Here is a 55903-nt window from a genome sequence, read left to right as displayed (position 1 = left end):
GGAAACCAGTTTCGCCAACGCCGGCCAGATCTCCCCCGGCTACGCTTCCCCCTGGGCCGCCCCCGGCATCCCGCTGAAAGCCATGAAATGGATGCTGCAGCGCCACGCGCCGCTGTCCATCACGCCGGACGGCACCCTGTTCCAGCTGCAATGGATGTGGCAGATGCTGCAGAACTGCAATGCCGAGCGCTATGCGGTCAACAAGGAGCGCATGGTGCGCCTGGCCGAATACAGCCGCGACTGCTTCAAGGCGCTGCGCGCCGCCACCGGCATCGAATACCAGGGCCGCCAGCAAGGCACCACCCAGCTGTTCCGCACCCAGCAGCAGATGGACGGCGCCGCCAAGGACATCGAAGTACTGAAGGACACCGGCGTGCCCTACGAACTGCTGAGCCGCGAGCAGCTGGTCGGCGCCGAACCCGGCCTCGACAAGGACAAGCTGGTGGGCGGCTTGCGCCTGCCGAACGATGAAACCGGCGACTGCCAGCTGTTTACCACCCGCCTGACCGCCATGGCCGAAGAGCTGGGCGTCAAATTCCGCTACAACACCGCGGTCCGCAGCCTGGTCATGGACGGCGGCGAGATCAAGGGCGTGGTCACGGACGCCGGCCTGGTGCATGCGGACAGCTACGTGGTGGCCATGGGCTCCTACTCCACCCAGCTGCTGCAGGACATCGTCAAGATCCCGGTCTACCCGCTGAAGGGCTATTCGATCACCGTGCCCATCGTGGACGCGGCGCGCGCCCCCGCCTCGACCATCCTGGACGAAACCTACAAGATCGCCGTGACCCGCTTCGACGACCGCATCCGCGTCGGCGGCATGGCCGAGATCGCCGGCTTCAACACGCGGCTGAACCCGCGCCGCCGCGAAACGCTGGAAATGGTGGTCAACGACCTGTTCCCCGGCGCCGGCGACACCGCCAGCGCCAGCTTCTGGACCGGCCTGCGCCCGATGACGCCGGACGGCACCCCGGTGGTGGGCCGCAGCGCCGTGCGCAACCTGTTCATCAATACCGGCCACGGCACGTTGGGCTGGACCATGTCCTGCGGCTCGGCGCAGCTGCTGGCCGACATCATCTCGGCCAAGCGCCCCGCCATCCTGGCCGACGACCTGTCCGTCAGCCGCTACAGCCGGCAGCCCGGCCAGCGCGCCCCGCAACTGGTCAATGCCTAAGCTGCGGCGCGGCCAACGGCCGTGCCCGCCGTTGTGCCCGCACCACCGGCCGGCAGCGGCTGCGATTGGCCGTTGTGCGGCCACCGCGCACTGCGTATAATTTTTGCATGAATAAACTTGAAGCTTATGGCCACATCGCCGCCCTGGCGATACGCGGCGACCTGGTTTTCCCCACCAGCGTCAACGCGGCGCTGCGCGTGCAACTCGCGCTGGACGACCCCGAATGCCCCATCGATGAAGCGATCCGCCTGGTGCTGGCCGAGCCCCAGCTGGCCGCCCGCACGGTAGCGCTGGCCAACTCGGCCATGTTCAACCGCACCGGCGGCCCGGAGGTGACCAATGTGCGCGCCGCCATCATGCGCATCGGCTACCACAACCTGTTTGCGCTGGCCGCCGCCATGGTGGTGCGCCAGTTCGGCAGCAAGATCGCCGACCCGGCCCTGCGCGCCAAGGCCGAACAGCTGTGGCAGCACACGGTGTACGTGGCCTGCCTGGCCCGCATCATCGCGCGCGACGTCACCTACACCAACCCGGACACGGCGCTGTTTGCCGCCATCGTGCATGAAGTGGGCAATTTCTACCTGCTGTCGCGCGCCGACGAGTTTCCCGGCCTGCTGGAAGACGACCCGGAAAACTGGCAGCCGGCCAGCGAGGAAATCATCACGCGCGAAGTGCTGAACAAGCTCAACATTCCCGAGCCGGTCAGCACCGCCATCCAGGGCATGCGCGACAGCTTCCTGCAGATTCCGCCCGAATCGCTGCTCGACACGCTGCTGCTGGCCAATCACCTGTCGCCGGTGGCTTCACCTTTGCAAGCCGCGCCGCGCGAACTGCCGCCGCACTCGGAATCGGTGATCGACCTGTTCATCGATGAGGAAATGATGGAAGAACTACTGGCCCAGGCCGGCAAGGACGCCGAGGCCATGAACGCGGCGCTGCTGGTTTAAAGAGTCAAGCCAGGCGTTCGGCCTGGGTTTTCGGCATCAGCTGCAGCGGATGCAGCTGGCCGTCCTTCGGCGCGCCCCGCTTGGGCAGCAAGTCGGCCAGCGTCACCCCGTCCAGCACCTTCAGGTAGGCGTCGGTGGCCTCCTCCAGCTTGGTCTTCAGGTAGCAGGCGCCATTGAAGGCGCAAGTGTTGTGCTCGCCGTCGAAGCATTCGGCCATGTAGAAATCGCTCTCGCTCTCGCGCACCACGGCGCCGATGTTGATGTCGGCCGGCTCGCGCTTCAGGCGCAGGCCGCCGTTGCGCCCGCGCACGGTTTCCACCAGGCCGTTGACGCCCAGCTGGTGCACCACCTTGGTCAGGTGATTCTTGGAGATGCTGTGCAAGTCGGCGATGTCCTGAATCGTGACCAGCTTGTCGCGGTTCATGCCCAGGTAGATCAGCGAGCGCAGCGTGTAGTCGGTAAACGAAGTCAGTCTCATGGCGTGGCGTAGGTCGGGTGGCGTCCGGATTTAAACATGCATGCAATATATTGCTTTATACCAGCCCCTACTGTAACATGCTTAATGTGGTATCCATTATATAGCTTTTATAGCGGACTCCCCCATTTTCCAGAAAGACACACGGTGCGCTTTCTGTGACACTTGGGAGCAGATTAAATCAGGAAAGGCCAAGGTCCGTCATGGATACCGTCACCATCTTGCTGTCCTCGTTTGTCCTGTCGGTCACCGGTTTGCTGGTGTTCATCTGGTCGCTGCGCAAGCGCATGTTCGACAACGACGCGGCGGCCGCGCATGTGATTTTCTCGACCGGCGAACTGGGCCACGGCGAGGAGCCGGCCGCCAGCGCCGCCCAGCGCGCCAAACTGGCCAGGCCGGTGCCCGGCGAAGTCAAGTCCGTGCTGGACGCCGGCCAGCACGCCGAACAGCAGCAGGAACTGGCCGCGCGCATCGAGGCCGACCGTTCCAGCGCCCTGGTCGCCTTTGTCTTCCTGGCCTGCGCCATGGCCTGGCTGATCGTCGCCTCGCTGGCCGGGCTGACCAGCTCCATCAAACTGCACGAGCCGGACTGGCTGGTGCAGCAAGCCTGGCTGACGTTCGGCCGCATCCGCACCATCCATCTGAACGCCGTGGCCTATGGCTGGGCCCCCATGGCCGCGTTCGGCATCGCCATCTGGCTGCTGCCGCGCCTGCTCAAGACGCCGCTGGTGGGCGCCCGCTACGCCATCCTCGGCTGCATGCTGTGGAACGCCGGCCTGATCGCCGGCCTGGGCTGCATCGCGGTCGGCCTGACCGACGGCCTGGAGTGGCTGGAGATACCCTGGCAAGTGGACCTGCTGCTGGTGGCCGGCGGCGCGCTGGTGGGCCTGCCGCTGGTATATACGCTGCAAAACCGCAAGGTGCACCACCTCTACGTGTCGGTCTGGTACATGGGCGCGGCGCTGTTCTGGTTCCCGATCCTGTTCCTGATCGGCAACTTGCCGGCCGTGCATTTCGGCGTGCAGCAGGCCGCCATGAACTGGTGGTTCGGGCACAACGTGCTGGGCCTGTTCTACACGCCGATGGCGCTCGCCTCGGTGTACTACTTCCTGCCCAAGATCATCGGCCGCCCGGTGCAATCCTACAACCTGTCGCTGCTGGGCTTCTGGACCCTGGCCTTCTTCTACGGCCAGGTGGGCGGCCACCACCTGATCGGCGGTCCGGTGCCGGGCTGGCTGATCACGCTGTCCATCGTGCAAAGCGTGATGATGGTGGTGCCGGTGATCTCCTTCTCCATCAACCAGCACCTGACCATGCGCGGCTACTTCTCCAAGCTGATCTACTCGCCCACGCTGCGCTTCATCGTCCTGGGCGGCATGATGTACACGGTCAGCTCGATCCAGGGCTCGATCGAAGCGCTGCGCGCGGTCAACACCGTGGCCCACTTCACGCATTTCACGGTGGCGCACGCCCACCTGGGGCTGTACGGCTTCTTCACCATGGTGATGTTCGGCGCCATCTACTTCGTCATGCCGCGCATCATGGCCTGGGAATGGCCCTACCCCAGCCTGATCGCGGCGCACTTCTGGCTGGTGGTGCTGGGCTTCTCGATCTACTTCATCGGCCTGACCACGGGCGGCTGGCTGCAGGGCCTGGCGATGCTGGACGCCTCCAAGCCCTTCATGGATTCGGTGGCCGTCACCATCCCCTACCTGCAAAGCCGGTCGCTGGGCGGCGCCATCATGACCTTCGGCCACATGGTGTTCGCCGGCCACTTCGCCGCCATGGCGCTGCGCAACGGCCCGCGCCGCATCGGCGCCGCGCTGCTGCACACCCGCAGCACCGCCGCCGCGCCATCGTCCAACCTGGCAGGAGCGTAAGCATGCAAGACGAACTGAAACTGCTGGGCGGCGCCATGGTGACGCTGGCCCTGGCCACCTCGGCGCTGGTGGTGGTGCCGCACATCCAGCTGAGCAAGGCGGCGCCGCCGGCCGGGCTGAAACCCTACACCATGGCGCAGCAGCGCGGACGCGACGCCTACATCAGCAACGGCTGCGTGTACTGCCACTCGCAGCAGCCGCGCGACCGGGCGCAGGCACCGGACGACAAGCGCGGCTGGGGCCGCGCCTCGGTGGCCGCCGACTACCATTACGACAAGCCGCACCTGCTGGGCACCATGCGCACCGGGCCGGACCTGTTCAACATCGGCGCGCGCCAGCCCAGCGCCGACTGGCACCTGGGCCACCTGTACCAGCCGCGCGCCTACACGCCAGGCTCCATCATGCCGGCCTACCCCTACCTGTTCGACATCAAGGATGCCGCCGAGCCGGGCGACCGGGTGGTCACGCTGCCGCCGGGCTACAACCCGGCCGGCAAGATCGTCGTCGCCAAGCCGGATGTGCTGGACATGGTGGCCTATCTGCAAGGGCTGGACCATACCTATCCGGTGATCCTCAAATGAAGACCGACCTGCCCCGCCACGACGCGCAGCAGCGCGAAAATCCCGACCCGCATGAACAGGGCCGCCCGGTACCCAAGCTGGTGCTGCTGACCGTCACGGCGGCATTCGCCTGGGCCATCTACTACATCCTCACTACCCAGGGCGACGACGATCCGGCGCTGGGCGACCGCCGCACCCTGTCCACCCTGATGGCCAAGCCGGCCGGCGCGCCCGGAGCGGCCGGCGCGGTGGACGGCGCACAGATCTACGGCGCGCAATGCGTGGCCTGCCACCAGGCCAGCGGCGCCGGCCTGCCCGGCGTATTCCCGCCGCTGGCCGGCTCCGAATGGGTGACCGGCAAGGAGGCGCTGGCCGCCGCCATCGTGCTGCACGGCGTGACGGGCAAGCTGACAGTCAAGGGTGCGGCTTATAATGGCCAGATGCCTGCCTTCAAGGACAAGCTGAACGACGCCGAACTGGCAGCGGTGCTCACTCATATCCGTAGCCAGTTCGGCAACAGCGCGGCCAGTGTGGGCGCGGACGCGGTGAAAGCCGTGCGCGAGGAAGGCAAGGAGCGTAAAGATCCATGGAATGGCGATGAAGAGCTGGAAAAACGCAAGTAGCACCTACCGTACCGCTGCAGCCCTGCTGCTGCTCGCCGCCCTCGGCACGGCGGCCCTGTATACCGGCACCTCCGGCTTTCGTGTCATCTCGACCGAAGCCGGACGGCGCCTCGACATCGCGGAAAACCCGCGCACGCTGCCGGTGGCGCAGGTGGTGGCCGCCACGGGCCAGCCGCAGCCGGCCACGCTGGCACAGGCCCTGCGCGACGACCCGCGCGTGGCCATCGTCACCTTCATCTACACGCAGTGCAACGCCATGTGTTCGATCCTGGGCTCCGAGGTGCAGCAGATGCAGGATGCGCTGCGCCAGCGCGGCCTGCAGGACAAGGTGCGCCTGATCAGCATCAGCTTCGACCCGCGCGACACGCCGCAGCTGCTTGCCAGCTATGCCGGCAAGCAAAAGGCCCTGCCGGAGAGCTGGCAGTTCCTCGCCATGCCGGATGCGAAACAGCGCCAGCAGGTTCTGGACACTTTCGGCATCGTCGTGCTGCCGGCCCCGTTGGGCGAGTTCGAACACAACGCCGCTTTCCACCTGGTGGACCAGCAAGGCCGCCTGGCGCGCGTGGTCGATTTCACCGACGGCAAGGGCGCGCTCAATACCGCACTGGCCATGGCAGGCGCGGGGCCGGGCTCAGCCCCCGCCGCCGTCCGGGCCGGCGCTGCCCCGCTCCCGGCGGCGGCCATGGCGCCGTCCGCCGCGGCAGGCACGGCTGCCGCAGGAGCCGCGCTGTGAACCGCGCCGCGAGCCAGGACACCTCCGCTGCGGCAGCGGCCGAAGCGCCGGCCCACAAACTGGCCAGGCGCGACCGGCCGCGGCTGCGGCTGTTCGGCCAGCTCTGCGGCGCGCTGCTGCTGGGCGCGGCCTTCCTGTTGCGCGACCTGCTGGAAGCGACCATGCTGGGCCACATGGTGCTGCAAATTCCCGTCATCTTCTTCGGCGGCCTGCTGCTGTTCGGACGCGCCGTGCGCAACAGCGCACTGTTCGCCAGCATAGACCGCCACGGCCTCACCGGCCTCACCGCGCTGCTCATCGTCAGCAGCTACTGGATGATACCGCGCGCGCTCGAATTCACCCTCACCATGCCGGGCTACGAGCTGGCCAAATTCGCCTCCTGGGCGCTGCTGGGGGCCGCGCTGCCGGCCTCCATCGCGCGCGCCAACATCGTCATCCAGCTGTTCTATCTGGGGAATTTCTGCGCCATGACCGCCATCGCCGGCATGCTGTACCAGGACGTGCCCGAACAGCTCTGCAACGCCTACCTGAAGGACGACCAGGCGCTCACCGGCGCCTTCCTCATCATCCTTGCCGTGGCGGCGGCCGTAGGCTGGTGCATCTACCGTTTTCCGGCGCTGAACGCGCCCACCCCGCCCGCCCCCGTCCGAAGGTAAGCCATGCAGTACGAAGAACTGAACACCGCCACCATCACCGCCCTGGTCCACCAATTCTACGACGGTGTGCGCGCCGATCCGGAACTGGGGCCGGTGTTCGACGCCGCCATCGGCGACAACTGGGACCCCCACCTGGCGCGCATGGTGGCGTTCTGGAGCACCGTCATGATGGGCACCAAGCAGTTCCAGGGCAATGTGTTCGGCACCCACATGCAGCTGGCCGGCATCGAACCGCAGCACTTCCGCCGCTGGCTGGCGCTGTTCGAGACGACCGCCGCGCGCCTGTTCGCGCCCGCGCTGGCCGATGAATTCCTCGCCGTGGCGCGCCGCATCGCCGCCAGCCTGCAATACGGCTTTTTCGGCAAGGTCGTCGCGCAGTAAGCTTTCAGCGCAGCCTGGCCAGCGATTGCTGGGCGCGTATGATATTCACCAGCGTGCGCAACGCGGGATGGTTGTGCCGCCGGCTGCTGTAATACATGTGGAACGGCTCGCCCCTGGCCGCGTGCTCCTCCAGCACCAGTTGCAGGCTGCCGTCCGCCAGCTCCCCGGCAATGCGCTGCTCCAGGAAATACGCCAGCCCCACGCCCGCCTTCGCGGCGGCGATCGAGCTGGCAGTATCGTTGATCGTGATCGCGCCGGGCACGCGGAGGCGGCATTTCTTGCGTCCCCGGCCCAGTTCCCACTTGTAGCTTGAATTATCCCCCAGCAGCAGCTGCAGGCAGTTATGCCCGGCCAGGTCGGCCGGCTGCAGCGGTTCGCCGCGCGCGGCCAGGTAAGACGGCGCCGCCGCCACCACCCAGCGCTGCGGCCCGCTCAGCGGCACCGAGATCATGTCCTCCGGGATGTAATGGCCGTAGCGGATGCCGGCGTCGTACCCCTCCGCCACGATATCGATGGGCCGGTCCTCCACCACCACGGTGAGCCGCACCTCCGGGCAGAGCCGGGCGAATTCAGGCAGGGCCGGGTCGATCAGCAAGTGCGCCGCGTCCGCGAAGACATTGATGCGCAACTCGCCATAGCGGCCGGCGCCGGGCGCGTCCAGCTCGGCCAGCGCCTGGCCGATCTTGTCGAACCCTTCCTCCAGGCGCTGCGCCAGCGAGCGTCCGGTATCGGTCGGCGCAAGCGCCCGGCTGGAGCGGTTCAGCAGCTTGGCGCCGAGCCGCTCCTCCAGCCTGCGCATGGCGTGGCTGACCGCCGACGGCGTCAGCCCAAGCTGGATGGCCGCGCCCTTGAAACTGCCGCTGCGCATAATGGTGAGAAAGACCCGCAGGTCGGCGAGTTCGATGCGGTCGAATACGGACATGATTTTTCTTCACTATCACGATGAAATTGCTTCATCTTAAATCCTATCACGGCGCTCCCGATACCCGCTATAACTATGGGCTCGCACATAGGAGCATTTCATGAAACAAAGAATATTCGGCAGCACCGGGCAGAGCGTATCGGAAATCGGCTTTGGCGCATGGGCCATCGGCGGCGCCTGGGGCGACGTATCGAAAGAGGACGCGAAAGCGGCCCTGCATGCGGCGCTGGACGAGGGCATGACCTTCATCGACACGGCGGACGTCTACGGCGACGGGCGCTCGGAGCAGATCGTGGCCGAGGTGCTGAAGGAACGCGGCGGCCCCAAGCCGTTCGTGGCCACCAAGATCGGCCGGCGCTCGTCGCCCCACGTGGCGCAGGCCTACAACCCGCAGTCCCTGGCCGCCTACGTCGAGCGCTCGCTGGTCAATCTGCAGACGGACTGCCTGGACCTGGTCCAGTTGCACTGTCCGCCGCCGGCCATCTACTACCAGCCCGAGGTGTTCGGCTTCATGGACCAGCTGGTGGCCGACGGAAAAATCCGCCACTACGGCGTCTCCGTTGAAAAGGTGGAAGAAGGCCTGAAGGCGATCGAGTACCCGAACGTCCAGTCGGTGCAGATCATCTACAACATCTTCCGCCAGCGCCCCTCGGCACTGTTCTTTGCCGAAGCGAAGCGGCGCCAGGTTGGCGTCATCGCGCGCGTGCCGCTGGCTTCCGGCCTGTTGGCCGGCAAAATGAACGCCGCCACCGCCTTTGCCGCCGATGACCATCGCGCCTTCAACCGCAACGGCGAAGCCTTCGACAAAGGCGAAACCTTCTCCGGCGTGCCGTACGAGGTGGCGCTGGCCGCCGTGGAAGAAATCCGCAGCCTGCTCCCGGGCGGCGTCGCCATGGCGCAGTTTGCGCTGCGCTGGATACTGATGGAAGACGCCGTCGGCACCGTCATTCCGGGCGCGAAGAACCCGCTGCAGGCGCAGGCCAACGCGCGCGCCAGCGCACTGCCAGCGCTGGATGCCGACGCCATGGCTGCGCTGCGCAGCATCTACGCCCGGCGCATCGCGCCCCATGTCCACCACCGCTGGTAAAACATTCATTTTAAATGCATGTTCATTGGTTTTCAACTACAATGGCTTAACACATCAAACGGGAGCCATCGATGAAAACCCTGCCAGACAACGTCGCCTTCTACAAAAGCAGCGCCGACTTCACCGAACACACGGTGCCGGCGGCGCTGCAGCGCAACCACAGCACCGCCGCCGGCGTATGGGGCCGCATCGCGGTGCTGGAAGGCGCCCTGCTGTACCACATCAGCGGGCCGGAGAAGGAAACCGTCCGCCTGACGCCCGAGCAGCCCGGCGTTGTCGAGCCGCGCATTCTGCATGAAGTGGAGATCATCGGACCGGTGCGCTTCCGCGTGGACTTCCACCGGTAACAGCAGTTTGCTATGCTTGCGGCACTCAAACTTGGAGATGCCCATGCAGATCAACGCGCCCGCCTATGGATCGGACCAATCCGGCCTGGTCTGCGGCTATTTGTTCGGACGCGATCATCAGCCCCTGCCGATCGAATCGGACGCCGCCCGCGAATGGCTGGCGCAGCCCGGCCACCACGAGGGCGAATTCATCTGGCTGCACTTCAACCTGGCCAACACCGCCAGCGAGAAATGGATGAACGAGCACGTGGCGCTGGCCGAGGAATTCTATGAAAGCCTGCATGAAGGCCAGCGCTCGACGCGCATCGAACTGGCCGACAACGCGCTGATCGCTGTCGTCAACGACGTGGTGCACGATTTTTCGTTCGACCCGTCCGACATCGCCACGCTGTGGCTGAGCGTGGACCGGCAAGTGGTCATCAGCGCGCGGCGCCAGCCGCTGAAGGCCATTGAAGGCTTGCGCCAGGCGGTGCGCGCGGGCGAGCCGATACGTTCGCCGGTGGAACTGCTGACCCACCTGCTGCGCGACCAGGCCGACGCACTGGTGAAGATCGTGCGCGACGCCATCAGCCGCGTCGATGGCATCGAGGACAACCTGCTGCAAGGCAAGCTGAAGCGCAAGCGGACCGACCTGGGCGCGCTGCGGCGCGTGCTGGTGCGCCTGCGCCGCCTGCTGGCGCCGGAACCGGCGGCGCTGTTCCGCCTGCTGCAAAAACCGCCCGCCTGGGTGGCCGACGTGGACAGCGAAGAGCTGCGCGCGGCCACCGAGGAATTCGCCGTGGTGCTGAACGACATGGCCTCGCTGCAGGAACGCATCAAGTTGCTGCAGGAAGAAATCGCCGCGCAGGTCAACGAGAGCAACAATCAGAGCCTGTACGTGCTGACCATCGTCACGGTGCTGGCCCTGCCCATCAACATCATCGCCGGCCTGCTGGGCATGAACGTGGGCGGCGTGCCGATGGCGGACGACCCGGCCGGTTTCTGGGTGGTCGCCTTCATCGTCGCCGCCTTCACCGCCATCGCCGGCTGGCTGGTGTACCGCAAGCAGCAGGACCAGGACTGATCAACCCTTGGCCGTGAGCGTGCTGTAGCTGGTAATCAGATTGCGATAATCGGGGATGTGGTTGGAGAACAGCGTGCCCAGTCCCTCGATGTCATTGCGCCAGTCACGGTGCAGTTCGCACGCCACGCCGAACCAGCTCATTAGCTGCGCCCCGGCCTGCGACATGCGGTCCCACGCGGCATGGCGGGTGATCTCGTTGAAGGTGCCCGAGGCGTCCGTCACCACGAACACGTCATACCCCTCCTCGAGCGCGGACAGCGCCGGAAACGCGACGCACACCTCCGTCACGACGCCGGCGATGATCAGCTGCTTCTTGCCCGTTGCCCGGGTCGATGTCGCGCACCAGCGACAGCAAGCCGGCCTGGTGGTCGACCAGCAGTACGGCAGCATTATTCTTGTCCAGGCGGACGTAAGGTTTGCTCATGGTGATACTCCTTGGTTGGCGGGCCGGATTCAGCGCGCGATGCGCGCGAACCGCCCCTGGTTGAAATCATCGATTGCCTGCGCGATTTCGGCCTGCGTGTTCATCACGAAAGGACCATGGCCCACTACCGGCTCCTCGATCGGCTCGCCGCTCAGCAACAGCACCGCCGCGTCGCCGTCGGCGTCGATGCGCACACCGCTGCCGCTGCGCTCCAGCAGCACCATCTGCGCTTCGCGCGCTGGCGCGCCGCCATTCACGCGCACCGCGCCGTGCAGCACCACCAGCATGGTGGTCCAGCCATCCGCCGCAGGCAGATCGGCGCCGGCGCCGCCGTTCAGCCGCATGTCCCACACCTGCATCGGCGTAAAGGTGCGCGCCGGGCCGATGCGGCCGGCGTACTGGCCGGCGATCACGCGCAGCGTGCCCGCCCCTTCCGCCAGCGGCGCCACGGGAATATCGGCATCCACGATGGCCTGGTAGCCCGGCGCCGCCAGCTTGTTCTTGGCAGGCAGGTTCACCCACAGCTGCACCATGTCCAGCGTGCCGCCGTCGCGGGTGAAAGCGCTGGAATGGAACTCCTCGTGCAGGATGCCGCCGCCGGCCGTCATCCATTGCACGTCGCCGGGGCCGATCACGCCGCCGTTGCCGGCCGAATCGCGATGCGCCACTTCGCCTTTGTAGACGATGGTCACCGTTTCGAAACCGCGGTGCGGATGCTGGCCCACACCGCGCGGCGCTGACGATGGCGCGAAATCGGTCGGTCCGGCACGGTCCAGCAGCAGAAAGGGACTCAGCGCCCTGGCATCGTTGTGGTACGAGAACAGCGAGCGCACCGGAAAGCCGTCGCCAACCCAATGCTGGCGGTCATTGCCATAAACACCAATTGTCTTTTTCATCGCCTGTCCCCGGTTTCGTTGATGGCTAAAGCATAGAACTGAAACAATGGCTTGCAAAGACGGTAAAATCCACCTTCAGAGTCCTATCTTTAGAACAGTAGCCAGAACACCCCATGCAAGATTTGAACGATCTCTACTACTTCGTGCAGGTTGTCGACCACGCCGGATTCGCGCCTGCCGGGCGTGCGCTGGGCATACCGAAGTCCAAGCTCAGCCGGCGCATTGCGCTGCTGGAAGAGCGGCTGGACGCGCGCTTGCTGCAGCGTTCCACGCGCAGTTTCGCGGTGACGGAACTGGGGCAGGCTTACTACAGCCGCTGCAAGGCCATGCTGGTGGAGGCCGAAGCCGCGCAGACCGTGATCGAAGCCACGCATGCGGAACCCTGCGGCACGGTGCGATTGTCCTGCCCCATCGGCCTGCTGCACGCGCGCGTGGGGCCGATGCTGGCGGCATTCGCCGTCAAGTATCCGGAGGTGACGGTGCAGCTGGTGGCGCTGAACCGCGCCGTGGACGTGATTTCGGAAGGACTGGACCTGGCGCTGCGCGTGCGTCCCCTGCCGCTGAGCGACAGCGACCTGACCATGCGCGTGCTGGGCTACGCCGGGCAGTGCCTGGTGGCGGCGCCGGCGCTGGTGGAACGCTACGGCATGCCGCAGTCGCCGATGGAGCTGGCGCAGTGGCCCAGCCTGGGCGCCGGCCCAGCGCTGGAAGGAAACGTATGGGATCTGCATGGCCCGGACGGCGCCCAGGCGGCGCAGCACTATGGTCCCAAGTTCATCACCAGCGACATGACCATGCTGCGCCACGCTGCCCTGGCGGGCATCGGCGTGGTCAAGCTGCCGCTGATGATGGTACACGAACAGCTGGCCGACGGCAGCCTGGTGCGGCTGCTGCCGGGCTGGTCGCCGCCGAAGGAGGTGATCCATGCCGCCTTCCCCACCCGGCGCGGCCTGATCCCCTCGGTGCGCGGCCTGCTCGACTACCTTGCCGAACAGTTCGCGCAGATCGACGAGGTGTAGCGGCGCGCTAGGCGGCGGCGCCGGCGGCCACGGCCTTGCCCGCCACGGCCCCCAGCAGCCGGTCCACCACCGGCTCCAGCGCCGCCGGACGGCAGCCGAATGACGCAAGGCGGCCCTGCGCGCCGGGCGCCAGGTCCAGGTCGTACGGCAAGCGGCCGGCCACCACCCACAGGCGATCGGGCGGCAGCGCGGCCAGCAGGCGGCGCTGGCCGGACACCAGCATGGCGTTGTAGGTCTGCACCACGATCTGCTGCGCGCCCTCCACAAACGCCAGCGCTTCGCCGATTTCGTCGTCCGGCGCGTCCGCCGCCAGCGCATACTCGCGCGCCGCCGCACCGGCCCGCCGCAGCGCCGCCAGCATGGAACTGCGCGCTTCCTTGTTGCGGCCCGTGGCCACTTCATCGATCTCGGTCCGGTCGCGCACTTCAAAGGTCAGCAGCGCCACCGGCAGCGACAGGTCGAGCGGCCGGAACGATCCGGCTTGCGTCAGCGCCGCGTACTGGATCTTGCGCGACAAAGCCTGCGCCTCGGGCGTCATCAGCGCCGGCGGCGCCGCCGGGCGCTCGCGCCAGGCCTGCACTGCGCGCGCCTGTTTCAGCTTGCGCACGCGGCGCAGCGCCTCGTCGATGCGCGCTTCCGGAACGCCGCCCTGCTGCACCGCGCGCAGCACGGCGGCGATCGCAGCGTGCTGGCGGTCCTCGCGGTGCGACACCAGCACGATATCGGTGCCAGCCAGCAGCGTTGCCACCGCGCCGGCAGCCACGCCCACGCCCTCCGATATCGCGCCCATCTCCAGGCAGTCGGAAATGACGGCGCCGTCGTAACCCATTTCTTCACGCAGCAGGCCGGTGAGTACATTGCGCGACAGCGTGGCCGGCAGGCTGGCGTCCGGTTCGAAGGCCGGGAAAGCCACGTGGGCCGTCATGATGGCGTCCACGCCGGCGTCGATGGCGGCGCGGAACGGCGCCAGCTCCACTTCGCGCAGGCGCTCCTGCCCGTGCAGCACGGACGCCATCGCGTAGTGCGAGTCCACGGCCGTGTCGCCATGGCCTGGGAAGTGCTTGGCGGTGACGATGGCGCCGGCGCGCTGCTGGCCGCGCATGGCCGCGATGCCGTAGCGGATCACGGTGTCCGCGTCTTCGCCGTAGGCACGCACGCCGATCACCGGGTTGAGCGGATTGTTGTTCACGTCCAGCACCGGCGCGAGCAGCATGTTGACGCCGATCTGGCCCATCTCGTCGCCGTTGACGAAATTCATCTGCTCGCAGTGCGCCACCGCGCCGGCGGCCTGGAACGCCATGGCGGCCGGTATCGGCGTCACGCCCTGCTCGATGCGCATCACCATGCCGCCTTCCTGGTCCAGCGCGATCAGCAGCGGCTGCTCGCTCACTTCCGCGTTGATCTCCTGCAGGCTGCGGCACAGCGCCGACACCTGCTGCGGCGTATGCACGTTGCGCCGGAACAGGATCACGCCCCCCACCCGCTGCTCCCGTATCAGCCGCGCAATGGCGGCGTCGGGCTCCAGCCCGTCGAAGCCGACCATGAACAGTTGTCCGATTTTGTGCGCCAGTTCGTCTGCCATTTCCGTACTCTCCTCGTGTAAAAATTATTCGTTCCAGCCGCGCAGGCCGAGCAGCCGTTCACCCAGGCCGCTCAGCTGCGCGGTGGCGTAGCAGGTCTGCTCCTTGCGGCGCGGATCGCCGTGCAGGCTGTAGCCTTCCGGCGCCAGCCGCTCGCGCCAGGAACGGATGCGCCATGCGCGCAGTTCGGCGTTGTCCTCCTGCGCCGGCATCGTCGATATGTACTGCGCGATGCGCACCTTCTCCGCCGAGCGGTTCTGGCGTATGCCGTGACACAGCCTGCTGTTGAAAATCAGCAGATCGCCCTTCTTCAGCGGCACCCTCACGTGCGTCAGGTCCGCCACCTTGGGGCGGTACCAGTCCCAATCGTCCGGCTGCTGCGCGCGCCACGACGCGTAGTTGCGGAACAGATCGGGGATACAGACGAAGCCGCCCACCTCCTCGTCCACCTGGTCGCTGATGGACAGCACGCCCTGTACGTTCTGCGGGTCTGTATCCGGGTCGTAATCCCAATGCATGAAGCTCTTGAACTCGAAGCCCGGCTCTGGCGGCAGATTCAGGTTCACGCGGTCTATCGACACCCACAGGTCCTCGCGGCCCCACACATCCACGAACGCGTCGTACACGCGCTGCGACTGGCGCGCATCCCACAGGTGCTGGTGGTTGTACAGTTCCACCATGCCGGCGTTGAAACTCAGTTCGGTCTTGCGCAGGCGCGACTTCTCCGGCGGGTACCAGGTCGAGGGATCGCGGGGGTCCATCTCTTCGAAGTCCCAGATCAGGCTTTCGATCTGCGCCACCTTGTCCGCAGCGATAGCCTGCCTGATCACCACGTAGCCGTTGTTCACCCAGCATGCCCAGTCCTGCTCGGACAGCACCCGCAGCGGCTCGCCGTGCCGGCGGCCGTTCAATCGCGCCGCGCCGGCGCCGACAGTGGACAGGTTGCGGCGCGCGATACTGTTCTTGCCGATCGATTCGATGCTTTGCATTTCAGTCCCCGCTTAGTTGGTATTCAAGGAAGTGCAGCCGGTCGAAGAACAGCTCGTAGGCGTAGCCGAAGCTGTCGCATCGCGTGAAACCGCGCCGCAGATAGATGGGCATGGCGGCGCTGCTTTCCCACACCGTCAGTACGATGCGCGGACAGGCGCGGCTGCGCGCCAGGCGTTCGATCTCCGCCAGCATGTGGGCGAACCAGCCGCGCCCCTGGCAGCGCGCCTCGATCGCCAGGCTGCCGACCAGGAAGTCTTCGTCGCGCGCGTTGCGGGCGATGAAGGCGTCGTACGCGGCATCCATGTCCCTCACCTCGTCGCGGTAGTGGGATACCGCTGGCACGGACGCGAACTCGCGCACGGTGGCAGCGGTGAAAAAGCCGGCGAAGCCACCGCCGCCGCGCTCCACCATGCCATGCACATGGCCGATGTAGGGCTCGATGTTCTGCCGCCGCTGCAGGTCGCGCAGCGGCAGGCGCAGCTTGTTCCCCGCCGAGCAGTACTCCAGGTAGCTGGTGGAAAACAGCAGCTCGGCCATGCGGTCGCGGACAGCGTCATCGAGCGCGGCGCCGGAAACGAACGTCACTGGAACCGGTGGCCGCAACAAGGCACTCATTGGGCGCTCCTGCGGCCATCCTGCGCCACGCCGTGGCGAGCCAGGCGCAGCACCACCTGTTCGCGTTGTCCGTTGCCGCGCGTCGGACACCAGTAGTCCCCGCCGAGGATGCGGTCCGCGTTGCGCGCCAGCAGATAGGCTGCGAACAGCGTGTTCACCCGGTCCAGCAACTGGTCCTGCGACAGGAAGGAATAATAGTTGCAGCTTTCCGGCTGCGCGCGCAATTGCGGGGCATACGCCATGCGCGGCACTTCGCGGAACCAGGCCAGTTCCGACACGGTCTCCAGCTCCAGCGCGTGCCCTAGCCGCCAGCCGCGCTGCTCCAGCGCCGCCACACATTCAAGATAGCTGCGCTCCTCGTCGGCGCTGAAGGGCACCGCCGCACCGGTGATCGCGTCAACCCGCAAGCGCATACCGCGCAGGCCGCCCACCACCGCCTCCGGCTGGCCGTCGTGCAGCACCGCGTGGCGCCGCGTCATGTCGTGGTAGGCGAGGAAGGTCTGGCCGATGTGGCGGTGCCATTCGCCGTACGTCGCCTGGTGCAGCAGCGCCGCGTAGTCCTGCATTGCGGCAGCATCCGTACGCTGCGGCGGATGCGGCATGCCGTCCAGGTTGCGGTCCATGGCGGCGAGGATCTGGCGCAGCGCGCCATTGCCACGCCGCGCCACCAGCATGCCGTTTTCATCCTTGATCAGATTGAGCCACGAAACGAAGGTGGCGTTGATTTGCTGCGTTTGCGGATCGAAGGCGAAGTTCACATAGTCGGGCACTTCCGGCTTGGCCAGGAAAGCGGTGGCGGCGCGGTAAGGCATCGTATCCGCATCCAGGTAGATCCCGCCGGCCTCGTACAGGATCAGGAGGCGGAAATAGTCGGCCAGGTTCACGTAGCAGCGCGCCGCGTGCAGCTGCTCGAACAGCGCCAGCCGCTGCGGGGCGCGCGCCTGCGCCAGCTTGCGCAGCGAATGCACGGCCAGCACATCGCGCCCCACCACATAACCGCCGATGGCCCAGCCGCCGATATCGCGGCCCACGCGGAACGAGGGATCGCCGCGCAGCTGCGCCGCGTCCCACACCCACAGCACCAGTTCGTATTCCGGATCATCCGGCGCCTGCACCTCGGCGATGGCGGCTTCCCATTGGCAGATGGCTTGCCGGGCGCCGTCCGGCAAGGGGCCGCCCATCCAGATGCGGTGCATCAGCAACTCCTCCGGCGCCAGCGTCTGGGTCGGGATGCCGATCAGCGACGACACCCGGCGCGCGTCGAACAGCGCAAACTGTTCGCGCACCAGCTGGCGCACCTGCTCCAGCTGCCGCCGGTAGCCCTCCTCCAGCAAATGCAGGCGGGCGCTGTGTTCGCACTGCGCACTGGGATCCTGGCGGCAGAAAGCCTCCCATTGCTTGCACGTGACGAAAGCGGACTTTAAATCTTTGATCAGAACTTCATACTCAAGATCGAAACTCATCAGATTCTCTCCAGGCAGTCGGTGACAAAAGAAGGCAGCGTTAAGCGGTGTCCGCCACCGGTAACGCGCTTGGCGCGGCTGGCGCGCCACTGCCCGCAGCTTCGCGCGCCGCATGGCGGCTGGCGGCACGCCGCAGGGCAAGGAACAGGAACACGCCAAGCGGCGCGTTCATCAGCGCGTAGGCGCCGAGCGCATAGTCGAAATGCGCGCAAACCGCGTTGTACAGCTCAAGGCCGGCGGCCAGGTAGAGGCAGTACAACAAGCTCATGGCGCACGACGTCAGGTTCATGGAAACGCCGGTGGCGGTCAGCGCGATGCGTAGCAACGCGCCATTGAACAGGCCGAAGCCGGCCGAATAGACGAACATGCAGAGCACGAACATGTGGCCCTGCCGGTACAGCAAGGCGGCGCCGGCCATGCCCACCAGCGCCAGCGCCCCGCCCTGCCGCAGCAGGCGCGCCAGCGAGAAGCCCTCGCCCAGGCGCTGGATCGCCAGCGTGCTGCAGACGAAGCCGCAGAAGATGGCGCACTGCCAGGCGATGTAGGTGCCGTAGGGAGCGCCCATGCGCTGCAGGACGATCGCGGGCGACAGCCCTATCCACGCGGTCAGCGGCGTGATGGCGCAAGCCGCGACAAAAATGCCGAACATGAACGTGCGGTTGGTGAAGATGGCGCGGTAGCTGGCCGCGAGGCTGCGCGGCGCGGCCGGCACCTGCGCCGCGGCTGCGGGGATTGAGGCCGAAGTTGCGGCCGGGGCCGCGGCATACCCGGGCATGGTGCGGAACAGGCCTACCCAGGCCACCGCGCCCAGCACAAACGCGATGCCGAAAATGGCGCGCCAGTCCAGCACCGTAATGACGGCGCTGCCGATCACCGGCCCGATCAGCGGCGCGAACACGGTAGTGTTGCCCATCAGGGAAGTCATCTTGACCGCCCGCTCGTCGTCCAGCAGTTCGTGCACGGCGGCGTAGCCGATAAAGATGAAGCACGAGCCCATGCCCTGGAAGAAGCGAATGGCAAGGAATTGCGTGATGGTCTGCGCGAACGGCACCAGCAGCGTAGCGGCGAGGAACAGCGCATTCCCGGCCAGCATGACCTTGCGCTTGCCGATGCGGTCGGCCACCGGTCCCAGGAAAATCTGCAGCGTACTGCCACCCAGGATGTACAGGCTCAGCGACAGCCCAATCGCGTGGCTGGACGACTGGAACTCGCGCACCACCTGCGGCATGGCCGGCATGATCATGTCGTTGGACAGGTAAACCGCCATTTCGTACAACAGGAAAAACAGGCAGAAATACAGCAACCGCTTATTCGTTTGCGCCATTGCGCCCCCTTTTGCAAGTCAGCCACGGACAACACCAAGTCACTACAACTTTGCAATTTGGTATCTAACTGGACTGTATACTATCGCAATTGGTAATGCATTGGTATTTATTTTTTGCTATTCCCGCGTGGAATTAGCTGTGTCCGTACGGTTCGTGCCGCGCCGCGTAGGCGCTACGGACGTGCTGGGCGATGTAGGTGCTGAGGCCACTTCCGCTGCGCGCAAGGCGCTGCATGCGCCGGACATGGGTACGCCCCGCGCTGGCGACAGTGTAGGTGTAGACCGCGCCCCCGGCGAACTGCACGTCGATGGCGTCGGCCCGTATGGCATAGGCGGTCACCCCTGAGGTGCCGCTGAGGTCTCGATAGCGCTCCATCGCGCCAATGTAGCGCGCCTTGCGGATCGCCGCCGCCAGCGTGAGGTTGACATTGTTGCCCAAGGCAAGCAATAATCTGCCAAAGGCAAATTAATGGAGCCGCCATGCATACCAGTCTGGAAGAACGCATCGACATCGTCCGCCGCTTCAACCGCGCCTACACCCACCAGATAGGTGTGCTCAACGAGCATCTGCTGGACAGCGGCTTCTCGCTGACCGAAGCACGCATCCTGTACGAACTGGCGCACAGGACCGGCATCACCAGTTCGGACCTGTGCCGCGAGCTCGGCCTGAACGCAGGCTATCTGAGCCGGGTGATTGCCGGCTTCGAGAAAAAAGGGCTGGTGGCCAGGACGCGCTCGCACACCGACGCGCGTGCCGCCCGGCTGGAGCTGACCGGCCAGGGCCGCGATACGTTCGGGCAGCTGAACGAGGCTTCAAAGCGCGCAGTGCGGACCATGCTGGATCGGCTGCCGCCGCAACTGCAGCACGACCTGGTTGAGGCCATGGGCCAGATCCAGGGCCTGCTGGGTGCGCCCTCGTCCAGCTACATCCTGCGCAACCCGCAGCCCGGCGACATGGGCTGGATCGTGCATCGGCAAACGGTCATGTATGCGCAGGAGTACGGCTGGAACAACGAGTACGAAGCGCTGGCTGCGGAGATCACCGCCAATTTCATCCGCGACTTCGACGCAGCATCCGAGCGCTGCTGGATCGCGGAAAAGGACGGCAAGGTGGTCGGCTCCGTGTTCGTCGTGCGCCAGGACGCGACCACCGCCAAGCTGCGCATGCTCTACGTCGATCCAAGCGCGCGCGGCAGGGGTATCGGCGGCCGGCTGGTGGACGAATGCCTGCGCTTCGCCCGCCAGGCCGGCTACAAGACGATGGTCCTGTGGACCAACAGCGTCCTCACCGGCGCCCGCCGCATCTACGACAAGGCCGGCTTCCAGCTGATCGAAGAAGCGCCGCAGCGCAATTTCGGCAAAGACCTGATCAGCCAGGTATTCGCGCGCGAGCTGGCTATGCCCTGAAGTCAGCTGCCGCGCTCCGCGTCGCCCTGGTGCACCGCATAGCGCAGTTCCGCCATGCCCGCGCCCATCTGCCGTACTGACATCAGGCGCAGCACGGGGCTGAGCACCCTGCGCGGAAACAGCGGCTTGCCCTTGCCCAGGGTGGCCGAGCCTATCTGCAGGATCAGTTCGTCCAGCAGGCCGGCATCGTAGAACTGGCCGGCGAGGTCGCCGCCGCCGACAATCCAGATGTTCTTGCCGCCGGCGGCGGCCCGCATCCCGGCGTGCACGCTGCGCACGTCGCCGCTGACAAAACGCACGTCCGCGCCTTCGATCAAGGGCAATGTGCGGCGGGTGAATACCCAGGCCGGCTGGGTGTACGGCCACGCGGCGCCCACTTCCGCGATCACCTGCCCGGCGTTACGCGCCATCCATTCATAGGTGGCCGATCCCATCGCCAGCGCGCCCACGTCCGCGATGAATTCGGGATAGCTGGAATCGTTCACGTCGCCCAGCGGGAACAGCCAATCGAGCGCATCGTCCTCGGTGGCGAGGAAGCCATCCAGGCTGCTTGCGCAGTAGTATTGGGTTTTCATGCGTGCACTTCCTGTGCCTTAGTGGCTTGCTGTGATCTTGAACGTGCCGCGCGGCGGCGGCTCGGTGTCCTCGATGGCGACCTTCGATACCACGGCGGCGGGCGGGCCGCGCCTGGCCCAGGCGATGATGGCGTCGACCGCCTGCGCGTCACCGTCCACCACGGCTTCCACCGAGCCATCGCTGCGGTTGCGCACCCAGCCTTGCAGGCCCAGCGCCGCCGCTTCGTTGGCCAACGTGGCCCGGTAGCCCACGCCCTGCACCCGCCCTTCTATGATCAGCCGCTTTGCCATCGCCATCCCTCCTTGGCCACTGCCGCAAGCTGGCTATTTTAGCAAGATCATGTATGCGCAGCGCTTTCGCGCGCTAAAAATTCCCTTTTTTGATTGAAGTTATTATACGAAACGTATACGATTTGTATATTGATCATATAAAAGGAAATCCAATGGGAAATTTAAGCAATCCCGGCGGCATGACAAAGCACCCCGAGGCGCTGGCCTTGCTGGCCGAATCCGGCCGGCTGCTGGCCTGCGTGTTCGGGCTGCTGGACCGCACGCCGCTGGCCGGCATGTCAACGCTGCAGATCGATGCCATGGTGGAACGTTTCATCGTGCACGAACTGCAGGCGCGGCCGGCCAGCAAGGGCCAGTACGGCTACGGCTTTGTGCTCAATTCGTCGGTCAACCAGGTGGTCTGCCATGGCGTGCCCTCGGCCTCGGTGGTGCTGCGCGATGGCGACATCGTCAATCTGGACATCACGCTGGAAAAGCACGGCTACATCGCCGACTCCAGCAAGACCTATCTGATCGGCGACGTCAGCCCCGCCGCGCGGCGGCTGGTCCAGACCTGCTACGAAGCCATGTGGAAAGGCATCCGCGCGGTGCGCCCCGGCGCCCGCCTCGGCGACATCGGCTGGGCGATCGAGCGGCACGCCAAGCGCAACGGCTATTCGGTGGTGCGTGAGTTTTGCGGCCACGGCATCGGCCGCGAGATGCACGAGGAGCCGAAGGTGCTGCACTTCGGCGACCGGGGCGCCGGCCTGCCCCTGCAAGAAGGCATGGTGTTCACGATCGAGCCCATGCTCAACCGGGGCGGCCGCAGCGTGCGGACCGAGGCGGACGGATGGACCGTGGTGACGCGCGACGGCTCGCTGTCGGCGCAGTTCGAGCACACCGTGGCCGTCACGGCCAGCGGCGTGGCGGTGCTCACGCTGCGCCCCGAGGAACGGGGCATGGCCGGCAAGCCGGCCTGACGCGCCTTAGCGCGCCAGCGGGTTCGGCGTCGGCTCGGCCACCTTGTGCAGCAGGTTGCGGTCGATGTGGTGGAAGGGCTCGTCCTCTTTGCCCCGGATCAGCATCACGGTGTCTTCCTCGTAGCCCCAGGTGCCGTCGTCGTTGATGGTGACCTTGATGCGGTATTCCACCGTCTTGAAGCCGAACTCCAGGAAGGGATTGGAACGGATGCCGTAAGTGTCGGACTCGCGGTAGGCCACCAGTTCAAAGCTCTTGGCGTCCGGCGCGGCGGTGCCGGAGGCCATGGCGATCTGGCCGCGCGGGATGGCCAGCGTCTGGATCACGGTATTGGTGGCAGGTTCCCACAGCCAGTAGCCAACCTGCTCGTGGTAAGTCTTCACCTGCTCAGGCTTGGTGATCAGGATGACGTAGCGCAGGCCGTAGAACAGCTGCGGGCCGTTGGTCACCGGGTCGATCGGCTGCAGCTCGATGCGCTCCACATAGGCCTGCTTGCGCGGGCCGTCCACCTTGGGTTTGATGTCCAGGCCGCGCTGTCCCTCGAAGATGCCGGCCATCGCGGTCAGCGGCCCCAGGTTGGCCAGCGTGTTGACGTCGACGTTGGACGGTTCGGTGTAAATATCGTTGGAGAATTCTTGGCTCATGGCTGCGGGTGTCTGAAGATGCAATTTAGCAATTGTAGCGCATGGGGCCGCGCCGCGAGCCGGCGCCGAACAATGCGCCGTCAGGAGCCGGCGGCTTCCGCCTGCGCTTCCAGCATGGCCCGGATCAGTTCCGGCGCCACCGGACGGCTGAACAGATAGCCCTGCATGTCGTCGCAGCCGCTCTCCTGCAGGAAGCTGCGCTGCTGCACCGTCTCCACGCCCTCCGCGATCACGCGCAGCTGCAGCTGGTGCGACAGCGAGATGATGGCGCGCGCGATGGCCTGGTCGTCGCTGCTCACGTCCAGGTCGCGCACGAAGGACTTGTCGATCTTCAGGCTGCTGATCGGGAAGGACTTGAGCGCGGCCAGGCTGGAGTAGCCGGTGCCGAAATCGTCGATGGACAGCGAAATGCCCATTGCCTTCAGCTCGCGCATCTTGTCGATGGCCTGCTGCAGGTCGCGCATCAGCAGGCTTTCGGTCACTTCCAGCTCCAGCCACTGCGGCGCCAGGCCGCTCAGTTCCAGCGCGCGCCGCACCCGCATCACCAGCCGCGCATCGTCGAACTGGCGCGCCGACACGTTGACCGAGATCGTCACCGGCGGCAAGCCGGCGGTCTGCCAGGCGCGCGCCTGCCGGCACGCCGTCAGCAGCACCCATTCGCCGATCGGCACGATGGCGCCGCTCTCCTCGGCCAGCGGGATGAACTGGTCCGGCGCCATCATGCCGCGCACCGGATGCTGCCAGCGCAGCAGCGCTTCCACGCCGAACACCAGGCCGCTGTCCAGGTTCACCTTGGGCTGGTACTGCACCCGGAACTGCTCCTCGGCCAGCGCGCTGCGCAGGCCGTCCATCAGGTCCAGTTTTTCCTCCAGGGTGGAATTCATCTCCTGGGTATAGAACTGCACATTGTTCTTGCCGGTGTCCTTGGCGCGGTACATGGCGGCGTCCGCGTTCATCAGCAAGGTGTCGGCGTCGCTGCCGTCGCGCGGATACATCGCCACGCCGATGCTGCAGCTCACCTGCACCGGCTGCCCGCCCAGCACCACCGGGCGTATCACGGCCTCGCGGATCTTCTCCAGCAGCAGCATCAGCGCGCCGCCGCTGTCGCGCTGCTCGGGCAGCACCAGCACGAACTCGTCGCCGCCGAAGCGGCCCACGGTGTCGTGCCGGCGCACGCAAGCCGTCATGCGCGCCGCCACCTCGGTCAGCAGCTGGTCGCCGGCGGTGTGGCCCAGGCCATCGTTGACCACCTTGAAGCTATCCAGGTCGATGAAGGCTACCGCCACTTCAAGGTCGTTGCGCTCGCCGTGCAGGATGGCTTGCTGCAGGCGGTCCGCGATCAGGCTGCGGTTGGGCAGGCCGGTCAGGCTGTCGTGGTGCGCCATGTGGACGATGCGTTCCTCGGCCAGCTTGCGCTCGCTGATGTCGCGCACGATGGCCACCACGCCGCCGTCCACGCCCACCACCTGCCAGTGCAGCCAGTTGGCGTGCAGCTGCGGCATGCCGTTGCGCTGCTCCTCCTGGTATACCCCGCCCACCTGGGCGATATGGGCCAGCGTTTCGAACTTTCCGCTCACGCGCACCTGCGGCAGCCAGGAACACAAGGTCATGCCCTTGAGCTGGGCGCGGGTCAGGCCGGACAGCGCCTCGGCGCGGCCGTTGGCGTCGGCGATGTCGAAATCGGTCACCACGCCGCGCCGGTCGCGCAGCGCGCGCAGCACGAAAAAGGCGTCCATGCTCGCCTCGGAGGCGGCGGCATAGGTCTCCTGCGCGTTGCGGATGCGGCGGCGCGCCATGGCGCCCTGCCAGATCCAGACCCACAGCAGCGCGGCCAGCAACAGCAGCACTGCGCTGGCCACGCCCGCTTCCCACAGGCTGGCCACGCGGCGCCGCTCGAACACGGCCAGCTGCTCGCGCTCGGACAAGCCGGCCAGCGCGGTCAGCGCGAAACCGTGCAGCGGGCGCGCCATCGTGTAACGCGCCACGCCGTCCCAGGAATTGGACAGGCTGGCACCCACTTCGGCGCGCAGGTCCAGCTGCTGGCCCCAGCTCACTTTGTCTCCCACGCGCAGCGCGCGCACCACGCCGTCGTTGCCCACCAGCGCCAGCGCGCCCTGTTCGCCCTGGCGGCGGCGCTCGTAGCCGCTGGTAAAATAAGCGGGATCGACTTCGATCACGGCCACGCCCGCGAACTGGCCTGCCGCGTCGTCAAGGCGGCGCGTGAAATGCAGGCGCGCGTCGCCGCTGGCGGCGTCGCGCACGGTTTCGCCGACGATGGCGGCGTGCCCCGGCGCTTCCCGGTGCTGCTTGAAATAAGGCTGGTCCGCCACCGAAACCGGCCGCGCCACGGGGCTGCGGGCGACCACCTGGCCCTGCGCGTCCGCAATGCTGATGGCGAACACCAGTGCCGACGGCAGCAGGCCATGCTGGTTCAGCTCCGCCAGCGCGTCCGCCGCGCCCTTGCGCTCGGCGGCGTAGGCGATCACTTTCAGGCTCTGGTCTATTCCGCCCAGGTTGCGCGCCACTTGCGCCTCGTAAGTATCGACCAGCTCGCGCACCGAATCGGCGGCGCCCTTGGCGGCCAGTTCGCGCTCGATGCCGATAAAATGGAAAGTAAAGACCCAGATGGCGCCCAGCAGCAGCGCCGTAAACAGCGGCAAGGTCACATAGGTTTCGAGTCCCAGCCGCAGCCAGCGCGCACGCTTGGCGGCGCCGCTCTTGTGATCCAGCCGCGCCATCACTTCACCACCAGCACGGCGCGCACGCTCGCGTTCAGCGCGGCGCGGTCGATATAGCCTATCAATGCGGGGTCGGCGGCAACCATGCGGCGCACGGCGGCGTTGCCGGCCGCTTCGCGCGGCGGCTGGCCGCGCCCGGTGAACATCATCTTGGTCCAGTGGGCCTTCATCGATTCCGGCGTGCGCGCCGCGACTTTGGCGTAGAATTCATTGCGTACCGGCGAGCCCAGTTTCTGGTCCACCGCCACTGCCTCGGCGCCGCCCGGATAGCGTGCCGCCTCGGCCAGGAAGATGTCCGCCACCTGGCGCGCCTCGAGGGCGGTGACCGGACTCCTGGCCGACACGATCACCACCAGCTCGCGCGCTGGCGCCAATCCCGGCCACGCGCAGGCGCACAGCAGGCAGCATAGCAGCCTGATAGCCAGGCGAACGGGCGGACGGAAGTTCAGCATTGCGTATTATTTGTATTTCCGCGACAGGGCAACATGCCAGCCGCTATGGCGGAGGCTAACCAAAGGTAACCGGGTGAGGACAGGCGCTTCTTGGGCCTGCCATGGGGAATCCAGCATGAATGCGGCACTTTATCGCAGCCGCTAGTAACTGTCGATCACTTTCTTGGTGGAACTGGTTATTTGGATTATGCAAATATTAAGCCATGATGAAAAAGCATCTCTGCAATAGAGTGTCTCTTATCAGAAACCTAAGTTATACTGAGTGAAACACGTACAGGGACGACGCTATGCAAGCCTCACTGAAAGACATTTTCTTATCGGTGCTGAAACTATGGCCGCGCCGCAAGGGTGCCGCAGCCGTCACGCCTGCGCAGCCGGCGGCCGCGCCCAAGCCGCCCGCCATTCCGCTGCGCCTGATCGGCGCGGCCATGGGCGAGCAAGTGGACGAAGACGCGCTACGCGCGGAAACCACGGCCTGGATGAAAGCCACCGGCCAGGGCAAGCTGGACGCCCCGTCCGACTTCTGGCGCGCGCTGGCGCTGGCCACGTCCGCGACGCGCGAACTGGCCACGGTGGCCGGCGCGCACAAGGGCCTGGCGCAGCCGTCCGAAGCCGCCCTGCCCAGGCTGCAATTGATCGCCCTGCTGCCGGCGGAGTGGAAAGGCCCATGGCGCGACGCCGCCGGGCGCTGGCTGCAGCACCAGCTGGTGAGCGCAGGCTGGCCAGTGGAACAAGTGGACCGCAATGCGCGCCGCAACCAGCATCCCACCCAGGTGCTGACGGCGCTCAAACACAGCACACAGCCATGCCTGGCCTTGCTGCTGGCCTGCGGTGCGCAAGCGGGCGAAGGCGCCGCAGCGCTGCTGCTGGCGGACACGGAACAGGCCGCGCTGCTTGGCGCAGGCCCTTACCCGCTGCTGCAGTCGGTGGCCGAAGGACGCGCCGATCCAGCCTCCCACACACCGGCGCCTGGCTTCCCCCTGCTGCGCACCCTGGCCCAGCAAGCCATCAAACCGCTGCCGGTGGCGGTCCCCCTGGCAGCCGCCGAGACGCCGCTGCAAAATCCGCTGCAGGACCCGCTGCACGATCCGGCGCATGCGGCCGCCGCGCGGCAGATGCACGTCGCCAGCCAGGCCTGAGCGAATCCGGGCCGGCCGCGTAAATTGCTGCTGTACCGGCATCACACGTCCGGCGACGTGATCGACTTCGAGCCCGCCACCGGGCATTGGCGCTACGTCGACGAAGGCCGGCATCCGGCCGTGTCGGCGCTGTCCACGGCCTACCGCCGCAGCGCCCCCATTCCGGGCACCTATACCTTGGAAGAGCAGCGCATGTACTGCATGTACTGGACGCCGGAGGGCGTGCTGGTGCTGCATATGCCGGACCAGCGCCGGCATGCGCTGTTCCGCCACGGCGACGGCGAGCGGCTAGAGGATATGCGCCATGGCCTGCGCATCGAGCTGGCCGCCACGCCTGGACGCAACGGCTACAACACCCTGCGCATCAGCGGCGCGGATGGCCATGCCATCCACCGGCTGACCTACCACGCGCTGCCGTACGCGCTGCTATACGGCGCGGACTTCAGCCACAACGACCGCATCCTGGCCGACTGGGACTTCTTCGAGGGCATCAAGGACGCCATCGAAGACCTGGAAGCGAAGCTGCAAGGCGGCAGCGCCAGCTGATGCGCTGTTTGAGCCATGCGGACTATTTGAGCTTGCCCAGGATCTGGATCTTCAGGTCTTCCGGGCTGAAGCCTTGCTGCAGCGGGATCATGCCGCTGTCATCGGTCACGCCCTCGATACGCGCGCCGTTCGCTTTCGTGATGGCGTAGCGCATGTTCCGGACCGGGTCGCCGGCCGGATCGAGCAGCTGGAACTTCTCGTCGAAGCGCATGGCGCCGCGTGGCAGCTGCGGCATTTCCGCCCCCATGCTGGCCGGGCCGGAGAAACTCTTTTTCCCGGCATGGATGGTCAGTTTGCCGGGACAGGACACCACGATGTTGCCGCCGTCGATGACGATGCTGGCGCCGCCCGCCGTGGCCAGCTTGATGCTCTTCGCAGCCGACCAGTCGACGTGCGCGTTCGCGCTCACCACCTGCACATCGTCGCGCGCCTGCAGCGCCAGCGTATCGGCCTGCGCCTGCACGTCGATCGCATCCGCCGCCGCCACCATCTGCAGGCCGATGCCATCCTCGCCGGCCTTGACCGCGCCGCCCAGCACGCCCAGCGCCTGGCCGCTATGCGCGCGCAACTGGCCACCGCTGGCGAACTGGCTGTCGCCGCCGCTCATCAGGCTGACGGTTTCCCCGCTGGCCAGCTGCACGCCCTGCCCCGCCGTCACACCCAGGCCAGCCCTGGCGCTGACGGCCAGCAGCGCGGCGCTGCTGTGCGGCAGCTTGCCCTCGCCGGCGCCGGTGCTGCGGGCTTCGGCGTCCGCTTGCGCCGCCTCCAGGCTGGCGTCGCCGACCATGCCGGACAAGGCGGCCTGCAGCGCCTTCAGCGGCGCGGCGCCTTCGTCCAGCCGGCTGCCCCCCGCGCGGGCCGCGCCCGCATGGCTGGCGTAAACCACCGTCTGGTGCGTGGCGGCCGCCTTGCTGAACGATTCGCCCAGTTGCGCCGCCTGTTTCATCAGCGCGATGCCGGCCGTGTTGTCGCCGGCCGGTTCGCGCGCGCCTGCCGCGTGCGAGATGGCGTAGCTGGTCACCAGCAGGCCGGCGCCGCCGCGCACCGCGCCATAGGCCTCGGTGCGCAACTCCGCCCCCAGGCCCCGCAGGCTGCCACGGTAGTTGTCGGCGCCGTGCACCAGGTGGCCCAGGTTCAATTCGCTGGCGGCGTGGCTGCAGCGCAATTGCACGCGGCCCTGCCCATCGGTGTCGTCGAACAGCAGCTGGCTGTAGCCGGCGCCGCCGAACTCCTTGCTGCGCACGCCCCACTGGGACGCTGCGCTGCGGTGCTCCCCAGTGCCGGCCGCCGCGCCGTGCCATAGCGGCGCGTGGCCGTTGGCCAGGTTGCCCTGCGCGGACGGCGCATGGTCGTGCGCGCGGCCGAACAAGCCGGCCGCGCCGGCCGCTGCGGCGGGCTTGCCGCCCGGCGTGGGCGCCTGCCCACCCTCGCCCTGGCCGTTGTACAGCGCGCCGACGATGATGGGCCGATCGATATCGTTCTCCAGGAACTGCACCAGCACTTCCTGCCCTATGCGCGGCAGGAACTGGCTACCCATGCCACCGCCGGCTGCGCGCTGCGCCACCCGCACCCAGCATGTGGCGTCGCCGCTTGCCTGCCAGTGGAAGCGGATGCGCACCCTGCCCAGCCGGTCGCAATACAGTTCGTCCGCGCCCTGCGCGCTGTCGCCGCCGTCCGCCCCGACCACGATGGCGCTTTGCGCCCCCATGGCGGTCGGCTTGGGATGGCTGCGCCCGCCGCTGCCCGGCAACTGCGGGCGCCACGGCGTGTGCGCCGCCACCGCTTCGAAGTGGTTGGCATAGCCGCTCTCGCGCGCCTGCGCCAGCGTCAAGGCGAATCCGTCCGGCCAGTCCTGCGCCGAGTGCTCCTGCAACAGCTCCGGGATGGGGCCAAACAGCTCGGCCAGACCCTGCTGCACCGGCGCCGGCAGATTGTTGACGCCCACGCTCAGCACGCGCAGCACCGTGTAGCCATCCGGCGCGCCTGCCAGCGGGCACTGCGAAATGCGCAGCATGGTGCCGGCGCGCAGCGTGCGCACCGTGGAGCGGCCTTGCCACAACTGGCTGCGTGCTTCGCGGCCCTGCATCTGGAACCCGGCGTAGCGCTGCGCCTGGCCGGCGTTGGCCCAGGCGTACTGGCCGGGGAAGTCGTAGTCTTCCAGCGGCGGCAGGCTGGCGCCGGCGCGCAAGGTCGACGGCGCCGCTGCGCCCACCGCGCGCTTGCCCTTGTAGTCGTAGCTCTGCAGGGTGGCCAGCGACGACGCCACCTTGCGCCGCGCCTGCAGGGCCTGCACCGTGTCCTGCTGTTCACCGGGCCGCACACCGTGGAAGCGCACGCCTTCGCCGGCGGCGCTGCTGCTGTCTTCGGGGATGGCGCTGCGCTGCAGCGTGTCGGCGTGGATCACCAGGCTCTGGCCTTCCTCGCCGTCTTCGAAACGCCAGCCCAGGCCTTCCTCGGCCAGCAGGCGGCGCACGAAGTCCAGGTCTGTTTCGCGGTACTGGCAGCAGTAGCTGCGCGGGGCAACGCCTTCCATGAAAGGCGCCACGTCGTCGCTGACGCGCCAGCGCGCGCCGCCATAGCTGTCAAGCACGCTGCCCACGATGTCCAGCACCGCCTTGTCCTGCCATACCCGGCTGTTGCGCGCCTGGCCCAGGCGCCATAGCCACGGCGTGAGGCGCAGCCGGTAGCGCGCCATGCCGCCTTCGCTGCCCAGCATGGCCGCCTGCGTGATCTCGCCGCCGAAGGCGGTGCGGCTGCCGTCGGCCAGCGAGATTTCAAGCGCGGCCGCCTTGCCCACCAGCTGGCGCAAGTCGACAAAGGCGCTGGTCGACAGCACGATGACGTCGCGCGCGCCGGTTTCCTGCAGCTGCTCGTCCGCCACAAAGGCTTCCACCAACAGCTCGCCGGCGTCCGGCACGGCGGCGCCGTCAGGCAGGCGCAGCGCGTACAGCCGGGTGGCGCTGGAAAACTGCGCCAGGCTCGCAGCGATCTGCGCCACGGCGGCGGGCGTCATGGGAACGCTCCATCCACCGCTGCCGTCACCACCGGCTTGCACAGCGGATCGTCCTTCGCGCTGGCGCAGGTGCGGACGCGGCATTGTTCGGCGCCCTTGGTGCTCAGCTGGCGGCACTGTTTCAGCTTCACCGACAAGGTCTCGGGCTGCCCGGACGGGCGCGTGGCCTGGGTGTGGGCCACCAGCGCGGCCAGCAGCGCCACGTCGCTGTCAGGCGCCGGCGCCTGCTTGGCCTTGGCGGGCGGCGCGGCTTTCGTGCTGCGCGGGGCGGTCTTGGCGACGGTCTTGGCGCCGGCTTTGTCGGGGTTGCGGCCCGGCTTTTCCGCCTTGGCACGCTTGCCGTCATTCCTGGCCAGCCTGGGTTCCGGGGACTTGGCCTTGGCAGGCGATGGTGCGTTCAGCATCTCGCGCAGCGACTGCTGCTTCTCGGGCTTTTCTTCCTGTATGGCGGCGGCGCTGGAGGGCTTCGATGGCGCCGCCAGGGCAGCGACCAGGTCGGCGCTGTTGCCCGGCGCGGCAGCGGCGGACGGCGCCGTGCCGCCGGCGGCCAGCGCAGCGCCGGTGGCGGCAGCCGCTGCCAGCGCAGCGCCGGGCGCGCCGATACTGGCGCCGGCTGCCGGCGCGGCGGCGCCATCGGTGGCGGCGGCCGCCGTGTCAGCGGCGCCGTCCGCAACCGCCACAGCGGCAGGCGCCGGCGCAGGCTGCGCTGGTGGCGCATGGTCGGCCAGGGCCTGGCTGGTGGCACTGCCCGGTTCGGCGGCCAGCCAAGCGGCGCCACCGCCAAGCAGCGCGACCGCCAGCGCGGCGCCGCCCCACAGCGTGCCCTTGCCCATGCCGGACGGTCTCGCGCCGGAGGCAGGCGCGGCAGCGGGCGCCGGCTTCTTCTTCCCGCTTTCCAGGTTGCCCAGGATGTTGGTCCGGGCTGCTTCCGCCTGCGGCTCGGCAGACAAAAGGCTGGGCCGGGCTGCTCCCGGCCTACGCGGCTCGTCGTGTTGCAAAGTTGCCTCCTTAGTAATTTTCGCGACTTTACCTGAAACAAGAAAATCGTGGCGCATAGCAGAACGGCAACGGAACGCACCCACCGGCGCACGAAATAATTCAATCGTGCGCGGGATTGTCAGAAACTAAATATATACTCACGGCAATGCTTTTAAGATAATTTTTGACCGGACGGCGAGGTACAGCGTGTTTCTTCTGGCGGTGGCGATGTATTTCCTACTGGCATGCCTGCTGAGCTGGCTGGTGCTGTTTCCGGCTGGCCGCGAGCTGCTGATGGGCGCGCTGGAACGGGCCGGGATGCGCTGGCGGCGCCGCCTCGCGGCGATCGCCCAGCGGCAGGAAGACGGCGCCCTGGAACTGCAGCGCAGCGGCCGCGCGCAACTGGCTGAATGGGGCGCCTTCCTGCGCCGCCATTACTTGCTGTGCGGCGCAGGCCTGGCCCTGGTGTGCCTGCCGCCGGTGGTGGCGCTGCTGGCGGGGAGCAAGCCCAGCCTCAGCGGCTTCGAGGCGTCCACGCGGGAGATCAATCCGCAGGTCGCCGGCCTGCTGGAAGGCGAGCAGCTGGTGCCGCCGCCCGCGCTGCCGCCGCTGGCCTTCACCACGGCCGAAGTGCAGCTGGAGCGGCCCATGATCGCCAGCGCCAGCCGCGACTGGGTCATGCTGGACAAGGCCTATGCGCAGCGCCTGCTGATGGCGTTCCGCATCATGAAGGAGCGCCACGGCTACGAGATGGCGCTGCTGGAAGGCTACCGCAGCCCGGAGCGCCAGAACACGCTGGCCGCGCTGGGACCGGGCGTGACCAACGCGGCGGCGTTCCAGAGCTGGCACCAGTACGGCCTGGCGGCGGACTGCGCTTTCGTCCAGAACGGCAAGCTGGTGATCAGCGAGCGCGATCCCTGGGCCATGCGGGGGTACGAACTGTATGGAGAAGTGGCTGAATCGCTGGGGCTGACCTGGGGCGGCCGCTGGAAGATGCGCGACTTCGGCCACACGGAACTGCGCGTGGCCGGCGTAATGAAACGATAGACAGGAGAATACTATGGCCGGGCCATTGATCAGGTTGGGAGACAAGCATACCCACGGCGGCGCCGTGGTGGAGGCATCGCCGCACAGCGACAGCGGCGGCATCCCCATTGCCCGCATCGGCGACAAGGTGGTGTGCCCGCTGCACGGCGCCATGGTCATCGTCACCGGCGACGCCAGCATGCTGGTGGACGGCAAACCGGTTGCCCGCCAGGGCGACATGACCAGCTGCGGCGCCACGCTGATCGCCAGCCAGCAAGCCACCGTCGACAAGGTGTAACGCGCATGAACGCCTGGATGAAAGGGATCCTGCTGTCGGTGCTGGCCTTTGGCGTCAGCTGGACCGGCGCCGTATGGTACTGGCGCAGCACCAACCGCATGCCGGACACCGGCGACCTGGCCGCCTGCCTGGTGGCGCTGCCGCTGTCGCTGCTGCTGGGCTACTGGCTGGTGCGCAAGGGCGCGTCCGCCTGGAGCGCGCGCGCCGCCGAACCCGCCGCCCCTGCCGCCGGCGGCGCCGGCGCCGCAGCCGCGGGCGCTGCCGCGACGGCCGCGGCCGACGGCGCCGCTGCGCCAGCCAGCCTGGCCATCGCCGCCGCCGCGCTGCATGCGCCGCACGGCGACAGCGCCGCAGCGCTGGCCGGCGCCCTGGCCGACAACAAGGCCCGCCCGGACCTGGACAAGGAACTGTACGACGACGACGGCTACCCCGTGATGTGCGCGCGCGCCGAAGGCGTCGACGAGCAGAACACCGAGCAGGAAATCAGCGAGTGGCTGGCCGCCCAGGGCCAGCCCGCGCTATACGCGCGCGACGAATTCTGGCGCGCCATGGCGCTGGCCACGCCGGCCGTGCTGCACCTGGCCGAAGCGGCCGCCGCCCACCCGCGCGTAAGCGAAGCCGCAACGGCTGCCGACAACGCCCTGGCCGGCCACGGCACGGCGGCGCAGGCGGCGCGCGCGCTCAACGCGGTGCCCACGCTGCAGCTGATCGCCCTGCTGCCGCCCGAGTGGAACAGCCAATGGCGCGACGTGGCCGGCCGCTGGCTGAGCCACCATATCGAACAGGCCGGCTGGCCGCAGCAGCGCATCGCCGTCAACACCCGCCCCGGCCAGCATCCGGGCCCGGTCCTGGCCGCGCTGCAGCAAAGCGGCGAGCCATGCGTGGCCGTGCTGCTCGCTTGCACCTCCCACCTGGGCGACGCCACCGTGGACGCCTGGTCCTCGAACGGCAGCCTGTTTACGGCGGCCCGCCCGCAAGGGGCCATGCCCGGCGAGGCGGCCGCCGGCCTGCTGCTGCTGGATGCCGAGCAGGCCGCCCTGCTGGACGACGGCCCCTACCCCATGCTGGCGCCGGTGGCCGCCGGCCAGCGCCCGAACGACGTGGCGCAGGCGCGCAACGGCGACTGCGCCGTGTTGAAGGAACTCGCGCAGCAGGCCATGCAGCCGCTGGCCGACAGCGCCGAGGTGCCGCTGATCGTGGCCGACACCGGCCACCGCAGCACGCGCCTGATGGAAATGATGGCGGCCGCCCAGGCGGTGCAGCCCAAGCTCGATCCGGCACAGGACATTCTCGCGCTGGGCAACGCCACCGGCCAGGCCGGCAATGCCGGCTTCCTGGCCGCGCTGGCGCTGGCCCGGCACGAAGTGCAGGAGCGCGGCGCGCCGGTGCTGTGCATCGCCAACGAAGATCCTTACCTGCGCTGCGCCGCCCTGATCCGGCCCGCATCGGACGACATGGACAACGCAACCTCCGCAACACCAGCTTGACCTCAACCAAGACCAATATGACTACCCAAACACTCCGGCAATTCTTCACCTCGCGCGCCTTCCTGCTGCTGGTCGGCTGGATCGCGCTGGCCGCCTTCCTGCTGATCGGCGCGGCCCTGCTGCAGCAGCCCGCTTCGCTGGCCTGGACCATCTTCGCGCTGGCGCTGGCCGTCGGCGCCGTGGTCTGGCTGCTCAGGCGCCAGCGCCACCAGCGCAAGTCGCGCCAGCTGGGCGACATGCTGGAGCAGCAGGTCAACCAGCCTTCACCCAAGGCCGACGCGGTGCAGCGCCAGGAAACCGATGCGCTGCGCAAGCGCATGCTGGAGGCCATCACCACCATCAAGCAGTCCAAGCTGGGCCAGTTCTCCGGCAACGCCGCGCTGTACGAGCTGCCGTGGTATATGGTGATCGGCAATCCGGCGGCCGGCAAGAGCACCGCCATCGCCAGCTCCGGCCTGCAGTTCCCCTTCGCCGACAGCAAGATCGTGCAGGGCGTGGGCGGCACGCGCAATTGCGACTGGTTCTTCACCACCGACGGCATCCTGCTCGACACGGCAGGCCGCTACTCGGTGGCCGACGAAGACCGCGCCGAGTGGTTCGGCTTCCTCGACCTGCTGAAAAAGTACCGCAAGAAGGCGCCCATCAACGGCATCATCATCGCCGTCAGCGTGGCCGAACTGGCGGGCAACCGCCCGGAGTTCGCCATCAACCTGGCCAAGAACCTGCGCCAGCGGGTGCAGGAAGTGACCGAGCGCCTGGCCGTGCACGCGCCGGTGTACGTGGTGTTCACCAAGGCCGACCTGATCAACGGCTTCAACGAGTTCTTCCAGGACAGCGAACTGGGCGAGCGCGACCGCGTCTGGGGCGCCACCCTGCCCTACAGCCAGCACACCACCAGCACCCAGGTGCTGGACCAGTTCGACGCCCGCTTCGACGAGCTGCACGACGGCCTGAAGGACATGAGCCGCGCCAGCATGGCGCTGCAGTGGCGCGAGCGCATGCCGCCCGGCGTGTTCACCTTCCCGCTCGAATTCGCCTCCATCAAGGGTCCGCTGCGCACCTTCGTCGCCACCCTGTTCGAGGAAAACCCGTTCCAGTTCAAGCCGGTGTTCCGGGGCTTCTACTTCACCAGCGCGCTGCAGGAAGGCGAGGCCGTATCGGCCTCGTCGCAGCGCGTGGCGCGCCGCTTCGACCTGAAGCTGCAGCCGCAGCACGCCGACGGCGCCTACCAGCAAAAGGGCTACTTCCTGCTCAACCTGTTCCGCACCGTGATCTTCGCCGACAAGAACCTGGTGGCGCAGTACGCCAGCCCGGCGCAAACGCGCATGCGCTACGCGGCCTTCTTCGCCGCTACCGCCTTCGTCGGCCTGGCGCTGGGCGGCTGGAGCTGGTCCTACATGAACAACCGCCAGCTGGTGGCCAACGTGGAAGCGGACCTGCAGCAAGCCGTGCGCCTGCAGAACAAGCGCTTCGACCTGCAATCGCGCTTCCAGGCGCTGGAAGTGCTGCAGGACCGCATCGAACAGCTGGACAACTACAAGCAAAGCCGTCCGCTGTCGCTCAGCCTGGGCCTGTACCAGGGCCAGACGCTGGAACGCAAGCTGCGCGAAGAGTACTTCCACGGCGTGCGGGAAGTGATGCTCACGCCCGTGGGCCAGTCGCTGGAAGCCTTCCTGTCGGAGGTCAACAGCAGCACCGAACCGATGCAGCCGTCCGTGCGGGCGGCCAACGCCGCCGACGCGGCAGCGCCGGCCGCCGGGGGCGCGGCCGCCACCGTGGCCCAGGGCTCCCAGCAGTTCAAGGACGCCTCGCCGAACAACGCGGAAGACGCCTACAACGCGCTGAAAACCTATCTGATGCTGGGCGATAAATCGCGCGCCGAAGCCGGCCACCTGAGCGACCAGCTGACCCGCTTCTGGCGCGTGTGGCTGGACGCCAATCGCGGCGCCATGCCGCGCGAGCAGATGATACGCAGCGCCGAACGCATGATCTCCTTCCACCTGGCGCAGATCAACGACACCTCCTGGCCCACGCTGGACAACAAGCTGGCCCTGGTCGACCAGAACCGCGACAAGCTGCGCCGCGTGGTGCGCGGCATGCCGGCGCGCGAACGCGTGTACGCCGACGTGAAGGCGCGTGCCGCCACCCGCTATCCGTCCATGACGGTGGCGCGCATCGTCGGCGAGCAGGACAAGGAGCTCATGCTGGGCAGCTACGCCATCCCCGGCAGCTTCACCCGCGAGGCGTGGGAAGGCTATGTGCAGGACGCCTTCCGCGACGCCGCCAACCGCGAACTGCAAAGCGCGGACTGGGTGCTGAAGACCGCCTCCAAGGACGACCTGACGCTGGAAGGCAGCCCGGAGCAGATCCAGAAGGCGCTGGTGGACCTGTACAAGAACGACTACGCCAAGGAATGGCAGAAGTTCGTGCAGGGGGTAACCATCCGCGACCTGGACGGCTTCGAAACGGCCGCCTCGGCCATGAACCGCCTGGGCGATCCGCAGCTCTCGCCGCTGAACAAGCTGATCTCCACCGTCTACCAGCAGACCTCGTGGGACAACCCCTCGCTGCTGGACGCCGGCATGCAGCGCGCCCAACGCGGCGTGTCCGGCTGGTTCCGCGAAACCATCTTGCGCCAGAAGCCATCGCAGATCAACGTCAACCTGCCTGCCGCGTCGGCGCAGAACGCCGCGCTGCCGCTGGGCCCTGTCGGCCGCGAGTTCGCCGGCGTGGCGCGCCTGGTGGTGGCCAAGGACAACGACGCCTCACTGATGCGCGGCTATATGGAACAGCTGGCCAAGCTGCGCGGCCGCTTCAACCAGATCAAGAACCAGGGTGACCCGGGTCCCGGCGCCAAGCAGCTGATGCAGCAGACGCTGGACGGCAGCGGCTCCGAACTGGCCGACGCGCTGCGCTACGTGGACGAACAGATGCTGACCGGGATGACGGACGCGCAGAAGCAGTCGCTGCGCCCGATCCTGGTGCGTCCGCTGATGCAGACCTTCGCCGTCATCGTGCGCCCCGCCGAGCAGGAAATCAACAAGGTGTGGGCGGCCCAGGTGCTCACGCCGTTCCGCCAGAACCTGGCGCTGAAGTATCCGTTCGCCACCGAATCGAAAGCCGAGGCCAGCAACGCGGAAATTGGCGAAATCTTCGGCCCGGAAGGGGCCATCGCCAAATTCTTCACCTCCACCGTCGGTCCGCTGGTGGTGCGCCGCGGCGACACATTGAGCAGCCGCACCTGGGCCAATATGGGCATCAACCTGGCGCCCACCGTGTCGGCCAGCTTCCCGGCCTGGGTGGCGCCGCTGAACGCGGGCGGCGTGGCCAACGCGGCCGCCTCCAGCGAAGGCGACGCGCAGACACGCTTCGACCTGCAGGCGCTGGGTTCGGTCGGCGCCAGCGAATTCACCATCGAGATCGACGGCCAGGCGCTGCGCTGGCGCGGCCAGCCGCAGCCGTGGGTCCACATGGTGTGGCCGAACCCGCAGGGCGTGCCCGGCGCGCGCATCACCGCCATCACCCCGGAAGGCCGCTCCGTGGTCCTCCTGAACGAAACCGGCCACTTCGGCCTGAAGAAAATGATAGACGCATCCACCCGCAAGAAGAAAGACGGCGGCGTGTTCGAGCTGACCTGGATTAACGCCGGCGTCACCGTCACCGCCAACCTGAAAATCAACGCCGCCGCCCCACCGCCGCCGGCCCCGGTGCCGCAGCAGGCCTCAGGCTTCAGGCGCCTGCGCCTGCCGGACGCGGTGGTCGTCCCGGCCGTGGCCGAAGCGCCCGCCGCCGCACCTGCCGGCGGGGCCGGCGCGGCCGCCCCCGCGCAGACCGCCGTACCCGGCGCCGCGCAGGGTGCCGCACCGCGTGCAGCTCCTGCCGCCGCCCCAGCCTCCGCCCCGGCCGGCGCCCCCGGTGCGCCGGCCCAGGCCCCCGCTCCCGGGCCTGTTCCAGCCCCGGCGCCAGGCGCCGCGCCACGCCCGCGCATGACTGCACCGCAGCAGGCGCAGCCCCAGTCCACCATGGCCGCCAATGGCGCCCGCATCGCGGAGGTGCAGCAATGAGCCGCCACGTCACGCCCGCCGCCGTCGGCTATTTCGGCAAAATTCCCAGCCGTGGCGACTTCGTCAAAGGCAGCGACAATCCGGCCCTGATCAAGGTGCTGGACGACTGGCTGGCCCAGGCCATGGACCTGCTCAGCGCCGACGCACGCTGGAAGTTGACCTACGATGCCCTGGCGCCGCTGCACTTCGCCTTTGTCGGCCCGCGCCGCCGGCACGCCATCGGCGGCCACATCGTGGCCAGCAGCGACCAGTCCAGCCGCCGCTTCCCCTTCCTCATGATGAGCAGCATGGAAGCGCCCGAACCCGCCGGCTTCGTGCCCAACGCGCCGCTGGTGCTCAGCCGCCTGTGGACCCGCCTGGAAAGCCTGACCGCCGGCGTGCTGCAAGCCTCCGAGCCGAGCTCCGCGCTGCAGGCGGCGGCGGCGCACGTGGTGGAGCTGGACCTGCGCCCGGCCGCCTACGATGCCGCCTTCAACGACTTCATGGAGATGCAAACCATCGGCGGCCTGGACGCCATGCTGTCGCAGGCCGGCTTCGCCGGCTCGGTGCGCCAGATGCTGCTGGCCCTGGGCATGCTGCTGCAGCCGGTGCTGGCCAGCAGCTCCAGCCGGCTGGAAAAGAGCTTGCTGCTGCCGCTGCCGAACGACCCCATGTACCGCAACCTGGTGGCGGCCTACTGGATGCACCTGATCACGCCGTTCCTGGCGCGCGCCGACTTCGAGCTGGCCATCTTCCTCACCCGCGTGGCGCAGCGGCCGGTGCTGGTGCTGGGCTTCAGCGGCGCCTCGGCGCACACGCTGCAAGCCATCATGGACCCGCAAGTGGGGCTGGAGCACCACATCGCCTTCGACCAGCTGGACTGGGTGGAAGACCATGTGGACTCGGACTACGCCAGCAAGAAGGCCTCCACCTACCTGTCGCAACCCAATCTGTCACTCAAATCCGCGCTCGACTCGCTGCACGCGGCATTTATTGGAACCTGAACATGCGCTACCCCGCCCTCTTACTCCTGGCCCTCGCCGCCGCGGCAGCGCAGCTGCCCGCCCACGCCCAGCCGCCAGCCGCGCCGCAGCCCGGCCAGGTGCTCGCCACCGGCACCGTCGCCGACGAAGCCAGCAAGGCCAGCGTGCTGGCCAAGCTGCGTGAAGTCTATGGCGCCGACAAGGTGGTGGACCAGATCTCGGTCGGCCAGGTGGTCACGCCGGCCAACTGGAACGCCTACGTGCAAAAGCTGATCACGCCGGACCTGAAGCAAATCAGCCGCGGCCAGCTCAAGATCGACGGCAGCACCGTTACCCTGCGCGGCGAGGTGGCCAACGAGGCCCAGCGCCAGGCGCTGGCCAGCGCGGCCGCGCTCAGCCTGAATCCCACTTACACCGTCAACAACGGCTTGCGCGTGTCGGCCAGCGACCAGGGCATCCTGGACAGCGCGCTGGCCAACCGCATTGTCGAATTCGAAAGCGGCCAGGCCAGCCTCACGCCGGCAGGGCGCAAGGTACTCGACGAGATGGTGGCGGCCATGCAAAAGCTCAAAGGCCGCAAGGTCGACATCATCGGCCACACCGACAGCGTGGGCCTGCGCGCCACCAACCAGGGCCTGAGCCAGGCGCGCGCCGAGGCGGTCAAAGCTTATCTCGCCAGCCACGGCATCAACGGCGACCTGCTGAGCGCCTCGGGCCAGGGCCCGGACCGCCCGGTGGCCAGCAACGACAGCGCCGAGGGCCGCGCGCGCAACCGCCGTATCGAATTCCGCCTGGCGCAGCAATAAGGAAAGTCACCATGTTTTCAGCAGAACAAATCCTCAAGCCGGTGAGCGACGCCCAGCCGGGCGGCTACGACCTGGCCTTCTCTCCCGAGCTGGACGCCATCGCCCAGGCGCGCACCTTCGACGACCCTTCGCTTGACCAGGGCGAGTGGGTCACCGACCTGAAAGAAGCCGACTGGGGCTTCGTGGTGCAGCGCTGCGCCGTGCTGCTTGAAACGCGCAGCAAGGACTTGCGCCTGGCCGTGTGGCTCACCGAGGCCGGCGGCAAGAAGCACGGCCTGCGCGGCCTGGCCGAGGGCTTCCGGGTGCTGGCCGGGCTGTGCGAGCAATACTGGTACAACGGCCTGTTCCCCGAAGCGGACGGCGACAACGAGCAGCGCATCGGCAATTTGAGCTGGATCCTGGCGCGCACGCCGGGCCTGCTGCGTGCCATCCCGCTCACCGAGGGCCGCGGCAGCGCCTACTCCATGGTCGATTTCGAGACCGCGCGCAAGCTGGCCAACAACGGCGGCCCGCCGGCCGGCGGCCTGAAACTGGCCGACCTGGAAGCGGCCCGCCGCAACAGCTCGCCGCAGTTCCGCGAAACGCTGGCCACGGACGCCGCAGCCTGCCTCGAAGCCCTGCGCGCCTTCGAACAGGCCGCCGACGCGCGCCTGGGCGAGGACAGCCCCGGCTTCTCCGCCGCGCGCGACGCGCTGCAAACGCTGATCCACGCGCTGCCGCCCAGCGCCGTCACGGCAAGCGCCCAGCCAGTCTCGGAAGGAGGCACCATGAACGATGCGGACCACGCAGCCCACGGCGAGGGCGCCGCCAACGGCCACGCGCAGAACGGCCACGCGGCGCCGGGCACCCCGATGCAGCTGGCCCCGTCCGGCCCGCCGGGCGCCATCCACAGCCGCAGCCAGGCCGTGGCCCAGTTGCGCACCGTGGCCCAGTTCTTCCGGCGCACCGAGCCGCACAGCCCGGTCTCCTACTTCGCCGACAAGGCCGCCGACGCCGCCGAGCAGGACCTGCACAGCTGGCTGCGCTCCGTCATCAAAGACCCCGCCTCGATGGACCACATCGAAGAACTCCTTGGCGTCAAAGGCCGCCCGCAGGACTGAGTCCCCCCCTCTTTCGAAATGCGATTCCGGTTGCAATAGGTTGCAAGTTACCGCACACTGAAATCATTCGAAGGAGGTGAAAATGCCTACCGCACTGAAATTGTCCGATGAACTGATCGACCTCGCCAAGCCTCGCGCGGCAGCCGAACATCGCTCTGCAACGTTTGCCAGGGTCGTGAAAAAGCTGCATGCGAGATCCAGAAGCGTAGTCGATAGCGCTGTGAAGGAGATCGCGTCCGATCCGGTGCCAGGCGACGAAAAAAGGGAGACTTCGCCATTGTTTTTGTGCACAAGTTCAAGCTGAATCAACCGGAGATCTTGCTGGCGCACCGCTTGCAGCCCGACACATGCTCGCCCACCACAGTCGTATTGCTCAGCATCGGATCGCACGAACACTTTTACCCAGACCTGAAGCGCCTCACTTAAAAGCGGATATGCAGATGGAGCACAGTCCTTTGTTACACGGAAGCTGTCTATGCGGTGGGGTGGCCTACCGGGCCGAAGGGCCGGTGGAGCGCGCCAGCCATTGCTACTGCACCATGTGCCGGAAGCAGCACGGCGCGGCGGCGGGCTCGTATGCGAACGTGGCCAGCGCCGGCTTTACCGTCGAGCGCGGCGCGGAGCTGGTGACGGAGTACGCGTCATCCAGTCATGGCCGGCGCGGCTTCTGCAGCGCGTGCGGCTCCAGCCTGTACTGGCGCAGCACCGAAACGCCCGACCGCATCGCCGTCACGCTCGGCACGCTGGAGCCGGAGTACGACGGCCCGGTGGAGCGCGAATGGTATCCCGAGAATAAGCCCGGCTGGCTTCCAGCCAGGTAGCGCGGCCCACCCATGCAAGGAAAATCTGACTACACCAATGGCAAGCGTTTCGCCATCGTCCTCGCCTGCTCGATCCTTTCCAGCCTCGCGCTCACCGGCACAGTGTTGGTGGCCGCCGCTGTCTTCCTTGGTCAGTCGGGCAGCAAGGCCGTCACCCTTGCGAAACACCGTTTCCCCGTTCTTGCCGGCCAGGACGGCCGCTCCCGGCTGGTCCCGCGCAAACAGGGGGGCCGGGGCCTCCGCAATACGTGCCGCAATATGCAAACCTGACTGCCTTTAGCGGATCGTGTACTTGAACTTGCCGTCTTTGTTGGCCCCCACCTTGATTTTGGCAATCGCTGCGCCTTCGGCCATCTTGGCCAGCACCGATTCGGCGATCTCCGGCAACAAGGTGCCGTTCAGGATGTGATCGACATTGCGCGCGCCGGAGTCCACTTCGGTGCAGCGCGCCAGCACGGCATCCACCAGCGCTTCGTCCCAGCTGAACTCGGCCTTGTGGTTGGCGCCGACGCGCTGGCCGATGCGGCCCAGTTTCAGCTCGATGATCTCGGCCAGCACGTCGTCCGGGATCGGATAGAACGGAATCACTTTCAGGCGGCCCAGGAAGGCGGGCTTGAACTGCTTGCTCAGCTGCGGGCGGATCATCTCCTCCAGCGCGTCCGCCTTGGGCAGCTCCTCGGCGCTCTTGTTCAGGCAGGCCTGCATCAGCGTGGACGACGCCACGTTCGAAGTGAGGATGATGATGGTGTTGCGGAAGTCGATTTCGCGGCCTTCGGCGTCGTCCATCACGCCCTTGTCGAACACCTGGAAGAACAGCTCCAGCACGTCCGGGTGGGCCTTCTCCACTTCGTCCAGCAGCACCACGCTGTAGGGGTTGCGGCGCACCGCCTCGGTCAGCACGCCGCCCTCGCCGTAGCCCACATAGCCTGGCGGCGAGCCTTTCAGGCCCGACACGCTGTGCGCTTCCTGGTACTCGCTCATGTTGATGGTGACCAGCTTGCGCTCGCCGCCGTATAGCACGTCGGCCAGCGCCAGCGCGGTCTCGGTCTTGCCCACGCCGGACGGGCCGACAAACAGGAACACGCCCTTCGGCTTGTTCGGGTCGTCCAGGTTGGCGCGCGAGGTGCGCACGCGCTGCGCCACCGCTTCCAGCGCATGCGGCTGGCCCAGCACGCGCTCTTCCAGCATGTCCTTCAGCTTGAGCACCGTCTTGATCTCGTCCTTCACCATCTTGCCCAGCGGGATGCCGGTCCAGCCGGCCACGATGCCGGCCACCACGTTGCCGTCCACCTGCACCGGCACCATCGGCGTTTCGCCCTGCAGCGCTTTCAATTCGGCCAGCAGCGCCTGCACGTCCTTGCCCTGGCTGGCGTCGGCCTCGCCGCCGGCCTCCAGCACCACGCGCGCGGCCTTGATCTGCTCCGTCAGCTGCTTTTCCTGCTCCCAGCGCGCGGCCAGCTCGCCATGCTGCTTGCCCGCCGCCTCGCAATCCTCGCGCAGCTGCTTCAGGCGCTCGCCGTGCACCGCGCCGCCGCCGGCGGCCTGTTCGCGCTCCAGCGATGCGATCTCCGCGTTCATGCGCTCCTGCCTGCGCGCCAGGTTCTCCAGCAGGGCCGGCGTGGCGTTCTGGCCCAGCGCCACCTTGGCGCAGGCGGTATCGAGCACGCTGATGGCCTTGTCCGGCAGCTGTCGGCCCATGATGTAGCGGTGCGACAGGCGCACCGCCTCGGTGATGGCCTCGTCGTACACCCGTACGTTGAAGTGCTTCTCCATCAGCGGCGCCATCCCGCGCAGCATGGCGCACGCCAGCTCCTCGCTCGGCTCCTCCACTTTCACCACCTGGAAGCGGCGCGCCAGCGCGGCGTCCTTCTCGAAGTACTTCTTGTACTCGCCCCAGGTGGTGGCGGCGATGGTGCGCAGCTCGCCGCGCGCCAGCGCCGGCTTGAGCAGGTTGGCAGCGTCGTTCTGGCCGGCCTGCCCGCCGGCGCCTATCATGGTGTGGGCTTCGTCGATGAACAGGATGATGGCGTGCGGGCTCTTGCGCACTTCGTCGATGACATTCTTCAGGCGGTTCTCGAACTCGCCCTTGACGCTGGCGCCGGCTTGCAGCAGGCCCATGTCCAGCGTGTGGACCTGCACGCCCTTCAGCACGTCCGGCACGTCGCCCTCGGCGATGCGCAGCGCCAGGCCCTCAACCACGGCGGTCTTGCCCACGCCGGCCTCGCCGGTGAGGATGGGATTGTTCTGGCGGCGGCGCATCAGGATGTCGATGGCCTGGCGGATCTCGTCGTCGCGGCCGATCACCGGGTCAACCTTGCCGTCGGCGGCGCGCTGCGTCAGATTGGTGGTGTACTGGTCCAGCGCCGGGGTCTTGCCGGGCGCGTTGGCGGCGATCTCGCCCACCGGGTCGCCGCCCTCTTGCGCCGCGCCGCCGGACTGGCTGGCCGGCACGGCTTCCTGCGAACCGTCCGCGATCTCGTCCAGCTTGTGGCGGATCTGCTCCAGTTCGAACTTGGCGAACAGCTTGGAGCTGCGCTGCGCCAGCTGCGACAACTCCGAATCGGTCAGCAGCGCCTGCAGCAGGTGCGCGCTGCGGATCTGCACCGCGCGGCCGGACTGGATGTCCAGCGACGCGATCAGCCACGCGTTTTCCATCAGCTTGGGCAGGCGCGCCGAGAACACCGGAGTGCGCGTGTTGCCGTTCTTGAAGCGGCTCAGTTCCGCCTGCAAATCCGCCTCCAGCATGCTCACGCTGATGCCGCTGCGGCGCGCGATCACCACCAGGTCGCTTTTGGGCTGTTCCAGCAGGGCCAGGAACAGGTGCTCGATATCGACTTCAAACTGGCCCAGCGACACGCAGATGCCGGCGGCGCGCGTGGCGGCCACGCGGCAGGTATCGTTCAGTTTGCCGATCAGCGTTTTCAGGTTGATGCTCATGGTGCCCTACTCCTTTTTATAAGGTGTGTATTTCGTACCGCACGTCGCTGCGGTCCTGCGCCTGGCCGCCGGTCAGCACGAAGCTGTCCCAGCCCAGGCGCCCGCCGCTGCGCTCATCTTTCAAACTGGTGCCCTGCACGTCCGCCGCGCGCAGCACCAGCTGCACTTCATACTCCAATGTCAGCCCGGTAAACATGGCCAGCATGCTCTTCAGCGCCCTGGCCGCCTTACCGCCAGGCAGGAAGGACTCGAAGCTGGCGCGGTCCAGCGGTCCGATCACCAGCCGCATGCGCAGGTCGCGCTGCCACACGCGCGCGCCGGCCAGGGCGCCGCCGCCCAGCACCGCGTTGCTGCCGCCCAGCGTACTTTGCTGGGCGGGCGGCACGTCGTACCAGCAGCCGATGAACTGCGTGATGCGCACCTGCTGGTTGAAGTACTCGGACAGCACGCGCGCCACCTGCGAGGCCGACGCCGGCTTTTGCCGCACCGCGCTGGCGAAATAGCCCAGCGATTCGTCCAGCACGCCGTCGCCATGGTCCGACATGCGGCGCCGCAGCGAGGCGTTGCCCAGCCCCGCCAGCGACAGCAGCAGCGGCAGGAAGCCATCCTTGCCGCTGCCCTGGTACTTCAGCTCCAGCCGGTACTTGCGCCAGGCTTCGTAGAACAGGGCCAGCGCGCGGCTCGAGAATGTGTCCAGGAAGGCGCGTGGGCCGTCGTCGCGCTGGTACAGCGCGTGCGCGGCGATGCGCTCGGTGTAGTGCGCCGGCAGCGTGCCGCTGCTGCCGAGGAAGCCCATGAAGGTGGGCGTCATGCGCACGTACTTCAGCTCCGACGACTGCAGGGCCTCGCCCAGCGCGCGCGCGTCGCGCGGCAGGTCGCGCGGCTCGGGGTGCAGCGATTCCAGTTCGCTGGCCGGGAAAGACAGCGAGGTCGAATTGTGGAAGCGCAGGAAGTTCGCCACCGCGCCCTCCTGCGGCACGCCGCGCTTCTTGAGCCACAGCTCCAGCATGCGCACCGCCTGGAAGTACTCGAAACGGTAGGGTTCGGCGAACAGCCGCTCGATTACAGCAGGCTCAAATCGCCGCTTCGTGGCAAGCATCGCAGCAGTTCCTCTCCGGTTTTGTGGGACAGCACGACCAGCTGGGTAAAGCTGTTGGCGTGCACGTAGAGGCCGAGGAAGCGCTCTATCACGTGCGCAAAAGCGTGAATGCCGCTGCCGACGAAGGCTTCCTCGTCGATGGTCAGCCGCACTTCCACGCCGCGCACCAGGCAGGCGAAGGGGTTCCCCGGCAGCCAGGTGTTGGCCGCCTTGTGGGCGATACCGAGCACGCCGCCGATCTGGCGCTGCGTGGCCGGGGAACGCGGCAAGTCGTACAGGGTCAGCATTTCGCGGAAGGCATCCAGCCCGTCCTCGTCCAGCGACAGGTGGTTCAGCGACAGGTGCGAGATCAGGCGCCAGTGCGCGCCGCGCCCGCGTTCGAAGCGCTGGGAGGCGCTCGGCTTGCGCAGCAGGCTGATGGAACGCACGCTGGAGCCGCCTTCCATGAACAGGTCGCCGCCGCGCATGCCGTAGGACAGCATGGACGGCAGGTCGCGGTTGGTGCAGCTCAGCTCCAGGCTGAGGGTGTCCGTTTCCACTTCGGCCGGGTCGAAGTCGATATCGACGATGGTGATCTCGGTCTCGAAGCCGGGACTCTTCTCGGCGATGGTCTCGTTGCGGCGCGCCACCCAGTAGTGGCCGCTCTTTTCGGGCGCCTGGCCGTGCTTGAGCGAATAGAACGGGCGGAAGGTGGTGATGGATTCGCCCTGCGGCGTTTGCCGCACCAGCCGTACCGATTCGATCGCCTGCACCTCGTAGGCGAAGGCGCGGCGCGCGTCGGCCAGCACCGGGTAGCTGGCGGTGGTGTGCGTCAGCCGGATCGGCTCGCCGCGCTGGCGGAACAGGTTTACCACCGGCGTGCAGCCCAGCAGCACGTTGTTCGGATTCAGCGTGCCGAGCATGCGCGAGATGTTCGAATCGGTGCGCAAGCCGGACAGCGCCAGGTGCAGCGTGATGGTGCGCGCGCCGGACGGCAGCGCGGCGCCCAGCCTGGCCAGGTCGATATCGAAGAAGTTGAACTTCTCCGGGAAGCAGAAGTATTCGGTCAGCAGGCGGTATGCCGCATGCGAGCGGGCCGAGAAGTCGATCAGCGACTCGTTCTCCTCGAAACCGGCCGGCGTGAGCGGCGAAGCCTGCAGCTGCACCCAGCGGCCGTTGCCGTCCGCTTCCGCGTAGGCCGCCACGGTGCGCATGAACAGCGCGTCGCGCAGGGCCGCGCAGAAGGACGGCTCGCCGTCGATGAAGAAGCGCAGCTTGCCCAGGCCCAGCTGCAGCGGGCCGGCCTGCTCGGAGGTGGCGGCCAGGGTGATGCTGATGCTGGAGGTGGCGCCCGGCGGCGCGCGCAGCGCTTCCGGCAGCGCGATGATGGGGTCGAACGAGGCCTGCGTGAGCCCCAGCGGCGCCACCGTCACCGGGTAGGCGGTGCGGAAGGTGCAGGCCGCGCCGCGCACCGGGCGCGAGGTGAGCTGCGTGCCGCGCGGGATTTCGCTGGCGGCGGTCAGCTGCGCGGCAGCGCCGCTGTAGTCCATGCGGGCGATCGAGCAGGAGGGAAACGGCCGCAGGTAGTGCGGGTACATCACCTCGAACATCGCTTCGGTGAATTCCGGGTAGTCGTCGTCCAGGCGCTTGGCCACGCGCGAGTTGAGCAGCGCGAACGATTCGATCATGCGTTCAATGTGCGGGTCTTCGCACACCTCGCCGCCGACCAGGAGCCGGCCGGCGATTTTCGGGTAGCGCTCGGCGAATTCGCGCGAATAGCGGCGCAGGAAGCCGAGCTCCCGTTCGTAATAAGGTAACAGCTGTTCCAAGTCAGGCTCCTGGCTGCGCCGCGCGGCGCGCCTTGCTGATGGTGTAATGCAGGCTCGATGGTTGCAGCACTGCGTCGAAATTGACGGGTTCCTGGGTGGCGCTGGCAACCAGCAGCGCGGTGATGTTGAAGCCGAGGCGGTTGATGGCGCCCTCGCGCACTTCCAGCGAAGCCTGCACGTTGCGCAGGCGCGGCTCGTGGCGCAGGATGGCGCGTTCCAGCGCGCGGCAAATATAGGCGCGGTCGTCGGTGCTCGACAGCGACAGCCCGGCGAAGTCGCTCAGGCCGTAACTGGCGATGGAGCGGCCGCACTCCGGAAAACGCTTCAGCAAATCCTCGCGCACCACGGCGCGGGTGTTGAGCAATGCTTCCAGGTCGCGTGCCACCGCGTCCTTCATCTCCTCGATGGATAGCCGCGCAACGGTGCCCGATGTGCTGCCACTTCCGGCACCGTGCGTTGGCTCGTCAAGGAGCCGGTCAAACAGCCCTGGCGTGTAACCCTTCACTGCCATGGCAGTCCCTGGCAGCGCGGCTGCTGGCTAGGCTGGTTGACCATGCTGCGCATGCTTAGGCCGTCTTGTTGGCCGACAGGTCCCAGCCGCCCGAGGTGTTGCCACCGGAGCCGCCGCCGACCTTTTGCTGGGTGTACTTCCACTTCACTTTCGAGTACTTGATCGACACGTCTTCGCTCAGGATATTGCCTTCAGCGATAGCGGGAGCGACGGAGCCGATCAGCACGTTTTCCAGTTCGATTTCGAAGTACTTGATGCGCTCGCCCTGGCCGTCGGCGCGCAGGAATTCCAGCTTTGCCTTCGGAATGGTTTTGCCCGAGGAGCAGGTCTGCAGCAGGATAGGCGTGGCCAGGTCGGCCAGCTTGTGCACGACGATGTCTTTGTGTTCGGTACGCTCGGCGGTGTGGCCGCCGCCGGTCGACGCGGTAGCCGACTTAGGCTGCAGCACTTCGAACTGGACGGATTTGACTTCGATCCAGTCTTTGTGTGCGTTGTCGGTGGACTCGCCTTTGATACCGTCGATTTGCAGGTAGACGTCGATTGCCATGGTATTCCTTTCAGTTGGTGATGGACTTAACGGGTAAAAATGATGCGTCAGGATTTGGTCGAAGCAGGCAGCTCCGCGACCAATCGGAGCGAAACAGAAAGCTCGTCGAGCTGGAAGTGGGGGCGCAGGAACGACACGGCGCGATAAACGCCTGGCCGTCCCGGCACCTCCGCCACCTGCACCGACGCTTCCCGCAGCGGGAACTGGGCCTTCTGTTCCTGCGTTGCGTTATCGTCGAGCAGCACGTACTGCGTCAGCCAGCGGTTCAGGAAGTCCTCCACGTTGGAGGCGGCAGCGAAGCTGCCGATCTTGTCCCGCATCATGGCTTTCATGTAGTGCGCAATGCGCGACACGGCGAAGATGTACTGCAGCTGCGCCGACAGCACCGCGTTGGCGTTAGCCGCGTCGGTGTTGTATTTCTTGGCCTTTTGGGCCGACTGCGCGCCGAAGAAGGCCGCGTAGTCCGTGTTCTTGCAGTGCACCAGCGAGATGAAACCGAGGTCGCTCAGCTCCTTCTCACGGCGGTCGGTGATGGCGATTTCGGTCGGGCACTTGAGCGCCACTTCGCCTTCATCGGTCTTGAAGGTGTGGGTCGGCAGGTCTTCCACCAGGCCGCCGCCTTCCACGCCGCGGATCGCCGCGCACCAGCCGAAGTCCTCGAAGGCCGAGGTCAGCTTGGTGCCGAAGGCGTACGCCGCGTTGCACCACAAGTATTTCTGGTGGTCGGTGCCGTCCACGTCCTCGACGAAATTGAAGCCTTCGGTAGTGGCGCCGTCGGCCGGGTTGAACGGCAGGCGGCCCAGGAAGCGCGGCAGCGTCAGGCCAACGTAGCGCGAGTCTTCCGATTCGCGGAACGACTTCCACTTGGTGTACTCCACCGTGTCGAACACTTTCGACAGGTCGCGCGGCTTGCCCAGGTCGCTATAAGTGTCCAGGCCGAACAGTTCCGGCGACGCGGCGCTGATGAAAGGCGCGTGCGCGGCGGCGGCGATGTGCGACATCTGCTCGATGAAGTACATGTCTTCCGGCTGGCGGGTGATCTCGAAGTCGCCCAGCAGCGCGCCGAACGGGGCGCCGCCGAAGGTGCCGAACTCTTCCTCGTAGACCTTCTTGAACATGGTGCTCTGATCGAATTCCAGCGCGCTCTGGAAGTCCTTGACCAGCTCCTTCTTGGTCGCGTTGAGCAGCTTGATCTTCATGTTGGTGCCGGTGGAGCTGTTCTTCACCAGGTAGTGCAGGCCGGTCCAGCTGCTTTCCAGCTTCTGGAATTCCGGCGCGTGCATCACGGCCGACAGCTGCGCCGAGATCACGCGGTCCAGCTCGGCCACGCGGGCGTCGATGGTGGCGGCCAGGTTGTCGGACACGACCACCGTGCCCTCCATGACCTGGTTCACCAGTTCGGAAATCAGGTCCTTGGCGCGCGCATGCTCCACGCTGGACTTGGCAACCTTGCTCTGCTCGACGATCTGGTCCAGCAGGGCCGATTCCAGCGCCGGGGCGGGAACGGCGTTCGGGCTCAATTGGGCGGACATGGCTTATTCCTTTGCTTCAGGCTTGGCGCCGCTCAGCTGCGCCAGTTTTTCGGTGCTGCTCAACACATCGTTCAGGATGTCTTCCAGCTTGTCGTTGCCGGCCAGCTTGTTGCGCAGGTCGGCCAGCTTGGTGCGCGCTTCCAGCAGCTTGCGCAGCGGCTCCACCTGCTGCACCACGGATTCGGGACGGAAGTCCTCCATCGACTTGAACTTCAGGTCCACCGCGAACTGGCCGCCGTCCTGGCCCAGCTCATTGGCCACGCGGTAGGCGGCGCGCGGTTCCACGCCCTTCATCACTTCGTCGAAGTTGTCGCGGTCGATGCCGACGAACTTGCGTTCCTTCAGGCGCTTTTGCTCCACTTCCGAGTTGCCGCCGAAATCGCCCACGACGCCCATCACGAAGGGCAGTTCCTTGCTCTCGATGGCGTCGCCGATCTCAACGTCGTAGCTCATCTGCACGCGCGGCGGACGCACCTTGGTCAGGCGCTTTTGGACACTTTCACTTTTAGACATGGTTTTCCCCTGTTCGACTGGTTACGGGTTATTTCAGGCCGCTGAACGGATCGGCGCTGGACTCCTGGCGCGCCTTGGCGGCGCCCTTCTTGACGGTGCCGCCGCGTGCAGCCGGCGGCTTGGCGGCCGAGGCCTGCGCCGCCTGCGGCGGCACCAGCACGGTTTCGCCCAGGCTCTCGCGCAGCAGCTTGGCCAGGTCTTGCGACTCGGTGCGCAGCGGTCCGCTCAGGTTGTTCTGGCGGCTCAGGTCGGCCAGCGCGCGCGTCGACAGGCGCAGGCCGCTGATCGCGATGATGCTGTTGGCCAGCTGGTCGTTCGGGTCGCGCACCAGGATTTCCTGCGCGCTCACGATGGCTTCGCCGTACTGACCGGCGTCGTAGCGCGTCTGGGCAATGCTGACCCAGGGCGCTTTTTCAGCCGGGAAAGCGGCGGCGGTCTGTTTCCACAGCGTCACGGCCTGTTCCTTTTGACCGGACGAGGCTGCCTGGCTGGCCTTTTCCATCAGCGCGCTGACGGTCGGCTTCGGAATCTCCGGCACTTGCGGCACCGTGTTGCACGCGCTCAGGATGACCGCGCAGCTGGTAGCGCCGGCCAGGCGGCGCAGGGTATGTACAGGTTTCATGCTTTCCTCGGACTGACTTGCAAAAAAGAGATATTCAATTGCTAACTTGTTACTTCGCCGACACATTATCAGAAATTTATTTTTGTGTGCGTTCAATTGAATTTCACCGGGAAACTTGCTTATTTTTAAGGCTGCGCACGATTGCCGCGCTTGCTTGCGACATGTTTCCTAAAGAAATGTTAGTGTTCTGCTACTTATAAAATTTCTGTTTTGATAACATGACAAACAAGGTACTTTGGGGCGAGGGATTGTTCCTGCGGCCACAGCATTTTCAGCAGCAGGACCGCTACCACGAACACCGTCTGCACGAGAGCGTGAAGGCCCTGCACCCCTACGCCTGGGGCGTAAATCAGATCGAGATTGACCGCGAAGCGCTGGCCAACAACGCGCTGCGCCTGCTCGAGCTGACGCTGCGCTTCCAGGACGGCGAGCTGTATGACGCGCCCGGCGTGGACGAACTGCCGGACACGGTGGACCTGAGCCAGCTGCCGCAAAACCAGCAAAATGTGACCTTCTACGCCGCCCTGCCCGCCTTCAAGCCCTTCGGCGGCAACTTCGGCATGGCCGGCCAGAACGGGCCGGGCAGCAGCGGCGTGCGCTTCGTGCAGTCCAACGCCGACACGCCGGACCTGTACACGCAGGCGGCGCAAGCCCAGCTGAGCTACCTGAAAAAAGCCGTGCGCCTGGTGCCGGACCACGAACCGCGCGACTCCTACACCCATTTCCCGCTGCTGCGCCTGCGCCGCGCGGCCAGCGGCGGCTTCGAGCTGGATCCGTCCTTCGTGCCGCCGTCGCTGTCGATCCGCAGCGCGCCGCTGCTGTTCCTGCAACTGCGCCGCCTGATCGACGCGCTGCAGGCCAAGGTCAGCGCGCTGCAAGGCCACCACCGCGAACCGAGCCGCCACGTGATCGAATTCCGTTCCGGCGACATGTCCTCGTTCTGGCTGCTGCACACCGCCAGCACCGCCTTCGCCGGCCTGACGCACTACTTCCACCACCCGGCGCTGCATCCCGAGCGCCTGTACGAGCAACTGCTGTCGCTGGCCGGCGCACTGATGACCTTCTCCAAGAGCTGGACCCTGTCCGACCTGCCGCCCTACCAGCACGCCGATCCCGGTCCTGCCTTTGCGCGCCTGCATCAGATCATCCGCGAGCTGCTGGACACGGTGATTTCGTCCAAATACTTCGCCATTGCGCTCAACGAAAACAAGCCGTCCTACCACCACGGCATGCTCGACAGCGGCAAGATCGACGAGAAAACCACTTTTTACCTGGCCGTCTCGGCGGACCTGCCGGCGGTGGAACTGGTCGACGTGGTACCGCTGCGCTTCAAGATCGGCGCGCCGGACGACGTGGAAAAATTCGTACTGTCGGCCATGCCGGGCGTGCGCATCCAGCATGCGCCGCAGGTACCGGCCGCCATCCCGGTGCGGCCGGACGCCTGCTATTTCGCCATCGAAGGCAAAGGACAGATGTACGAACGCATGCTGCAAGCCCAATCGATTTCCATCTATGTGCCATCCGGCTTACGCGACCTGAAGCTGGACCTGCTGGCAGTCACTTCCTGAGCGGAGACAGAACACAATGAACAACATGGCCGCACCTTCCCTCGCCCCTTCCCTGTTCACGCCGGGTGCTCCCGCTGCGCCGGTATCGAACAAACCGCAGTCGCTGCAAGACCTGATGTATGACGGCTTCTACGCCTTGTTCATGCTGAAGAACGGCAGCGGCCCGCAGGACAACGCCGACTTCGCCGCCAAGATGACCCAGTTCCTAGACGAATTCGGCCGCAACGCGCGCAAGCACAACGCCTCGCCGGACGACATCGACGCCGCCAAGTACGCCTTCTGCGCCGCCGTCGACGAGATCATCCTGCGCTCGTCCTATTCCATCCGCGACGCCTGGGAACGCCGTCCGCTGCAGCTGCAGCTTTTCGGCGACCAGCTGGCCGGGGAAAACTTCTACATCCGCCTGGAAGAACTGCGCGCGCGCGGCGCCGCCCACGTGCAGGCGCTGGAAGTGTTCCATATGTGCCTGCTGCTGGGCTTCCAGGGCCGCTACATCCTGGAAGGCTCGGAGAAGCTGGCCTACCTGACCAGCCGCCTGGGCGACGAAATCGCGCAGATGAAGGGCAAGCGCGGCGGCTTCGCGCCGCACGCCGAGCGGCCCGACCAGGTGGCGCACAAGCTGCGCAGCGACCTGCCGCTGTGGGTCTTGTGCTCCGTGTTCGCTCTGGTGTGCGTGCTGGGCTACATCGGCCTGCGCACCTCGCTGGGCCGCCACACCGACGAACGCCTGCATGCCTATAACGACGTCGTGAAAATGGCGCCGCGCGTGGCCAACCTCACCATCACGCTGCCCTGATGGCCTCGGCATCCTTGCCCACCTCGGCGCTCGGCGTGTACGGCACGGGCCTAAGCCAGCACGCCCGGCTGCTCACGCTGGCCAGCGCGCAGGAACGCACCCTGCCCGAGTCGCTCATGGCCGAGCACTTCACGGCGCGCGAGGGCGTGAACCAGCTGTACGCCTTCGACGTGCACGCGCTCAGCACCTCCACCGACCTGGAACTCGACCAGTTCATCGGAGAAGAGCTCACTCTCACCCTGCTGCAGCCGGACGGCAGCCAGCGCGCCTGGCACGGCCTGTGCACCGAGGCGGCCTGGCTGGGTGCGGACGGCGGCGTGGCGCGCTACCACCTGCTGCTCGAACCGGCGCTCGCGCTGCTGCGCCTGCGCCGCGACAGTTACATCTACCAGGACAAGAACGCGCAGGACATCATCACCGAACTGCTGGAAGACTACCCGCAGGTACGCTTCTCCTTCGACGTGACGCAGGAACTGTCGCCGCGCCCCATCTGCACCCAGTACCGCGAAAGCGACTTCGACTTCTTCGAACGCCTGCTGGCCTCCGAAGGCCTGAGCTGGCGCTTCGAGCACGACCCGCCGGGCGCGCAAAGCGAGCAAGGCGACGGCCAGTCCAAGCACAAGCTGGTGATCTTCGACAGCAAGGCGCAAGCGCCGGCCATGCCCGGCGGCGCCGAGCTGCGCTTTCACGGCGTGCGCGCCACCGACACCGACGACGCCATCGACCGCTTCGCCGCGCGCCGCCAGGTGCAGCCCAACGCGGTCAGCATCGCCAGCTGGGACCCGGCGCAGCTGCTGGCGCCGTCGGCCGAGCAGCAATCCAGCCTGGACGCCGGTGAACTGCCCGCGCTGGCCATCTACGACGGCAGCGGCGAGCGCATCGCCAGCGGCAAGGACACCGGCCATGGCGCGGCCGACCCGCACAGCCTCCTGATGCTGCAAGCGCTGGAGCTGAACAACAAGGTCTTCGAAGGCAGCGGCGCCGTGCGCCGCCTGGCCCACGGCCACAGCTTCCAGCTCGCCCAGCACGAGCGCTACGCCGACGGCGCCAACAGCTTCAAGGTGCTGTGGGTGGAGCACGAAGCGCGCAACAACTTCGACGCCTCGATCAAGGGCGGTCCCGCCTTCGGCGTGGAAGCCGGCACCTACCGCAACAGCTTCGGCTGCGTGCGCGAAGCCGTTGCCATCGTCCCCGCCGCCACCGCCGCGCCGCACGCCAGCACCGCGCTCGGGCCGCAGACCGCCATCGTGGTCGGCCTGGCCGACGCCATCTCTACCACCACGCGCGACCACCAGGTGCGGGTGCAATTCGCCTGGCAACGCGGCGAAGGCGCCAACGCCGGCGGCATGGCCCACAACACCGACGCCAAGGGCAGCGCCCCCGGCGACGAGCGCGCCGGCACTTGGGTGCGCGTGGCCGAAGCGCTGGCCGGCCCCAACTGGGGCACCCAGTTCACGCCGCGCATCGGCACCGAAGTGCTGGTCGACTTCATCGAAGGCGACATGGA

52 protein-coding genes and 2 pseudogenes (1 of these 54 cut by a window edge) are annotated in these 55903 nt (G+C 67.1%); 29 read left to right on the top strand and 25 right to left on the bottom strand.

Annotated elements, in window-relative coordinates; genetic code table 11:
* Nucleotides 1-1174: the 3' portion of a D-amino acid dehydrogenase gene (locus AC6H42_RS29560; RefSeq protein WP_057156860.1), read on the top strand. Its footprint begins 110 nt before the window's first position; the window shows 1174 of its 1284 coding nt (coding positions 111-1284); its start codon lies off the left edge, out of view; the stop codon is at nt 1172-1174.
* A gap of 107 nt (nt 1175-1281) precedes the next feature.
* Nucleotides 1282-2121: an HDOD domain-containing protein gene (locus tag AC6H42_RS29555; protein ID WP_057156859.1), complete on the top strand. Its 840-nt coding sequence runs from the start codon at nt 1282-1284 to the stop codon at nt 2119-2121.
* 4 nt (nt 2122-2125) lie between these two features.
* On the opposite strand, the gene AC6H42_RS29550 is transcribed toward AC6H42_RS29555, so the two are convergent.
* Complete coding sequence (locus tag AC6H42_RS29550; RefSeq protein WP_057156858.1) at nt 2126-2599, bottom strand: RrF2 family transcriptional regulator; 474 nt, start codon at nt 2597-2599, stop codon at nt 2126-2128.
* 200 nt (nt 2600-2799) lie between these two features.
* Between AC6H42_RS29550 and AC6H42_RS29545 the strand changes: the two genes are divergently transcribed.
* From AC6H42_RS29545 to AC6H42_RS29520, 6 genes are read left to right on the top strand one after another with little or no spacing between them, the layout of a single operon-like run.
* Nucleotides 2800-4476: a cbb3-type cytochrome c oxidase subunit I gene (locus tag AC6H42_RS29545; protein WP_497549578.1), complete on the top strand. Its 1677-nt coding sequence runs from the start codon at nt 2800-2802 to the stop codon at nt 4474-4476.
* 2 nt (nt 4477-4478) lie between these two features.
* A complete protein-coding gene (locus AC6H42_RS29540; protein WP_497549577.1) occupies nt 4479-5057 on the top strand; it encodes a cbb3-type cytochrome c oxidase subunit II in 579 nt (192 codons plus the stop codon).
* Nucleotides 5054-5659 (top strand): c-type cytochrome, encoded by a 606-nt coding sequence (locus AC6H42_RS29535; protein WP_057156855.1) that lies wholly within the window; start codon nt 5054-5056, stop codon nt 5657-5659. The genes AC6H42_RS29540 and AC6H42_RS29535 overlap by 4 nt, the downstream gene beginning before the upstream one ends.
* Nucleotides 5634-6392, top strand: coding sequence for an SCO family protein (locus AC6H42_RS29530; RefSeq protein WP_082551999.1), 759 nt, complete (start codon nt 5634-5636; stop codon nt 6390-6392). Before AC6H42_RS29535 ends, AC6H42_RS29530 begins: the two co-directional genes overlap by 26 nt.
* Nucleotides 6389-7048, top strand: a complete 660-nt coding sequence (locus tag AC6H42_RS29525; RefSeq protein WP_497549576.1) for a hypothetical protein — start codon at nt 6389-6391, stop codon at nt 7046-7048. Before AC6H42_RS29530 ends, AC6H42_RS29525 begins: the two co-directional genes overlap by 4 nt.
* Before the next feature lie 3 nt (nt 7049-7051).
* Nucleotides 7052-7429, top strand: coding sequence for a group III truncated hemoglobin (locus tag AC6H42_RS29520; protein WP_057156853.1), 378 nt, complete (start codon nt 7052-7054; stop codon nt 7427-7429).
* 4 nt (nt 7430-7433) lie between these two features.
* Here the strand turns inward: AC6H42_RS29520 and AC6H42_RS29515 are convergent, their stop codons facing one another.
* Entirely contained in the window at nt 7434-8351 is a 918-nt protein-coding gene (locus AC6H42_RS29515) for a LysR family transcriptional regulator (RefSeq protein WP_057156852.1), read from the bottom strand.
* A gap of 100 nt (nt 8352-8451) precedes the next feature.
* Between AC6H42_RS29515 and AC6H42_RS29510 the strand changes: the two genes are divergently transcribed.
* The 3 genes from AC6H42_RS29510 to AC6H42_RS29500 all read left to right on the top strand — a co-directional run bounded on the left by AC6H42_RS29510 (nt 8452) and on the right by AC6H42_RS29500 (nt 10848).
* Nucleotides 8452-9438 carry an aldo/keto reductase gene (locus AC6H42_RS29510; RefSeq protein ID WP_057156851.1) on the top strand — a complete coding sequence of 329 codons (987 nt, stop codon included), beginning with the start codon at nt 8452-8454 and terminating at the stop codon, nt 9436-9438.
* A gap of 71 nt (nt 9439-9509) precedes the next feature.
* Nucleotides 9510-9785 (top strand): TehB family protein, encoded by a 276-nt coding sequence (locus tag AC6H42_RS29505; RefSeq protein ID WP_057156850.1) that lies wholly within the window; start codon nt 9510-9512, stop codon nt 9783-9785.
* A gap of 43 nt (nt 9786-9828) precedes the next feature.
* Nucleotides 9829-10848 (top strand): transporter, encoded by a 1020-nt coding sequence (locus tag AC6H42_RS29500; RefSeq protein ID WP_057156849.1) that lies wholly within the window; start codon nt 9829-9831, stop codon nt 10846-10848.
* Here AC6H42_RS29500 and AC6H42_RS29495 read toward each other — a convergent pair.
* Both AC6H42_RS29495 and AC6H42_RS29490 read right to left on the bottom strand, forming a co-directional pair.
* A pseudogene (locus AC6H42_RS29495) lies at nt 10849-11272 on the bottom strand (isochorismatase family protein).
* A gap of 29 nt (nt 11273-11301) precedes the next feature.
* Entirely contained in the window at nt 11302-12168 is an 867-nt protein-coding gene (locus tag AC6H42_RS29490; RefSeq protein WP_497549575.1) for a pirin family protein, read from the bottom strand.
* Between the two features lie 113 nt (nt 12169-12281).
* On the opposite strand from AC6H42_RS29490, the gene AC6H42_RS29485 reads away from it, so the two are divergent.
* Nucleotides 12282-13187: a LysR family transcriptional regulator gene (locus tag AC6H42_RS29485; protein WP_057156847.1), complete on the top strand. Its 906-nt coding sequence runs from the start codon at nt 12282-12284 to the stop codon at nt 13185-13187.
* A 7-nt stretch (nt 13188-13194) separates the two neighbouring features.
* Here the strand turns inward: AC6H42_RS29485 and nagZ are convergent, their stop codons facing one another.
* The 6 genes from nagZ to AC6H42_RS29455 form a co-directional block, all read right to left on the bottom strand.
* Complete coding sequence (gene nagZ, locus AC6H42_RS29480; RefSeq protein WP_497549574.1) at nt 13195-14769, bottom strand: beta-N-acetylhexosaminidase; 1575 nt, start codon at nt 14767-14769, stop codon at nt 13195-13197.
* A 24-nt stretch (nt 14770-14793) separates the two neighbouring features.
* Nucleotides 14794-15756, bottom strand: a complete 963-nt coding sequence (locus AC6H42_RS29475; RefSeq protein WP_497549573.1) for a phytanoyl-CoA dioxygenase family protein — start codon at nt 15754-15756, stop codon at nt 14794-14796.
* A gap of 1 nt (nt 15757) precedes the next feature.
* Nucleotides 15758-16372, bottom strand: coding sequence for a GNAT family N-acetyltransferase (locus AC6H42_RS29470; protein WP_157201049.1), 615 nt, complete (start codon nt 16370-16372; stop codon nt 15758-15760).
* Nucleotides 16369-17835, bottom strand: a complete 1467-nt coding sequence (locus tag AC6H42_RS29465; protein ID WP_057156843.1) for a glycosyltransferase — start codon at nt 17833-17835, stop codon at nt 16369-16371. The genes AC6H42_RS29470 and AC6H42_RS29465 overlap by 4 nt, the downstream gene beginning before the upstream one ends.
* A 40-nt stretch (nt 17836-17875) precedes the next feature.
* Complete coding sequence (locus AC6H42_RS29460; RefSeq protein WP_497549572.1) at nt 17876-19159, bottom strand: MFS transporter; 1284 nt, start codon at nt 19157-19159, stop codon at nt 17876-17878.
* A gap of 133 nt (nt 19160-19292) precedes the next feature.
* Complete coding sequence (locus tag AC6H42_RS29455) at nt 19293-19598, bottom strand: hypothetical protein (protein ID WP_497549571.1); 306 nt, start codon at nt 19596-19598, stop codon at nt 19293-19295.
* A 41-nt stretch (nt 19599-19639) separates the two neighbouring features.
* Here AC6H42_RS29455 and AC6H42_RS29450 point away from each other — a divergent pair, with 41 nt between their 5' ends.
* Nucleotides 19640-20566, top strand: coding sequence for a bifunctional helix-turn-helix transcriptional regulator/GNAT family N-acetyltransferase (locus tag AC6H42_RS29450; RefSeq protein ID WP_057156842.1), 927 nt, complete (start codon nt 19640-19642; stop codon nt 20564-20566).
* Between the two features lie 2 nt (nt 20567-20568).
* On the opposite strand, the gene AC6H42_RS29445 is transcribed toward AC6H42_RS29450, so the two are convergent.
* Together AC6H42_RS29445 and AC6H42_RS29440 are read right to left on the bottom strand one after the other, a co-directional pair.
* Nucleotides 20569-21141 carry a dihydrofolate reductase family protein gene (locus AC6H42_RS29445; RefSeq protein ID WP_057156841.1) on the bottom strand — a complete coding sequence of 191 codons (573 nt, stop codon included), beginning with the start codon at nt 21139-21141 and terminating at the stop codon, nt 20569-20571.
* Between the two features lie 18 nt (nt 21142-21159).
* Entirely contained in the window at nt 21160-21432 is a 273-nt protein-coding gene (locus AC6H42_RS29440; protein ID WP_057157300.1) for an acylphosphatase, read from the bottom strand.
* A 179-nt stretch (nt 21433-21611) separates the two neighbouring features.
* Here AC6H42_RS29440 and map point away from each other — a divergent pair, with 179 nt between their 5' ends.
* Nucleotides 21612-22391 carry a type I methionyl aminopeptidase gene (gene map, locus AC6H42_RS29435; protein ID WP_057156840.1) on the top strand — a complete coding sequence of 260 codons (780 nt, stop codon included), beginning with the start codon at nt 21612-21614 and terminating at the stop codon, nt 22389-22391.
* A 6-nt stretch (nt 22392-22397) separates the two neighbouring features.
* Here map and AC6H42_RS29430 read toward each other — a convergent pair whose 3' ends face one another.
* From AC6H42_RS29430 to AC6H42_RS29420, 3 genes are all read right to left on the bottom strand, one after another.
* Nucleotides 22398-23033, bottom strand: coding sequence for an FABP family protein (locus tag AC6H42_RS29430; protein ID WP_057156839.1), 636 nt, complete (start codon nt 23031-23033; stop codon nt 22398-22400).
* 80 nt (nt 23034-23113) lie between these two features.
* Complete coding sequence (locus tag AC6H42_RS29425) at nt 23114-25771, bottom strand: bifunctional diguanylate cyclase/phosphodiesterase (RefSeq protein WP_057156838.1); 2658 nt, start codon at nt 25769-25771, stop codon at nt 23114-23116.
* A complete protein-coding gene (locus AC6H42_RS29420; RefSeq protein ID WP_057156837.1) occupies nt 25771-26223 on the bottom strand; it encodes a hypothetical protein in 453 nt (150 codons plus the stop codon). Before AC6H42_RS29420 ends, AC6H42_RS29425 begins: the two co-directional genes overlap by 1 nt.
* 287 nt (nt 26224-26510) lie before the next feature.
* Here AC6H42_RS29420 and AC6H42_RS29415 point away from each other — a divergent pair, with 287 nt between their 5' ends.
* Complete coding sequence (locus AC6H42_RS29415) at nt 26511-27362, top strand: hypothetical protein (RefSeq protein ID WP_497549570.1); 852 nt, start codon at nt 26511-26513, stop codon at nt 27360-27362.
* Nucleotides 27363-27386: 24 nt separating this feature from the next.
* On the top strand, nt 27387-27908 hold the full coding sequence (locus AC6H42_RS29410; RefSeq protein ID WP_497549569.1) for a hypothetical protein: 522 nt from the start codon (nt 27387-27389) through the stop codon (nt 27906-27908).
* 22 nt (nt 27909-27930) lie between these two features.
* On the opposite strand, the gene AC6H42_RS29405 is transcribed toward AC6H42_RS29410, so the two are convergent.
* On the bottom strand, nt 27931-30921 hold the full coding sequence (locus tag AC6H42_RS29405; protein ID WP_497549568.1) for a type VI secretion system Vgr family protein: 2991 nt from the start codon (nt 30919-30921) through the stop codon (nt 27931-27933).
* Nucleotides 30918-31919 (bottom strand): hypothetical protein, encoded by a 1002-nt coding sequence (locus AC6H42_RS29400; protein WP_497549567.1) that lies wholly within the window; start codon nt 31917-31919, stop codon nt 30918-30920. Before AC6H42_RS29400 ends, AC6H42_RS29405 begins: the two co-directional genes overlap by 4 nt.
* A gap of 208 nt (nt 31920-32127) precedes the next feature.
* On the opposite strand from AC6H42_RS29400, the gene AC6H42_RS29395 reads away from it, so the two are divergent.
* The 10 genes and pseudogenes from AC6H42_RS29395 (at nt 32128) to AC6H42_RS29350 (ending at nt 42733) form a co-directional block, all read left to right on the top strand.
* Nucleotides 32128-32946 (top strand): M15 family metallopeptidase, encoded by an 819-nt coding sequence (locus tag AC6H42_RS29395; RefSeq protein WP_497549566.1) that lies wholly within the window; start codon nt 32128-32130, stop codon nt 32944-32946.
* Between the two features lie 13 nt (nt 32947-32959).
* Entirely contained in the window at nt 32960-33223 is a 264-nt protein-coding gene (locus AC6H42_RS29390; protein ID WP_057156831.1) for a PAAR domain-containing protein, read from the top strand.
* 17 nt (nt 33224-33240) lie between these two features.
* A complete protein-coding gene (locus AC6H42_RS29385; RefSeq protein WP_497549565.1) occupies nt 33241-34710 on the top strand; it encodes a hypothetical protein in 1470 nt (489 codons plus the stop codon).
* Between the two features lie 17 nt (nt 34711-34727).
* Nucleotides 34728-38774, top strand: a complete 4047-nt coding sequence (gene tssM, locus AC6H42_RS29380; protein ID WP_497549564.1) for a type VI secretion system membrane subunit TssM — start codon at nt 34728-34730, stop codon at nt 38772-38774.
* Nucleotides 38771-39757 carry a type VI secretion system-associated protein TagF gene (gene tagF / locus AC6H42_RS29375; RefSeq protein ID WP_057156829.1) on the top strand — a complete coding sequence of 329 codons (987 nt, stop codon included), beginning with the start codon at nt 38771-38773 and terminating at the stop codon, nt 39755-39757. Before tssM ends, tagF begins: the two co-directional genes overlap by 4 nt.
* Nucleotides 39758-39759: 2 nt before the next feature.
* Nucleotides 39760-40542, top strand: coding sequence for an OmpA family protein (locus tag AC6H42_RS29370; RefSeq protein ID WP_057156828.1), 783 nt, complete (start codon nt 39760-39762; stop codon nt 40540-40542).
* 11 nt (nt 40543-40553) lie between these two features.
* Nucleotides 40554-41642 (top strand): type VI secretion system protein TssA, encoded by a 1089-nt coding sequence (tssA, locus tag AC6H42_RS29365; protein WP_057156827.1) that lies wholly within the window; start codon nt 40554-40556, stop codon nt 41640-41642.
* An 82-nt stretch (nt 41643-41724) separates the two neighbouring features.
* Nucleotides 41725-42068: pseudogene (locus tag AC6H42_RS29360) on the top strand (type II toxin-antitoxin system RelE/ParE family toxin).
* Nucleotides 41990-42463 (top strand): GFA family protein, encoded by a 474-nt coding sequence (locus AC6H42_RS29355; RefSeq protein ID WP_497549563.1) that lies wholly within the window; start codon nt 41990-41992, stop codon nt 42461-42463. Before AC6H42_RS29360 ends, AC6H42_RS29355 begins: the two are co-directional and overlap by 79 nt.
* 12 nt (nt 42464-42475) lie before the next feature.
* Entirely contained in the window at nt 42476-42733 is a 258-nt protein-coding gene (locus tag AC6H42_RS29350) for a hypothetical protein (RefSeq protein ID WP_057156825.1), read from the top strand.
* A 6-nt stretch (nt 42734-42739) separates the two neighbouring features.
* Here AC6H42_RS29350 and tssH read toward each other — a convergent pair whose 3' ends face one another.
* The 8 genes from tssH to AC6H42_RS29310 all read right to left on the bottom strand — a co-directional run bounded on the left by tssH (nt 42740) and on the right by AC6H42_RS29310 (nt 52032).
* The gene (gene tssH / locus AC6H42_RS29345; protein ID WP_057156824.1) at nt 42740-45400 is read right to left on the bottom strand and encodes a type VI secretion system ATPase TssH; all 2661 of its coding nucleotides are present in this window, start codon (nt 45398-45400) and stop codon (nt 42740-42742) included.
* A 16-nt stretch (nt 45401-45416) separates the two neighbouring features.
* Complete coding sequence (gene tssG, locus AC6H42_RS29340) at nt 45417-46499, bottom strand: type VI secretion system baseplate subunit TssG (RefSeq protein ID WP_057156823.1); 1083 nt, start codon at nt 46497-46499, stop codon at nt 45417-45419.
* Complete coding sequence (gene tssF / locus AC6H42_RS29335; protein WP_057156822.1) at nt 46463-48307, bottom strand: type VI secretion system baseplate subunit TssF; 1845 nt, start codon at nt 48305-48307, stop codon at nt 46463-46465. The genes tssG and tssF overlap by 37 nt, the downstream gene beginning before the upstream one ends.
* A 1-nt stretch (nt 48308) precedes the next feature.
* On the bottom strand, nt 48309-48812 hold the full coding sequence (gene tssE / locus AC6H42_RS29330; protein WP_057157299.1) for a type VI secretion system baseplate subunit TssE: 504 nt from the start codon (nt 48810-48812) through the stop codon (nt 48309-48311).
* A gap of 61 nt (nt 48813-48873) precedes the next feature.
* The gene (locus tag AC6H42_RS29325) at nt 48874-49365 is read right to left on the bottom strand and encodes an Hcp family type VI secretion system effector (protein ID WP_056391891.1); all 492 of its coding nucleotides are present in this window, start codon (nt 49363-49365) and stop codon (nt 48874-48876) included.
* A gap of 47 nt (nt 49366-49412) precedes the next feature.
* Nucleotides 49413-50897 (bottom strand): type VI secretion system contractile sheath large subunit, encoded by a 1485-nt coding sequence (gene tssC / locus AC6H42_RS29320; RefSeq protein ID WP_057156821.1) that lies wholly within the window; start codon nt 50895-50897, stop codon nt 49413-49415.
* Nucleotides 50898-50900: 3 nt separating this feature from the next.
* Nucleotides 50901-51410 (bottom strand): type VI secretion system contractile sheath small subunit, encoded by a 510-nt coding sequence (gene tssB, locus AC6H42_RS29315; protein ID WP_057156820.1) that lies wholly within the window; start codon nt 51408-51410, stop codon nt 50901-50903.
* 28 nt (nt 51411-51438) lie between these two features.
* Nucleotides 51439-52032 carry a tetratricopeptide repeat protein gene (locus tag AC6H42_RS29310; RefSeq protein WP_057156819.1) on the bottom strand — a complete coding sequence of 198 codons (594 nt, stop codon included), beginning with the start codon at nt 52030-52032 and terminating at the stop codon, nt 51439-51441.
* A 218-nt stretch (nt 52033-52250) separates the two neighbouring features.
* On the opposite strand from AC6H42_RS29310, the gene tssK reads away from it, so the two are divergent.
* The 3 genes from tssK to AC6H42_RS29295 all read left to right on the top strand — a co-directional run.
* Nucleotides 52251-53600, top strand: coding sequence for a type VI secretion system baseplate subunit TssK (gene tssK / locus AC6H42_RS29305; protein ID WP_497549562.1), 1350 nt, complete (start codon nt 52251-52253; stop codon nt 53598-53600).
* A gap of 16 nt (nt 53601-53616) precedes the next feature.
* A complete protein-coding gene (gene icmH, locus AC6H42_RS29300; RefSeq protein WP_497549561.1) occupies nt 53617-54396 on the top strand; it encodes a type IVB secretion system protein IcmH/DotU in 780 nt (259 codons plus the stop codon).
* Nucleotides 54396-55903: type VI secretion system Vgr family protein (locus AC6H42_RS29295; protein ID WP_497549560.1), on the top strand; the 1508-nt coding region annotated here is incomplete at its 3' end. The genes icmH and AC6H42_RS29295, both read left to right, overlap by 1 nt.

Source organism: Massilia sp. NBRC 108631 (assembly GCF_059704565.1).
The sequence above is the reverse complement of the archived record's forward strand: the minus strand, read 5'-3'. Positions and strand labels throughout refer to the sequence as shown.

Coding starts and splice junctions, on each gene's coding strand:
- AC6H42_RS29555 (WP_057156859.1), top strand. CDS start 1,282: ATGAATAAACTTGAAGCTTATGGCCACATCGCCGCCCTGGCGATACGC.
- AC6H42_RS29550 (WP_057156858.1), bottom strand. CDS start 2,599: ATGAGACTGACTTCGTTTACCGACTACACGCTGCGCTCGCTGATCTAC.
- AC6H42_RS29545 (WP_497549578.1), top strand. CDS start 2,800: ATGGATACCGTCACCATCTTGCTGTCCTCGTTTGTCCTGTCGGTCACC.
- AC6H42_RS29540 (WP_497549577.1), top strand. CDS start 4,479: ATGCAAGACGAACTGAAACTGCTGGGCGGCGCCATGGTGACGCTGGCC.
- AC6H42_RS29535 (WP_057156855.1), top strand. CDS start 5,054: ATGAAGACCGACCTGCCCCGCCACGACGCGCAGCAGCGCGAAAATCCC.
- AC6H42_RS29530 (WP_082551999.1), top strand. CDS start 5,634: ATGAAGAGCTGGAAAAACGCAAGTAGCACCTACCGTACCGCTGCAGCC.
- AC6H42_RS29520 (WP_057156853.1), top strand. CDS start 7,052: ATGCAGTACGAAGAACTGAACACCGCCACCATCACCGCCCTGGTCCAC.
- AC6H42_RS29515 (WP_057156852.1), bottom strand. CDS start 8,351: ATGTCCGTATTCGACCGCATCGAACTCGCCGACCTGCGGGTCTTTCTC.
- AC6H42_RS29510 (WP_057156851.1), top strand. CDS start 8,452: ATGAAACAAAGAATATTCGGCAGCACCGGGCAGAGCGTATCGGAAATC.
- AC6H42_RS29505 (WP_057156850.1), top strand. CDS start 9,510: ATGAAAACCCTGCCAGACAACGTCGCCTTCTACAAAAGCAGCGCCGAC.
- AC6H42_RS29500 (WP_057156849.1), top strand. CDS start 9,829: ATGCAGATCAACGCGCCCGCCTATGGATCGGACCAATCCGGCCTGGTC.
- AC6H42_RS29490 (WP_497549575.1), bottom strand. CDS start 12,168: ATGAAAAAGACAATTGGTGTTTATGGCAATGACCGCCAGCATTGGGTT.
- AC6H42_RS29485 (WP_057156847.1), top strand. CDS start 12,282: ATGCAAGATTTGAACGATCTCTACTACTTCGTGCAGGTTGTCGACCAC.
- nagZ (WP_497549574.1), bottom strand. CDS start 14,769: ATGGCAGACGAACTGGCGCACAAAATCGGACAACTGTTCATGGTCGGC.
- AC6H42_RS29475 (WP_497549573.1), bottom strand. CDS start 15,756: ATGCAAAGCATCGAATCGATCGGCAAGAACAGTATCGCGCGCCGCAAC.
- AC6H42_RS29470 (WP_157201049.1), bottom strand. CDS start 16,372: ATGAGTGCCTTGTTGCGGCCACCGGTTCCAGTGACGTTCGTTTCCGGC.
- AC6H42_RS29465 (WP_057156843.1), bottom strand. CDS start 17,835: ATGAGTTTCGATCTTGAGTATGAAGTTCTGATCAAAGATTTAAAGTCC.
- AC6H42_RS29460 (WP_497549572.1), bottom strand. CDS start 19,159: ATGGCGCAAACGAATAAGCGGTTGCTGTATTTCTGCCTGTTTTTCCTG.
- AC6H42_RS29450 (WP_057156842.1), top strand. CDS start 19,640: ATGCATACCAGTCTGGAAGAACGCATCGACATCGTCCGCCGCTTCAAC.
- AC6H42_RS29445 (WP_057156841.1), bottom strand. CDS start 21,141: ATGAAAACCCAATACTACTGCGCAAGCAGCCTGGATGGCTTCCTCGCC.
- AC6H42_RS29440 (WP_057157300.1), bottom strand. CDS start 21,432: ATGGCAAAGCGGCTGATCATAGAAGGGCGGGTGCAGGGCGTGGGCTAC.
- map (WP_057156840.1), top strand. CDS start 21,612: ATGACAAAGCACCCCGAGGCGCTGGCCTTGCTGGCCGAATCCGGCCGG.
- AC6H42_RS29430 (WP_057156839.1), bottom strand. CDS start 23,033: ATGAGCCAAGAATTCTCCAACGATATTTACACCGAACCGTCCAACGTC.
- AC6H42_RS29425 (WP_057156838.1), bottom strand. CDS start 25,771: ATGGCGCGGCTGGATCACAAGAGCGGCGCCGCCAAGCGTGCGCGCTGG.
- AC6H42_RS29420 (WP_057156837.1), bottom strand. CDS start 26,223: ATGCTGAACTTCCGTCCGCCCGTTCGCCTGGCTATCAGGCTGCTATGC.
- AC6H42_RS29415 (WP_497549570.1), top strand. CDS start 26,511: ATGCAAGCCTCACTGAAAGACATTTTCTTATCGGTGCTGAAACTATGG.
- AC6H42_RS29405 (WP_497549568.1), bottom strand. CDS start 30,921: ATGACGCCCGCCGCCGTGGCGCAGATCGCTGCGAGCCTGGCGCAGTTT.
- AC6H42_RS29395 (WP_497549566.1), top strand. CDS start 32,128: ATGTATTTCCTACTGGCATGCCTGCTGAGCTGGCTGGTGCTGTTTCCG.
- AC6H42_RS29390 (WP_057156831.1), top strand. CDS start 32,960: ATGGCCGGGCCATTGATCAGGTTGGGAGACAAGCATACCCACGGCGGC.
- AC6H42_RS29385 (WP_497549565.1), top strand. CDS start 33,241: ATGAAAGGGATCCTGCTGTCGGTGCTGGCCTTTGGCGTCAGCTGGACC.
- tssM (WP_497549564.1), top strand. CDS start 34,728: ATGACTACCCAAACACTCCGGCAATTCTTCACCTCGCGCGCCTTCCTG.
- tagF (WP_057156829.1), top strand. CDS start 38,771: ATGAGCCGCCACGTCACGCCCGCCGCCGTCGGCTATTTCGGCAAAATT.
- AC6H42_RS29370 (WP_057156828.1), top strand. CDS start 39,760: ATGCGCTACCCCGCCCTCTTACTCCTGGCCCTCGCCGCCGCGGCAGCG.
- tssA (WP_057156827.1), top strand. CDS start 40,554: ATGTTTTCAGCAGAACAAATCCTCAAGCCGGTGAGCGACGCCCAGCCG.
- AC6H42_RS29355 (WP_497549563.1), top strand. CDS start 41,990: ATGCTCGCCCACCACAGTCGTATTGCTCAGCATCGGATCGCACGAACA.
- AC6H42_RS29350 (WP_057156825.1), top strand. CDS start 42,476: ATGCAAGGAAAATCTGACTACACCAATGGCAAGCGTTTCGCCATCGTC.
- tssH (WP_057156824.1), bottom strand. CDS start 45,400: ATGAGCATCAACCTGAAAACGCTGATCGGCAAACTGAACGATACCTGC.
- tssG (WP_057156823.1), bottom strand. CDS start 46,499: ATGCTTGCCACGAAGCGGCGATTTGAGCCTGCTGTAATCGAGCGGCTG.
- AC6H42_RS29325 (WP_056391891.1), bottom strand. CDS start 49,365: ATGGCAATCGACGTCTACCTGCAAATCGACGGTATCAAAGGCGAGTCC.
- tssC (WP_057156821.1), bottom strand. CDS start 50,897: ATGTCCGCCCAATTGAGCCCGAACGCCGTTCCCGCCCCGGCGCTGGAA.
- tssB (WP_057156820.1), bottom strand. CDS start 51,410: ATGTCTAAAAGTGAAAGTGTCCAAAAGCGCCTGACCAAGGTGCGTCCG.
- AC6H42_RS29310 (WP_057156819.1), bottom strand. CDS start 52,032: ATGAAACCTGTACATACCCTGCGCCGCCTGGCCGGCGCTACCAGCTGC.
- tssK (WP_497549562.1), top strand. CDS start 52,251: ATGACAAACAAGGTACTTTGGGGCGAGGGATTGTTCCTGCGGCCACAG.
- icmH (WP_497549561.1), top strand. CDS start 53,617: ATGAACAACATGGCCGCACCTTCCCTCGCCCCTTCCCTGTTCACGCCG.